The sequence below is a fragment of the Pseudomonas sp. PH1b genome (genome assembly GCF_000633395.1).
Classification (GTDB): Bacteria; Pseudomonadota; Gammaproteobacteria; order Pseudomonadales; family Pseudomonadaceae; genus Aquipseudomonas.
Window position 1 is genome coordinate 172546 of sequence record NZ_AYMU01000008.1, and the last position, 57671, is coordinate 230216.

The 57671-nt window shown below is 61.8% G+C and carries 44 protein-coding genes (1 of these 44 running past the window's edge); 14 read left to right on the forward strand and 30 right to left on the reverse strand.

Going from position 1 to position 57671, the window contains the following annotated elements; genetic code table 11:
• The 3 genes from U873_RS0115090 to U873_RS0115100 form a co-directional block, all read left to right on the forward strand.
• Positions 1-749, forward strand: partial view of a hybrid sensor histidine kinase/response regulator gene (locus U873_RS0115090; RefSeq protein ID WP_025129057.1) — the end only. It extends 2494 nt beyond the left edge of the window; only the last 749 of its 3243 coding nucleotides appear in the window; its start codon lies beyond the left edge, outside the window; its stop codon occupies positions 747-749.
• Between the two features lie 74 nt (positions 750-823).
• On the forward strand, positions 824-1471 hold the full coding sequence (locus U873_RS0115095) for a response regulator (protein WP_025129058.1): 648 nt from the start codon (positions 824-826) through the stop codon (positions 1469-1471).
• A 25-nt stretch (positions 1472-1496) separates the two neighbouring features.
• Positions 1497-1910: a TIGR03067 domain-containing protein gene (locus U873_RS0115100; protein ID WP_025129059.1), complete on the forward strand. Its 414-nt coding sequence runs from the start codon at positions 1497-1499 to the stop codon at positions 1908-1910.
• 68 nt (positions 1911-1978) lie between these two features.
• On the opposite strand, the gene U873_RS0115105 is transcribed toward U873_RS0115100, so the two are convergent.
• Both U873_RS0115105 and U873_RS0115110 read right to left on the reverse strand, forming a co-directional pair.
• The gene (locus U873_RS0115105; RefSeq protein WP_025129060.1) at positions 1979-4264 is read right to left on the reverse strand and encodes an ATP-dependent DNA helicase; all 2286 of its coding nucleotides are present in this window, start codon (positions 4262-4264) and stop codon (positions 1979-1981) included.
• Complete coding sequence (locus U873_RS0115110; protein WP_025129061.1) at positions 4261-5913, reverse strand: VRR-NUC domain-containing protein; 1653 nt, start codon at positions 5911-5913, stop codon at positions 4261-4263. Before U873_RS0115110 ends, U873_RS0115105 begins: the two co-directional genes overlap by 4 nt.
• Positions 5914-6119: 206 nt before the next feature.
• Here U873_RS0115110 and U873_RS0115115 point away from each other — a divergent pair, with 206 nt between their 5' ends.
• On the forward strand, positions 6120-6338 hold the full coding sequence (locus U873_RS0115115) for a YgdI/YgdR family lipoprotein (protein WP_025129062.1): 219 nt from the start codon (positions 6120-6122) through the stop codon (positions 6336-6338).
• A 14-nt stretch (positions 6339-6352) separates the two neighbouring features.
• Here U873_RS0115115 and U873_RS0115120 read toward each other — a convergent pair whose 3' ends face one another.
• The 12 genes from U873_RS0115120 to U873_RS0115175 all read right to left on the reverse strand — a co-directional run bounded on the left by U873_RS0115120 (position 6353) and on the right by U873_RS0115175 (position 26405).
• Positions 6353-6736, reverse strand: a complete 384-nt coding sequence (locus tag U873_RS0115120) for a hypothetical protein (RefSeq protein WP_025129063.1) — start codon at positions 6734-6736, stop codon at positions 6353-6355.
• Between the two features lie 186 nt (positions 6737-6922).
• The gene (locus tag U873_RS0115125) at positions 6923-8776 is read right to left on the reverse strand and encodes a polyurethanase (RefSeq protein ID WP_025129064.1); all 1854 of its coding nucleotides are present in this window, start codon (positions 8774-8776) and stop codon (positions 6923-6925) included.
• 106 nt (positions 8777-8882) lie between these two features.
• The gene (locus tag U873_RS0115130) at positions 8883-11921 is read right to left on the reverse strand and encodes an autotransporter domain-containing protein (protein WP_029978418.1); all 3039 of its coding nucleotides are present in this window, start codon (positions 11919-11921) and stop codon (positions 8883-8885) included.
• 133 nt (positions 11922-12054) lie between these two features.
• Positions 12055-15042 carry an autotransporter serine protease gene (locus U873_RS0115135; RefSeq protein ID WP_025129066.1) on the reverse strand — a complete coding sequence of 996 codons (2988 nt, stop codon included), beginning with the start codon at positions 15040-15042 and terminating at the stop codon, positions 12055-12057.
• A 194-nt stretch (positions 15043-15236) separates the two neighbouring features.
• Positions 15237-16922: a polyurethanase gene (locus U873_RS0115140; protein WP_025129067.1), complete on the reverse strand. Its 1686-nt coding sequence runs from the start codon at positions 16920-16922 to the stop codon at positions 15237-15239.
• 49 nt (positions 16923-16971) lie between these two features.
• On the reverse strand, positions 16972-18321 hold the full coding sequence (locus tag U873_RS0115145; protein WP_025129068.1) for a TolC family outer membrane protein: 1350 nt from the start codon (positions 18319-18321) through the stop codon (positions 16972-16974).
• Positions 18322-18335: 14 nt separating this feature from the next.
• Positions 18336-19652 carry an HlyD family type I secretion periplasmic adaptor subunit gene (locus tag U873_RS0115150; RefSeq protein ID WP_371261313.1) on the reverse strand — a complete coding sequence of 439 codons (1317 nt, stop codon included), beginning with the start codon at positions 19650-19652 and terminating at the stop codon, positions 18336-18338.
• Between the two features lie 14 nt (positions 19653-19666).
• Entirely contained in the window at positions 19667-21493 is a 1827-nt protein-coding gene (locus U873_RS0115155) for a type I secretion system permease/ATPase (protein WP_025129070.1), read from the reverse strand.
• Between the two features lie 209 nt (positions 21494-21702).
• A complete protein-coding gene (locus U873_RS0115160) occupies positions 21703-22089 on the reverse strand; it encodes an AprI/Inh family metalloprotease inhibitor (protein WP_025129071.1) in 387 nt (128 codons plus the stop codon).
• Positions 22090-22182: 93 nt separating this feature from the next.
• Positions 22183-23631: a serralysin family metalloprotease gene (locus tag U873_RS0115165; RefSeq protein ID WP_025129072.1), complete on the reverse strand. Its 1449-nt coding sequence runs from the start codon at positions 23629-23631 to the stop codon at positions 22183-22185.
• 299 nt (positions 23632-23930) lie between these two features.
• Positions 23931-25031 carry a P1 family peptidase gene (locus U873_RS0115170; RefSeq protein WP_025129073.1) on the reverse strand — a complete coding sequence of 367 codons (1101 nt, stop codon included), beginning with the start codon at positions 25029-25031 and terminating at the stop codon, positions 23931-23933.
• Between the two features lie 9 nt (positions 25032-25040).
• Positions 25041-26405 (reverse strand): APC family permease, encoded by a 1365-nt coding sequence (locus U873_RS0115175; protein WP_025129074.1) that lies wholly within the window; start codon positions 26403-26405, stop codon positions 25041-25043.
• Positions 26406-26609: 204 nt separating this feature from the next.
• On the opposite strand from U873_RS0115175, the gene U873_RS0115180 reads away from it, so the two are divergent.
• On the forward strand, positions 26610-27413 hold the full coding sequence (locus U873_RS0115180; protein WP_025129075.1) for a helix-turn-helix transcriptional regulator: 804 nt from the start codon (positions 26610-26612) through the stop codon (positions 27411-27413).
• Between the two features lie 262 nt (positions 27414-27675).
• On the opposite strand, the gene feaR is transcribed toward U873_RS0115180, so the two are convergent.
• The 4 genes from feaR to U873_RS0115200 form a co-directional block, all read right to left on the reverse strand.
• Positions 27676-28614 (reverse strand): transcriptional regulator FeaR, encoded by a 939-nt coding sequence (gene feaR / locus U873_RS0115185; protein ID WP_025129076.1) that lies wholly within the window; start codon positions 28612-28614, stop codon positions 27676-27678.
• Between the two features lie 149 nt (positions 28615-28763).
• Positions 28764-29357 (reverse strand): DUF3156 family protein, encoded by a 594-nt coding sequence (locus U873_RS0115190; RefSeq protein ID WP_025129077.1) that lies wholly within the window; start codon positions 29355-29357, stop codon positions 28764-28766.
• Positions 29323-30843, reverse strand: coding sequence for an APC family permease (locus tag U873_RS0115195; protein WP_025129078.1), 1521 nt, complete (start codon positions 30841-30843; stop codon positions 29323-29325). The genes U873_RS0115190 and U873_RS0115195 overlap by 35 nt, the downstream gene beginning before the upstream one ends.
• A gap of 192 nt (positions 30844-31035) precedes the next feature.
• Positions 31036-32523, reverse strand: coding sequence for an aldehyde dehydrogenase (locus U873_RS0115200; protein WP_025129079.1), 1488 nt, complete (start codon positions 32521-32523; stop codon positions 31036-31038).
• A gap of 249 nt (positions 32524-32772) precedes the next feature.
• On the opposite strand from U873_RS0115200, the gene U873_RS0115205 reads away from it, so the two are divergent.
• The 5 genes from U873_RS0115205 (at position 32773) to U873_RS0115225 (ending at position 38087) form a co-directional block, all read left to right on the forward strand.
• Positions 32773-34107, forward strand: a complete 1335-nt coding sequence (locus tag U873_RS0115205; RefSeq protein ID WP_025129080.1) for an aspartate aminotransferase family protein — start codon at positions 32773-32775, stop codon at positions 34105-34107.
• A 176-nt stretch (positions 34108-34283) separates the two neighbouring features.
• Positions 34284-34985 (forward strand): helix-turn-helix transcriptional regulator, encoded by a 702-nt coding sequence (locus U873_RS0115210; protein ID WP_029978419.1) that lies wholly within the window; start codon positions 34284-34286, stop codon positions 34983-34985.
• 61 nt (positions 34986-35046) lie between these two features.
• On the forward strand, positions 35047-35862 hold the full coding sequence (locus tag U873_RS0115215) for a molybdenum cofactor biosynthesis F family protein (protein ID WP_025129082.1): 816 nt from the start codon (positions 35047-35049) through the stop codon (positions 35860-35862).
• A gap of 84 nt (positions 35863-35946) precedes the next feature.
• Entirely contained in the window at positions 35947-37329 is a 1383-nt protein-coding gene (locus tag U873_RS0115220) for an aspartate aminotransferase family protein (protein WP_025129083.1), read from the forward strand.
• The gene (locus U873_RS0115225; RefSeq protein ID WP_025129084.1) at positions 37326-38087 is read left to right on the forward strand and encodes an SDR family oxidoreductase; all 762 of its coding nucleotides are present in this window, start codon (positions 37326-37328) and stop codon (positions 38085-38087) included. The genes U873_RS0115220 and U873_RS0115225 overlap by 4 nt, the downstream gene beginning before the upstream one ends.
• Positions 38088-38131: 44 nt before the next feature.
• On the opposite strand, the gene U873_RS0115230 is transcribed toward U873_RS0115225, so the two are convergent.
• From U873_RS0115230 to U873_RS0115245, 4 genes are read right to left on the reverse strand one after another with little or no spacing between them, the layout of a single operon-like run.
• Positions 38132-39226 (reverse strand): polyamine ABC transporter substrate-binding protein, encoded by a 1095-nt coding sequence (locus U873_RS0115230; RefSeq protein WP_025129085.1) that lies wholly within the window; start codon positions 39224-39226, stop codon positions 38132-38134.
• Positions 39227-39273: 47 nt separating this feature from the next.
• Complete coding sequence (locus U873_RS0115235) at positions 39274-39615, reverse strand: cupin domain-containing protein (RefSeq protein WP_025129086.1); 342 nt, start codon at positions 39613-39615, stop codon at positions 39274-39276.
• Positions 39616-39671: 56 nt separating this feature from the next.
• On the reverse strand, positions 39672-41078 hold the full coding sequence (locus U873_RS0115240) for an FAD-binding oxidoreductase (protein WP_025129087.1): 1407 nt from the start codon (positions 41076-41078) through the stop codon (positions 39672-39674).
• A gap of 51 nt (positions 41079-41129) precedes the next feature.
• The gene (locus U873_RS0115245; RefSeq protein ID WP_025129088.1) at positions 41130-41945 is read right to left on the reverse strand and encodes an AraC family transcriptional regulator; all 816 of its coding nucleotides are present in this window, start codon (positions 41943-41945) and stop codon (positions 41130-41132) included.
• A gap of 277 nt (positions 41946-42222) precedes the next feature.
• Between U873_RS0115245 and U873_RS0115250 the strand changes: the two genes are divergently transcribed.
• Entirely contained in the window at positions 42223-42492 is a 270-nt protein-coding gene (locus U873_RS0115250; protein WP_025129089.1) for a DUF1652 domain-containing protein, read from the forward strand.
• A 48-nt stretch (positions 42493-42540) separates the two neighbouring features.
• Here U873_RS0115250 and U873_RS0115255 read toward each other — a convergent pair whose 3' ends face one another.
• Positions 42541-45000, reverse strand: a complete 2460-nt coding sequence (locus U873_RS0115255; RefSeq protein WP_025129090.1) for a UvrD-helicase domain-containing protein — start codon at positions 44998-45000, stop codon at positions 42541-42543.
• A gap of 274 nt (positions 45001-45274) precedes the next feature.
• On the opposite strand from U873_RS0115255, the gene U873_RS0115260 reads away from it, so the two are divergent.
• Complete coding sequence (locus U873_RS0115260; RefSeq protein WP_025129091.1) at positions 45275-45970, forward strand: pirin family protein; 696 nt, start codon at positions 45275-45277, stop codon at positions 45968-45970.
• A 179-nt stretch (positions 45971-46149) separates the two neighbouring features.
• Here the strand turns inward: U873_RS0115260 and pgm are convergent, their stop codons facing one another.
• Both pgm and U873_RS0115270 read right to left on the reverse strand, forming a co-directional pair.
• Entirely contained in the window at positions 46150-47796 is a 1647-nt protein-coding gene (gene pgm, locus U873_RS0115265) for a phosphoglucomutase (alpha-D-glucose-1,6-bisphosphate-dependent) (RefSeq protein ID WP_025129092.1), read from the reverse strand.
• 290 nt (positions 47797-48086) lie between these two features.
• Positions 48087-49109 (reverse strand): zinc-dependent alcohol dehydrogenase family protein, encoded by a 1023-nt coding sequence (locus U873_RS0115270; protein ID WP_025129093.1) that lies wholly within the window; start codon positions 49107-49109, stop codon positions 48087-48089.
• Positions 49110-49378: 269 nt separating this feature from the next.
• Here U873_RS0115270 and U873_RS0115275 point away from each other — a divergent pair, with 269 nt between their 5' ends.
• Entirely contained in the window at positions 49379-50293 is a 915-nt protein-coding gene (locus U873_RS0115275) for a LysR family transcriptional regulator (RefSeq protein ID WP_025129094.1), read from the forward strand.
• Between the two features lie 454 nt (positions 50294-50747).
• Here U873_RS0115275 and U873_RS0115280 read toward each other — a convergent pair whose 3' ends face one another.
• Positions 50748-51095: a hypothetical protein gene (locus U873_RS0115280; RefSeq protein WP_025129095.1), complete on the reverse strand. Its 348-nt coding sequence runs from the start codon at positions 51093-51095 to the stop codon at positions 50748-50750.
• A gap of 149 nt (positions 51096-51244) precedes the next feature.
• Between U873_RS0115280 and U873_RS34380 the strand changes: the two genes are divergently transcribed.
• A complete protein-coding gene (locus U873_RS34380; protein ID WP_043274572.1) occupies positions 51245-51424 on the forward strand; it encodes a hypothetical protein in 180 nt (59 codons plus the stop codon).
• A 165-nt stretch (positions 51425-51589) separates the two neighbouring features.
• Here the strand turns inward: U873_RS34380 and U873_RS36110 are convergent, their stop codons facing one another.
• From U873_RS36110 to U873_RS36120, 4 genes are read right to left on the reverse strand one after another with little or no spacing between them, the layout of a single operon-like run.
• Positions 51590-53770, reverse strand: coding sequence for a CHAT domain-containing protein (locus U873_RS36110; protein ID WP_115658608.1), 2181 nt, complete (start codon positions 53768-53770; stop codon positions 51590-51592).
• Between the two features lie 15 nt (positions 53771-53785).
• Positions 53786-54820: a ComEC/Rec2 family competence protein gene (locus U873_RS36115; protein ID WP_115658609.1), complete on the reverse strand. Its 1035-nt coding sequence runs from the start codon at positions 54818-54820 to the stop codon at positions 53786-53788.
• Positions 54820-56298 (reverse strand): hypothetical protein, encoded by a 1479-nt coding sequence (locus U873_RS36670; RefSeq protein ID WP_157838086.1) that lies wholly within the window; start codon positions 56296-56298, stop codon positions 54820-54822. Before U873_RS36670 ends, U873_RS36115 begins: the two co-directional genes overlap by 1 nt.
• Positions 56295-57503: a caspase family protein gene (locus tag U873_RS36120; protein WP_157838087.1), complete on the reverse strand. Its 1209-nt coding sequence runs from the start codon at positions 57501-57503 to the stop codon at positions 56295-56297. The genes U873_RS36670 and U873_RS36120 overlap by 4 nt, the downstream gene beginning before the upstream one ends.
• Positions 57504-57671 lie beyond the last annotated feature (168 nt).

The window sequence follows — 57671 nt, forward strand, 5'->3', positions numbered from 1 at the left end:
AGCCGAACTCCTTGCAGCCATTGCACCTGCACATCCTGGTGGCGGAGGACAACCCGATCAACCAGGTGATCATCAAGGAGCAACTCGAGGCCCTGGGTTGCCAGGTGACCCTGGCGGCCAATGGCGAGCAGGCCCTGGAGCAGTGGGAACCGCAGCTGTTCGACATCGCCATCAGCAACGTCAACATGCCGATCATGAATGGCTACGACCTGGCCAGGGAGTTGCGCCGACGCGACCCGCAACTGCCGATCATCGGCGTCACCGCCAATGCCATGCGCGAGGAAGGCAGCCGTTGCCTGGCCGCCGGAATGAACACCTGGATCGTCAAACCCATGAACCTGCAGACGTTGCGAGGCCAACTATTGAAGCTTTGCCAAAGCACTCCCCCCCCACCTCCGGCGCCTGCAACGCCGACGCCGGCTGAAGCCCGGCCCAGGGTAGACACCGCCCCTGTGCCTGCGGGCAACACCCTCCAGCTCTCGGAAAAGATGCGCCCGCTGTTTGTCAGTACCATGCACGAGGACCTGCAACGGTTGACCAAGGCGTTGGAGACCGGGTCCGCCAACGCTGCCGCCGAGCGCCTGCACAGCATCGCCGGAGCCATGGGCGCCGTGCAGGCCGTGGCACTGGCCAGGGCTTGCGCCGAACTGGAGTGCCAGTTGCTGGAAAACAGCCTGAGCCCGGCTCTGGTTGCCCAGGTCCGGCAATTGATGCAGCGCCTGTCGGAACTCCTGCTGCCCCTTGAATAATGAGCGCCAGGGTTTAATGTACCGTCAGTCTCGGGTTTCTTTATTAATTAGCGTCTTACACGGGTGTGTTTGTCATGGAAAAACTGAAAGTAGTCATTGCTGACGATCACCCGATTGTGTTGCTCGGCGTTCGCGAGCTGATGGAGCGCGATGATCGATTTGAAATCGTTGGTGAGGCGGTGTGCTCCAAGGGCCTGGTCCAGCTTCTGGAGGCGCGCCCGGTGGATGTCGTCATCACCGACTACAACATGCCCGGGGACTCGCCTTACGGCGACGGCCTGAAACTGGTGGAATACCTCAAGCGCAACTTCCCCCATTTGCAGATCCTGGTCCTGACCATGATTTCCAACCAGTTGATCCTCACCCGCCTGCATGAACTGGGGGTGGTCGGGGTGATCCAGAAGAGCCAGTTGCACGAGGAAATCCAGACCGCCCTCAAGGCCATTGCACAAAAAGGCATCTACCGCAGCCTGGAGCCGGCCTCCAACTCGGTGCTGGAATCCAACGTGGCAATCGATGCACGAATCTCCACCCTGTCGCCCAAGGAGTTCGAGATCCTGCGCCTGTTCGTTTCCGGCAAGAGCGTCAGCGACATCGCCCGCAGCCAGAACCGCAGCTCGAAAACCATCAGCGCGCAGAAAATTTCCGCGATGCGCAAACTGGAAGTGCAAAGCGACCAGGACCTGCTGACCTACTGCATTGGCCGTAATATCTTCAACTGACCCCACCCCAAGGTACCAATCGACAATGGATACTCTGTCATCACGCAAGGCAGCTGACCTGCGGGAGCTCGAACGCCTGCAAGGAGCCTGGGAGCAGACCGGCATGGAAGACAGCGGTGTATTCGACCCACCGGACGAGCACAGCGCTCCCGGTGCCCTGACCCTGATCGAAGGCAACCGGTTTCGCGTGGTCACGGTGGAGGGCGAGCAACTGCTGGCCGGAACCTTCACCCTCGACAGCAGCACCACGCCCAAGTCCATCACCTGGATCGACAGCGTCGGCGCTGATGCCGGACAGCCCCTGCCCGCCAGTTATCAGCTGAGCGACGATCACTTCGTGTTCATCGCCGCCGACACCGGCCAGCCCCGGCCAACCCGTTTCCACACCGGCCCGGGCGAAACCCTGCGGCGCTTCATCCGGGTCCGTCAGGGCCAGTGAACCCCCGGGGCTTGGCACCTGCCAGGCCCCTCTTGCCGAGGCTTCAGGACCCAGGCCCGGTGCCGCCCCTAGCCGGCAACCACCGACCCGCCGGGCCCATCGAGGGCCCACCAGCCCGGCAGCAGTTGCCTGACCCGCGGCTCGGCAAAGCGATCATCGATCAACATCAGCACACCCCGGTCCGCCTGGCTGCGGATCACTCGCCCGGCGGCCTGCACCACTTTCTGCAGCCCGGGGTAGAGGTAGGTGTAGTCATAACCGGAGCCGAACAGCGCCGCCATGCGCTGCTTCATCTGTTCGTTCAAGGGGTTGAGCTGAGGCAGCCCGAGGGTCGCGACGAAGGCACCGATGAGTTTCGATCCCGGCAGGTCGATGCCCTCGCCGAAGGCTCCGCCGAGCACGGCAAAACCTATGCCCTGCCCCTCGGCCCGAAACTGCTGGAGAAAGTTCTCGCGGGATGACTCGTCCATGCCCCGGGACTGTTGCCACAAGGCAATCTGCGGATGCTCAAGGGCCAGCAACTCGGCCACTTGCTGCAGGTAATCGAAACTGCTGAAGAAGGCCAGATAGTTACCCGGGCGCGCCTGGAACTGGCGCGCCAGCAACTCGACAATCGGCGCCAGCGACGCTTGCCGATGAACGTAGCGCGTGGAGATGCGGCTGACGATGTGCACCTCCAGTTGCCGGGCCTCGAACGGTGACTCGACGTCCAGCCACACGGTGTTTTCCGGCAGCCCGAGCAGATCGGCGTAGTAATGCCGGGGATTGAGCGTCGCGGAAAACAGCACGCTGCTGCGGGCCGCCGTCAACCGAGGGCGCAGCAGCGCCGCTGGCACCACGTTGCGCAGGCACAGGCGTGACAGGCTGCGCTTGGCGCTCAACACGCGCTTGCTGATGTCGAAGATGAACTGCTGCGGCTCGAACAGCTCCGCCACCCGGGCAAATTGCAGCAGCTCGAAATACAGGCCCTGCAGCTCGCTGTCCAGGCCCTCGGGGTGCTCGTTGAAATAGTCGCCCAGGGCCGCAACACACAGCCCCAGCGCCTTGAGCAACGCCGTCGGCAGCCGGTCATGGGCCTGATAGGGCGCGACCTGGTCCTTGTGCAGGGCATTCCACTCGCGATTGAGACGTTGCAATGAGCTTTTCAAGGCCTGGGGCGCGCTGGCACGCACCTTGGCCAGTTGCTGCTGGTCGAGGCTGGCGCTGTACATGCCGCGTCCGCGCTCCACCAGATTGTGGGCTTCGTCCACCAGTACCGCGACCTGCCATTGGTTGGCCTGGGCCAGGCCGAACAGCAAGGCGCTGAAATCGAAATAATAGTTGTAGTCGGCCACCACCAGATCGCTCCAGCGGGCCATTTCCTGGCTCAGGTAATAGGGGCAGACCTGATGCTCCAGGGCCACCTGGCGCAGCGCCTGGCGGTCCAGCATCGGCACCTGGCTGGCCGCCTGGCGCGCCGCCGGCAGGCGCTGGTAGAAGCCCCTGGCCAACGGACAGGAGTCGCCATGACAGGCCTTGTCCAGGTGCTCACAGGCCTTGTCCCGGGCCACCAGCTCCAAGACCCGCAACGGCAACTCGGGCTGGTCGGCGAACAGCACCCGGGCCGCATCGAGGGCCAATTGTCGTCCCGGGGTCTTGGCGGTGAGAAACAGCAGCTTGTCCAGTTGCTGCGGGGCCATGGCCTTGAGCATCGGGAAGATCGTGCCCAGGGTCTTGCCGATGCCGGTGGGCGCCTGGGCCAACAGGCAACGGCCGGTGCTGACCGCCTTGTACACCGACTCGGCGAGGTGACGCTGGCCGCGGCGAAACTCGCCATGGGGAAAACTCAGGCTGCGGGTGGCCTGGTCACGGGCTGTGCGGTGCTGCATTTCCTGCTGGGCCCAGTGCAGGAACAGCGCGCATTGCTGGTTGAAGAAGTCTTCCAGCACCTGGGCGCTGTGCTCCTGTACCAGCGATGTTTCCTGTTCGCTGAGGACGTCGAAGTACACCAGAGACACGCGGATGACCGGCAGTTGCAGGCTCTGGCACAGCAACCAGCCATAGACCTTGGCCTGGGCCCAGTGCAGTTGCCGATGATTGTCGGGCATGCGCGCCAGGTCGCCGCGGTAGGTCTTGATCTCTTCCAGCAGGTTCTGCGTCGGGTCGTAGCCGTCCGCCCTGCCCTTGACCAGCAACTCGCCGTAGCGCCCCTCCAGGGCCACTTCACTCTGGTACTCGGGGTTGCGGCGGGAGGCCACGGTACGGTGCCCGTGCATGCCTTCCAGCGCGGTCGGCGACGGGGTGAAGCGCAGATCCAGATCGCCGCTCTTGGCGCTGAATTCGCACAGGGCCCGTACCGCGATGCGATAGCTCACCCCTCGCAGTCCTGCCACTGCACATAACACACCGTCACCGGCATCCGGTGCTCCTGGCAGAAGTCCAGCCAGCGCAACTGGTTGTCCTGCAGGCGATCCCCCGGGCCCTTGACCTCGATCATCCGGTAGGTTTTCTCCTCGGGCCAGAACTGGATCAGGTCCGGCATCCCCGCGCGGTTGGCCCGGATGTCCAGCAGCAGGCGCTGGAACCAGTGCTTCAGGTGCTCGGCAGGCAGGCAGTCGAGGGCCTGTTCGAGCAGTTCCTCGGTCAGCGCCCCCCAGAACACGAAGGGTGATTGCAGGCCCCACTTTTCGGCAAAGCGCTGGCGGATGCTGTCGCGGTAGCGGCCATCGTCCAGTTCCGCCAGGCAGCCCTGGAACAGCGCGCTGCGCCGCTCATGGAAATCTTCGCTGAGCAGGTCCACCGGCCCGCGCTGGAACGGATGGAAGAAGGCCCCCGGCAACGGAGCGAACACCGCCGGCCAGCAGAGCAGCCCGAACAGCGAATTGATCAGGCTGTTCTCCACGTAGTGCACCGGCCCCTCGGGCTGGTGCAGATGCAGCTGGACCCGTTGCTCAACGCTCAGTCCCTGCCCGTCCTGGGGCAATTGCAGGTCCAGGCGCTGCACCTCGCGAGCGGCCGTGCGTGGCAGTGGCGGCCCGCCCAGCTTGCGTCGCAGCCTGGGCATGACCCGCAGCAACTGCTGGGCCTCGGCGGCACTCTCGGGGGCAGCCGCTGCCTGCTCCGCCAGGGCCAGGGCCGCCGGGTACTCTTCGCTGCGCTCCAGCACCCGGATCAGCCGCAAGCGCGCCCCGGGGTAGGCACACTGCTGATAGATCGCCCGGGCCAGGGCCCAGTCCGCCAGGCGCTCGCCATGCTGGCCCAGGAGGAACAAGAGTTTGCCCCGGCGCTTCTCCAGCCAGGGGTTGGCGGTGCTGAACGCGGCGATTCGCTCCAGCACCTGGGGCAGTTCATCCCCGGCCTCGAATCCTTCCTGGCACTGGTGCAGGTAAAAGAAGCCATCGACGTCGTCACGGCTGCGCAGGCCGCGGGCATCGGCGCTGATCTCGACTTTTTCGTAGCTGTAGATGCCCAGGTCCGCCAGCACGAACTCCGACCAGTCCTGGTAAAGGTTGCCGAAGAACATCAGGCGCAAGCGGTCGCACAGTGGCATGAGCGTCAGGCTCAGCAGCCTGTCGTCCAGCTCCGGGCACCATTGGCCAAACGCCTGGGGTTGCGGGTGCTGGGCCTGCAGCGCCTCCAGCCACTGGCTCTTCTTCGCCTTGGCCGGCAGCGCCAGGGCCTTGAACGCCTGCTGCAACTCGGCCTTGTGCAGCAAGCCGAACAGCTCCTCCAGGCTCAGCGGCGCCTGCTCGTCGACCCAGCCCAGGGCCAGTAGCGGCACCAGGGCCCGGGCGCTGTCGCCGATCTCCGGGTAACTCAGCTTGCCCAGGCGAAAGTGCCGCCCCTTGCGCATCACCATGCGCACCAGCAAGGCCTGGGACGGCTGGGCCAGGGCCGTGAAGTCACGAATGAAGCACTGCTCGGCGTCCGTCAGCACATCGGCATAGCGCAGCTCCAGCCAGCTCAACACTTGCTGGAAGTTGTGCAGGTAATAGAGGGGGTTTTCGAGGGGATTGGAGGTCACGGAACTAAGACGCCACGGCGGGTTGAATACTGGTTATGCGTACAGATAACAGCCGTTGCCCCGCTCTGGCAAACACTATTGGATAAATGGCGCGGCGAAGTTTTTTACAATGGCCCACAGAACTTTTGTCGTCTTCACTACACCAACGGGCCATGGCTATAGTGTCCAGCGCATCGTGGATGCACCACTACTGACGAGAAACCTGTATGAACCTGAAAAACCTGGGATTGCTCCTGCTCGCTGCCCTGACCCTGGCCGGCTGCGCCTCGCCCACCGTGGTGACCCTGCAGAACGGCACGCAGTACCTGACCCGTGATCAGCCCAAGACCAAGACTGCCGATGGTTTCTATGAATTCCAGGACATCTCCGGCAAGACCATTCGGGTCAAGGCGGACGATGTGGCCACCGTCCGCCAGGAAAAATGATTCACCGCAGCACTTCAATGCCCCCAGAGCAAGCCTCCCTGCCCCGGCTCGCAGAAAAACCCCGGCACCGGCTTGCCACGCTTGGACAACTCCTGGCTCACCTGCCGGCAGCGATCACGCTCCCTGGCATTGGCGTTATCAATGCTGATGTTGCCTGTGGTGTCCGGCGTCGCGTCGTCCTTCAGACGAAACTGCGCCAGGGGCTGCTCCGGGTCCAACTGGAAAAGACTGGGGGCAGGCTCCTCGGTGGTGGCTGGCGCGGGTAAACCGGGCGGCAACTGATCCACGGTCACCCCGTAGCGTTTCAAAATCGAGCTGTGAGGCAACTCCTCGGCCGATGCCATGCATGCCCACAGGGCCAGCACCAGACCGCTCGCATACCTCTTGCTGTTACTCACTGTCAAAACTCTCCTGTCACTGCCTTGAATCGATTGCGGTTGCATCCCTGAAACCTTGCGTACCTCTAGTAACGCATCAGCGGGCTGCAGCTTTACCGGTATTGGAGTCGGCATTTGACTGACAGGTCACTTTTTTTATCCAGGCAAGGGCCCGGGGCCCGTTGCAGGCCCCGGGCCCTTTCGGTATCAGGCGATGGTGATGCCCGAGCCGTTGAGGTGGTCGAGGCTGACTCCCACCAGGGTCACCGAATCCTGGCCGAAGGTCAGGACCGTGTCGTTGCCGCTGCTGCTGGCATGGGCTCGGTAGTCCTGGTCCGGCAGCACCCCGGCCACGCCCATGAACACCAGTTTGTCGCCGCCCTGATAGCCGACGATGCGATCGTTGCCGAAATGACCATTGAACAGGAAGGTGTTATTGCCGCCCCCCGACTCCATCAGGTCATTGCCGTTGCCGCCGACGAACACGTCGTTGCCGCGGCCGCCGACCAGGTGGTCGTTGCCATCCAGGCCAAACAGCCAGTCGCCCCCATCATGGGCCCGAAGCAGGTTGTCGCTGCCATCGCCCTTCACCGACGAGGCGTACTGGGTCAGTTGGTTGCCGGCCTTCAAGCCCTGGTCGGTAACCTGATGGAACACATCGTCCTTGAACAGGCCCCAGAGAAACCCCGGCTCCTTGCTCTGGATCGCGCCGATGTCACGGGTGATGCTGATCCCGCCCTTGGCGTCGCGCACGTACAGGGTGCCGGCACCGTCGCTGGCGAAGCTGTAGTTGCTCACCGACTGCTGCAGGTCCAGGGTGTTGTGGCCCTGGCCACCGAGGATGATGTTGTAGCCGCCCTCGTCGCGGAAGGTGTCATTGCCGTCGCGGCCCTCCAGGTAGTCGTTGCCGCGGCCGCCCTGGATCAGGTCGTTGCCGTCGCTGCCGATGATGAAGGTGCTGCCCTTGTGGGTCTCGGCATTGCGGTTCAGGTCCTGGACCCAGGTACTGGCCCGCGCCGGGTCCGACAGGTTGGCGACGACGATGGTCGAGTCCTTGCTGGTGAAGTCGTAGAACTTCGATTCCAGCACCCGGGTCAGGCCATCGCCGTAGCCGGTGGGCAGGTGGGAGATCCAGGTGGGGATGTTGAGGATCGAGAACGGCAGCACGTTCCACAGGGTCGAGGCGTAATGGTCGTTGAAGTTGACGATGTTGTTGGTGGCCGAGTCCTGGTGCGCATCGTGGACCCCAAGCGACGCCAGGTTGAAGCTCGAACCGTCCAGGGCACGGAACACCGGGTCGTTCTCGTAGCCGATGTTCAGCACCTTGTCGCTGGCGCTCTGGGTCGGCGAGGCATAGGCGATGTAGTTGGAGTCCTTGTAGAACCCGGACCAGCGCTCGCCGCTCAGGTCCGCCAGGCTGTTGACCGCCAGCCCGCCCAGGCTGTGGCCGCTGACCAGGATGTCCTTGCCGGACAGGCCATGGGCCTGGGCAAAGGCCGCGACATCGCCCAGCAGCGTGCCGAAGGCCTCGCCGGCGTAGTTCTTCGCATAGTCCTTGGGCCCCAGGGCCGCCAGCAGGTCATTGATCACATCGCCGAGGGAGTCGCTGAGCAGCGACTCCCGGGGGCCGCTGGTGCCGCGAAAGCCGATGCCGATGGAGCTCAACTGGCCCTGGGCATCGTACTTGCCGAGGATCTCCACCTGGGCCGTACCGTAGCCGGCCTTCTCGCCAAAGAAGGTGCCCCGGGCATCCACCTTGCCGCCATAGCCCAACTGCTCGGCACTGATGGTGGACCAGCCGGCCTGGTTCAGCGCCTCCTTGGCGGCCTTCTCGGAATCGGGGTTCCAGGGAATCCCGGGGATCACCCCCTGGGAATCGCTGCTGCCGATCAGCGCGGTGACCAGGGTCGCCGGCAGGCCCAGGCCGAAGCCGTTATGCTGATAACCCACGGCAAAGCCGTTGTCGAGGTTGTGATAGGAGTACAGGGTAATCGCCATGGCATCGGTAAACAGCGCCTTGGAATCCTCTGCAGTGAAGTTCTTGTAGTCAAACACACCCATGGTATTGCCTCTCTTTTGTTGGAATTGTCAGAGATAGCTCCGGCCACCCAGGCCCGTTGCCAAGCCTGGGTGACGCGGTACAACACCTTTCAGCGGTGACGCGGCGTCAGAACGCCCAGTCCAGGGTCAAGCCGACCCCATGGCTCTTGTCCTTGCTGCCCAGCACACCGTTGTAATCCAGATTGACTCGGGGCGCACGCCCCAGGACCACCCCGGCACGTGCGCCGACCACTGCCGCATCACGTTCCAGGGACAGGCTCTGGACCTTGTACGCTCCCCCTCCCGCGGCAAAGGCCAGGTGCTGGTCGGAGCCGGTGCCACTCAGGTTGTGCTGCCAACCCAGGGTCGCGGACAACTCCAGTGCCTGTCCTTGCGCCAGCGCCAGGCGCTGGCCGGCACGCATGCCCAGGGTCGAGAGCCAGGCCTCGCGATGGTCATCCGAGCCTTTGAGTGCCGCAGCGCCGCCCTGTTCCTTGAAGGCGTCACTGGCGATATTGACGTAGGCCAGGTTAACGAAAGGTTCCAGGCGCCCTGGGCCCTGCTCGAACTGCCATGCCGCCTCACCGAACAGTTGGGCGCTGCGCGCATCGCGCTTGCTCTTCTGGCGGTCGGCGACCTCGGCGTACTGCAACTCGCGCTTGACCTCGATCCGGTGCCAGCTGTAGGAACCACCCAGGCTCAGGCGCAACGCCTCCTGTTGCCGACCCAGGTAGGTCCCCAGGTGATAGCTGTCGACCTTGGCCGAGGAATGAGTGCCGTCGCCCATGTTCAACGAACTGTCACTGTAGCCGGTGAAGAAGCCCAGGCGCGTGGCCTCGTCCACGGCGCCATCGATCCCCGCCAGCAAGCCGCCGATGGAGGTGCTGTAGCGTGCATGGTCGGCGTCGCCATCAGCCTTGCCCCAGGCGCCCAGGGTCTTCATCCAGACCCCGTTGTCCTGGCCCGTGCCTGCCGCCGCAGGCACCGCAGGCGACTGGCGCAGGCGTTCGCCCATGGCGTCGCGCAGGTAGCGGCTGTCTTTGATCAGCAGGCTGCTGATGGCCGGGTGAATCTCCCCGGACAATTGCTGGAAGGCTTGCTGGGCACTGGTTGCCGAAGGTGCCAGCAACAGGCTTTCGAACAGCGGATTGCCAGCCCCCAGTTGCTCGGTGGCGGCGCCCACGGCGCGCTGGTTCGGGGTCAGGCCGATGCTGCTGAAGGAAGTGGCGTTGCGCGCCACCGCCAGTTGCACGCCATTGGCCGCGTAATCCAGATCGCCCGTCAGGAACAGCGCGTTGGATTGCACCGCGCCGAAGCGCCCCTGGATACCGCCGGCCGCATCGATGATATCGAACTGGCGCCCCAGCAGGCTCGGCACGCTCTGCCGACTGAGCAAGCCCGCGCCGCCTTCGCCTTGCAGTTCCATGGACAACGTGGCGCCACCGAGCAGCGCCTGGCCGTCGGCAATCAGCCGATCGCTGCCACTCTGGGACACTTCCACCGCGTAGGTCGAGCCCGGCAGGAAGGTCACGTCGGAGGCGACATGCAGGGTGCCGACCGAGTTGCCCGGGGCCACGGTGGCACCGGCATTGACCGTCAGCCCGCCGACCCGGCCGCTACCACCGAGGATCCCGCCGTCATTGACGGTCACCGCCGACACCAGCGAGCCATTGACCGCCAGGCGCCCCTGGTTGACCAGGGTCGGGCCGGAATAGGTATTGCTGCCGCTGAGCACCAGGGTGCCGATGCCCTGCTTGGTCAGGCCGCCATGGCCACTGATGTCGTTGCTCCAGACATCCCGGCCGCAGCTGATGTCGTTGCAGCGCCGCTGGGTTGGCTTGCCCACGTCCACCAGGGCCCCCACCCCCGGCAGGTCAGCGACGAACTGGGTTGCGCCATAGGCACCGGGAACCCGCAGGTCCACGGGGATGTCCTGCTCGGCGACCAGCATGCCCGGGCCGTGGATGCCCTTGCCCAGGTCGATCATGCCCCAGCCGTACAGCGAATCGATGCCCGGTGCGCCCAGGTCGGTGGCGGTGGTGCGTAGCACGCTGGCGATCTGCGCCCCGCTCATGTAGGGAAAGCGCTCCATCAGCACCGCTGCGGCCCCCGCCGCGTGAGGGGCGGCCATCGAGGTGCCGTTCTTGTTGGCATAGCCCAGGGTCATGTTGTCCAGGTTCGTGCCACCGATCACCGAGCTGTAGATCCGTGTGCCGGGGGCCGAGACGCAGAAACTGGCGGTGTAGCCGCAGCGCGAGGAAAAGGTGCTGATGACATAGGGGTCGGCGCTGGCGGTATCGGGGTTCTGCTGCAACGCGGCGACGGTCAGCCAGTTGGGAGCGATCTCCGGGACGAAGTAGCCAAGGCCGGCAATGGCATCCGGGTTGTTCAGGTTGTAGTCGTTGCCGGCGGCGAAGATGGTCATCACCCCACTGCGGGCCGCGGCAATGGCGCCGTCGTAGGCGCCCCCCGGCAAGGTGCCCAGCAGCGGCTGGATCTGCGCGAACTGGGCCCGTGCATCCTCCAGGGTGAAGTGCGGGAACGCCGGGTCGCGGCCGCCCTTGTTGAAGCGGTCGGTGATGCCGATGCCCCAGCTGTTGTTGATGATCCGCGCGCCACTGGCCACCAGGCCATCCCAGCCGGCCTTGTACACCGCGCCGTCGTTGCCCAGGACGATGCCGTCTTCCGGGCCCGGGTCGCCGTTGTCGGCACTGATGATCTGCGCATCGTAAGCCACCCCGTGCATGGCCCCGCCATCGCGGCTGCCGCCGGCGATCCCGCCGACGTGGGTGCCATGGGAGCCGAGCTTGCCGTCCGAGCCCACGGACGGACTGCCGTCATAGCGAAAGGCGTCACCGGCTTTCACTGGGATATAGGGATCGGTGTACTGGCGGATGCCGCTGGTGATCAGGGTGATGACCTTGTCCGGCCCGACGAACTCCGGGTGCCGGGCATACACTGGCTGGTCGAAGATCCCCAGCTTGACGCCCTTGCCGCTGTAGCCGGCGGCATAGGCGCTGTCGGCATGAATGGCTCCCAGGCCCCAGTCCGCCTTGAACTCGGCGCTGCGCCAGCTGCTGGCGTCGCCAGCACGACCGGCTTCCACATAGGGCGCGGCCTGGGCCCCGCCGATCAGTGCCAAGCACCCCAGCAATGCCCGGCTCAGCGGGGTGCGTACCCCGCCCTGTCCTGCCTGCGCGCGATCCTTGCGTTTGACTCTCTTCACTACGACCTTCCTTAGTTGTGTTGGCAAATATCCCTGCGGCCAATCCCGCGCCGCTGTCGAGTTCAGTGGCGCCTCAGAAGCGCCACTCGAGATTGAGTCCTGCTCCATGCTGTTGCTGTCGACTGGCCAAGTGCCCCTGGTAGTCCAGGCTCAGGGACAGGTCCCGGGCCAGGGCCAGGCGTGCCTGGGCTCCGACCTGCGCAGCGTCGCGCACGGGCGCGGCGCTGTTCACCGCAAAGCCCTGGTCGCTGCCGGCAAAGGACAACGGTTCGCGGGCCTGGGCGCCATTCAGGCGGTGCTGCCAGCCCAGGCTCGCCGACAGTTCCAGGGCCTGTCCCGACGCCAGCCGCAGCTGCTGGCGACCACGCAGGCCGAGGGTGCCGAGCCAGGCATCGCGCTGGTCGCGGTCGCCCTCCAGGGCCGCGGCGGCGCCTTTCTCGTGGAAGGCATCCCGGTCCAGGTGCTGGTAGGCCAGGTTGACGAAAGGCTCCAGCACCAGGGGCGCCAGCGGCACGGCATAGGCCGCCTCGGCAAACACCTGGGTGCTGCGGGCATCGACCCGGGCCTTCTCCCGGCCGGACACATCGGCATAGGCCAGGTCGCGACGGACCTCGGCGCGATGCCAGCTATGGCTGGCGCCCAGGCTCAGGCGCAGCGCGTCCAGGTCGTGGCGGGCATAGGCCCCCAGGTGATAGCTGTCGACCTCGGCCTTGGCCCGGGTGCCGGCGCCCATGTGCAAGGCACTTTCGCTGTAGCCAGCCGCCAGGCCGATACGGGTCTGCTCGTCGAGGTCGCGGTCGATACCGGCCAGCATGCCGCCAAGAGAGCTGTCATAGGCAGTGGTGCCCTTGGCGCCCTCGACCCGCCCCCAGGCCCCCAGGCCCTTGATCCAGCCACTGGCAGTCGCCGGCTCCGCTCCCGCGTGCCCCAGGGCCGGGCGTTGCAGGCGTTCGCCCAGGGCATCGCGCAGCACCGAGCCCTGGCTGACCAGCATCGAACTCAGGGCCGGGTAGATCTCCCCGGACAATTGCTGCAGTGCACCCTGGGCCACCGCCGCCGAAGGCGACAGCAACAGGCTTTCATAGACCGGGTTGCCCGCCGCCAACTGTTCCACTGCAGCGCCGGTCGCGCGCTGGTTGGGGGTCAGGCCGACGCTGGCAAAGGAGGTCGCGTTGCGCATTACCTGCAACTGCACGCTGCTGGCCGAATAGTCGAGGGCTGTGCCAAGAAACAGCGATTCGGGCTGGGCACTGGAAAAACGCCCGACGACGCCACCTGCCGCTTGCAGGATGTCGTACTGGCGGCCAACCAGGCTCGGCACCTGCTGCGCGGCCAGCACATTCCCCCGAGGCTCGGGCACCAGGTCGACAGCGGCACCATTCAGGCTGGCCTGGCCCGTGGCGACGATTCGGTCGCTGGCACTCGGGGACAGCTCCAGCACATAGGTCGAGCCCGGCTGGAAGTCGACGTTCCCCGCCACATTCAAGGTGCCGATGGAGTTGCCCGGCGCCACCCGGGCACCGGCCGCAGCGCTGATTCCGGCGACCTGCCCGGAACCGCCCAGGGTGCCCCCGGCATTGACCCTGACCTCTGACGCCAGCGTGCCGTTGACCGCCAGCAAGCCGCCATTGACCGTGGTTGGACCGCGATAGCTGCTGTCGCCGCTGAGCACCAGCCAGCCGGCCCCGGACTTGACCAGGCTGCCCTGGTAGATCCGCGCCGCCGCTGCCGCATCGCGGGCCATGCCCAGGGCATAGTCGGTCTGCTCCTGCTGGCTGGCTCCCGGGCTCAGGCCATGCTCCCAGCCCCGGTCCTGCAGGGTCTGCCGCCAGGCCTGGCGTTCGGCGGCGTCCTCGGCCTGACGCTGGATAAGCGCCTGGTCCGAAAGGCCGTTACTCCAGACATCCCCTTGGCCGCGCCCCAGGTTGACGTCGAATTCGCCCAGCAGCTGCCCCGGCCCGTGCATCGCCCGCCGCAAATCCGGCACGCCCCAGCCCACCAGCGCACTGGGCCCCTGGGTGGGCGAGCCGTCGAGCTGCCGGGCGGTGGTCAGCAGTACTTGCAGGGCCTGCTGGTTGTCCAGGTAGGGATAACGCTCCATCACCAGGGCCAGGGCGCCGGTGGCATGGGGCGCAGCCATGGACGTACCGTTGTAGGTGGCGTAGCCGCCGCCGGGCACGGTGCTGGTGATGGCGGCGCCGGGCGTGGCCAGGCACCAGTACTTGGCGATGCCGCACTGGTTGTATTTCTGCTGGTTGTTCTTGTCCAGCCCCGAGACCGCCAGCCAGTGGCCTTCCAGTTCCGGCTGAAAATACGGCAGGGCCGAACGCACGCTGGCATTGGCATAGCCGCTGTTGCCGGCACTGAAGACATTGATCACCCCGCGGCGCGAAACCTCGGCGGCGGCATCGAGCCAGGTGCCCTGTTGGAAATGCTGGGCGTAGGCTGCCCGCAGGCCGTCCAGGGTCTGGTAGCTGACATCCTTGGGCTGGCTGCCCCAGCTGTTGTTGATGACCCGCGCCCCGGCCTCGGCCAGGGCGCCGTACACCGCCTTGAAATACTGCGGGTCGGGGCTGGGGCCGAACAGGAAACTGTCGTTGTGATTGGTATTGCCTACATACACCTGGGCGTTGAAGGCCACGCCGTGCATGCCGTTACCGTCGCGGGCCGCGCCCATGGTGCCGGTGACGTGGGTGCCGTGGCTGTCATTGGCGCCATTGAGCACCCCGGAGACGCTGAACGGCTTGCCATCCCGATCGTTTCCCGTGGCGGTGAGCGGATGAAAGCGTGTGGAACTGGCCTCGGGATGGGCGGCATCGAACCCCGAGTCCAGGGCGCCGATCTTCACTCCTGCACCGCTGTAGCCGGCGGCATAGGCCTGGTTTGCCTGCATCCGTTCCAGGCCCCAGTCCTGCAGGTATTCGGCGGAGCGCCAACTGGCAGGGTCCCCCAGCCGTCCGCTGTCCTGATAGGTGGCCTGGGCCGGCAACGGCAGTCCTGTGGCAAATGCCAGGCACAGGGTGCCCGTCAGCGCCTTGAGCTGATCGCACTTCACATCCATGTTGATGACTTCTCGATTTTTGTTGTTGTTGGACCGTCCTTCCGGGACCGATCGTTGTGTCGCCTGTTACCGCCTGGGGCCGGGGCCCGTCCTCTGGTTTTCCTGCTTGTTGGGCCCGGGGAGTGAAGCGCCCTCCCCGGACACTGCCGTCAACGCCACGGCGCCCTTCAAGGACGCCGCGCCTGCTGCTTGCCTCAGGCGAACACGATGCCCGAGCCGTTCAGGCCGTCGAGGCCGACCCCCACCAGGGTCACCGAGAACTCGCCGACACTGAGCAGGGTGTCGTTGCCGTTCTGCGACAGGTGCTGGCTGTAGTCGTATTGCCCATCGACACCCGGCACGCCCATGAACACCAGCTTGTCGGTGTTCTGATAACCGTGGATCAGGTCCAGGCCGAAATTGCCGCTGAACAGGAAGGTATTGGCCCCGCCGCCGGTGGAGTGCATCACGTCGTTGCCGCTGCCACCGACAAAGGTCACGTTGGCCTTGTCGCTGCTCAGCAGGTCGTCGCCGCCATGGCCGAACAGCCAGTCGCCATCGACGCTGGCCACCAGGGAGTTGCCATAGGCATCGCCGTTCAGCGAGTGGTTGTAGGCGGTCCACTGGTTGCCATTCTGCAGGCCGGCGTCGGTCACGCTGTAGGTCACGTCCTTGCCGAACCACTGCCAGAAGTTGCCGGCCTCGTGGCTGACCAGGGCGCCGACGTCCCGGGTCATGCTGATGCCGCCGTAGGCGTCGCGGATGTACAGGGTGCCGTCGCCATCATTGGCAATGGAGAAGTTCTTCAGCGGCTGTTGCAGCTCCAGCACGTTATGGCCCTGCCCGCCATGGATGATGTTGTAGCCACCATCGTCGCGAAAGCGATCATCGCCGGCGCCACCGTCCAGGTAGTCGTTGCCCTTGCCGCCATGCAGCAGGTCGTTGCCCTGGGTGCCGATGATGAAGGTGCTGCCGCTGTGTTTCTCGGCATACAGGTTGAGGTCCTTGACCCAGACCTGATCGCGCTTGCCCTCCGACAGGTTGGAGATCACCACGGTGGAATCGCGGCTGGTCAGGTCATAGAAATCCGATTCGATCAGGCGGTTGAGGCCACCGGCATAGTCCACCGCGCTGTGGGCCGACCAGGACTGCGGATTGAGAATGCTCTGGGGAATCAGCTTGCCGAGGAACGACGAGTAGTGATCGGTGAAGCTGACGATGTTATTGGTCGCCGACTCCTGGGGCTTGTCGTGGGTGCCCAGGGACGAGGCGTTGAAATGTGTGCCGTCCAGGGCGCGGAACACTGGGTCGTTTTCATAGCCGATGTTCAGCACCTGAGGGCTGTTGGCGCTCTGGGTCGGCGAGGCGAAGGCCAGGTAGCTGGCGTCCTGATAGAAACCGCCCCAGTGCTCACCGCTCATCGCCGCCAGGCTGTTGACCCCCAGGCCACCCAGGCTGTGCCCGGTGACCAGCACATCGCTGCCGCTCAGGCCCTGGGCCGCGGCAAACGCCGCGACCTTGCCCAACAGGTTGTCGAAGGCCAGGCGGCTGTAGTTGTCGGCAAAGCCCGGCACGAAGGCGGCCTGCAGGTCGTTGATAGCGTCCTTCAGGCTGTCGGTGCCGCGAAAGCTGATGCCGATGGACAGCAACTGCCCGCTGGCGTCGTACTTGCCCAGCACCTCGACCTGGGCATCGCTGACGATCGCCTGCTCGCCGGAAATGGTGCCCTGGGCACTGACGTTGCCCTGGTAGCCCAGCTGGCTGGCGCTGATGGGGCGCCAGGCGGTGCCCGGCAGCGCCTCGCCGGTGGGTGCAGAGGCATACAGGGCCAAAGCGATGGCCTCGCTGTAGAGGGCCTTGCCGTCACCGCCAAGGGCGGTCTTGTAATCGAAGATACTCATGCTCGTTCCTCTTTTTTATTGTTCCTGAGCCTGCAGTCGGCAACGCTTCCTAAGGCTGCGCGCGCTGGCCGAAGGCCTCGTCGACCCTGGCCAGGTCTTCTTCGCGCAAAGTGCCGGCGTAATAGTGCAACTTGGTCCAGGCCATCAGGTAGTCATAGCGGGCCTGGGCCAGATCCCGCCGGGTGGTGTAGAGCTGCTGCTCGGCATTCAGCGCGTCGAGGTTGACCCGCTCGCCCCCGAGGATGCTCTGCTTGGTCGAAACCACCAGCGCCTCGGCCGAGGCCAGGGCCTTCTGGTAGGCGCGCAACTTGCTCACACCTGATAGACAGGCACTGAACTGGCGGCGGAGTTCAATCAGGGTTTCCCGGGTCTTGCCGTCCAGCTCGTACTCGGCCTGCTCCATGGAGCGGCTGGCCTGACGGGTAGAGGCTGAAACCCCACCACCGGCGTACAACGGCAGGCTGACCTCGATACCCAGGGTGTTGGTGTCGTAGCGCTGGTTGTAGGTGTTGCCGCTTTCCGATTCGTTCTGGCGCATGGTGGCGTAGGCACTGAGCTTGGGCAGGTGTCCGGCGCGGTTGCGCTCCACTTCATAGCGCGCCACTTCCACGCGCTGGCGCTGAGAAGCCAGCACCGGGTTGTTGCTCAGGGCCATCTCATGCCAGGTGTCGTAGTTGGCCGGAATCAGGGAGAACGACTGGAAGTCGGCCTGCAACGGGTCCAGGTCACCCACGTCGATGCTCGGCACGCCGATCAGGGCCCCCAGCTCGCGCAAGGCTGCGTCCTGTTCGTCCCGGGCCTCGATCTCTTCGGCGGTGGCCAGCTCGTAGCGCGACTCGGCTTCGAGGATGTCGGTGCGGGTGCCCTCGCCCTGCTGGAACATGTGCCGGTTCTGTTGGAACTGCTGCTCGAAGGCCTTCTTCTTGGCCTGGGCGATGTCGATCTGGTCCTGGGCGAACAGGGCCTTGGTGTAATAGCTCAACACCCGAACCAGCAACTCCTGGCTCTTGCTGCGAAAGTTCTCGTCGGCGAACAGCGACTGGGCCACGCCCTTGCGGTAGTTGGCATAGGCCTCGTAGTCGATCAGCGGCTGCTGCACGGTCAGGGACGAACCGTAGCTGTCGTAGTTGCGTTTTTCGCTCACAGTGCCGCGCACGGTGTCCAGGTAGGTGACCTTGGAGTTGTTGTGACCCTTGTTGTAGCTGTAGCCCACCTTGGGCAGCAGGCCTGCACGGCCGATGGCGCGGTTTTCCAGGCCGGCGTCGCGCTCCTTGATGGCCCCCAGGAACACCGGGTCATTGCGCAGCGCCTGCTCATAGATCTGGAACGGGCCCATGGCCTGGGCGCCCTGACAGGCAAACAGCGCCAAGGCCGCCGCGAGAATGGAAAGCTTACTCATACGACGCGACATCCTTATTCTTCGGTCAGTGCAGAGCCAGCCCGGTCAAGCAGAGGCTTGAACAGGTAATTGAGCAGCGAACGTTCGCCGGTACGTACGAACATCTCCGCCGGCATGCCGGGCTTGATCACCAATCCATTGAGCTTTTCCAGGGCCTGGTCGCTGACGCTGCTACGTAGTACGTAGTACGGCATCCCGGTCTTCTCATCGATCATTTGGTCGGCGGAAATCAGGCTGACCTCACCCGGCACCCGTGGCGTGCGGCTCTGGTTGAAAGCCGTGAAGAGGATGTCCACCGGCAGGTGGGGCCCGACCTTGTCCACCAGATTCACCGGCAACCGCCCTTCCACTTCCAGGTGCGTGCCCTGGGGCACGATCTCCAGCAGGGTCTCGCCCTGGCGTACCACCGCGCCTTCGGTGTGCACCCCCAGGTTGACCGCGATGCCGTCGGCGGTGGCGATGATCTCGCTGTGCTGCAAGTCGAAACCGGCGGAGGTCAGTTGCTGCTCCAGGGTCTGGGTCTTGAGCTGGGCTTCGGCCAACTGGCTGCGCACCTCCTTCTGATACTCCTCGTTGTGCTGGGACAGCTTGAGCCGCGACTCGACGATGCCCTGCTCGACCCGCCCGCTCTCCCCGGTGTTCTGTGCCAGCTCCTGCTGCACCTGGGACAGTTGGCGCTGGTACTCCAGCAGCCGGTTGCGCGGGATGTAGCCGTTGTCCGCCAGGGGCTGCAGGTTACTCAGCTGTTGGCGCAGGGACTCGGCCTGGCTGCTGAGATCGGTACGCGCCCGGCGCATTCCTGCCAGTTGCGCGGTGGCGCCTTCGATATTGGCGCGGATTCCCGCCTGCTCGCGATTGAACGCCTCGCGCCGGCTGCTGAACAACTGCCGCTGGCCTTCCAGCACCAGGGCCAGGCGCGGGTCATCGCTGTTGCTCAGCGCCACCGGAAAATCCACCTGCTTGAGGTTGTCGCGCTCACTGCGCCAGCGCGCCAGGCTGGCCATGGCCATGCGGTACTGGGCCTGCAGCGACTGCACATCGGCCGCCACCTGGGTCTGGTCCAGGCGGAACAGTGGCTGCCCCTGCTTCACCGCCTCGCCCTCGCGCACCAGGATCCGGCTGACCACGCCGCTGCTCATGGACTGCACCGCCTTGCGCTTGCCGGACACCACCACCGTGCCCTGCACCGGGATCCCCTGGTCCAGGGGCGCCATGGCCGCCCAGACGAAGAAACTGCCGGCGCCGGCCAGGGCCAGGATCCAGCCCATGCGGGCAAAGAAGCCGGCGTCCCGCTCAACCCGTTCCGGCGCGTAATCCTGTTCGATCATCATGTTGCCGTCCTTGCTCATGCGCCTGAATTCCGTGTCGGGGCCGAATACTGGCGGCTCATGCTCAAGCCACCGGGAGCCGCTGCTGCGGGCCTGTCCCTGGGCGCTTCCTGCGCCTGCCCTTGCCCTTGCCCTTGCCCTTGAGCCTGAGCTTGTGCCTGGGACTGGCCGCCAGCCAGCGACCTGAGCACTTCCTGGCTGGGGCCGAAGGCCTGCAAGCGACCGTCATTGAGCACCAGCAGCTTGTCGGCCAGGGCCAGTACCGAGGAACGATGAGTGACCAGCACCACCGTGGTGCCACGAGCCTTGAGCTGGGCAATGGCTGCCGCCAGGGCGCTTTCGCCCACGGTATCGAGGTTGGAATTGGGCTCGTCGAGCACCACCAGGCTCGGGTTGCCATACAGCGCACGGGCCAGGGCCACTCGCTGCTTCTGGCCGCCGGACAGGCCACTGCCGTCGTCCCCCAGCACCGTGTCGTAGCCCTGGGGCAGACGCAGGATCAGCTCGTGCACGCCAGCCATCTGCGCGGCCTGGACCACCTGTTGCGGATCAGCCTGGCGAAAGCGCGAAATGTTCTCGGCGATGCTGCCGGTGAACAGCTCGATGTCCTGGGGCAAGTAGCCGATATAGGGCCCCAGCTCATCGCGGTTCCAGCGATGGATGTCGGCGCCGTCCAGGCGTACCGTGCCCCCCAGGGTCGGCCACACGCCCACCAGCACCCGGGCCAGGGTCGACTTGCCGGAACCGGAAGCGCCGAGCACTCCCAGCACTTCACCGGCGTTGAGACTGAAGCTCACTTGCTGCAGGGTCGCGACCCGGCGCCCTGGAGGGCCGGCGCTGACCTGCTCGAAACTCACCTGCCCCTTGGGTGGTGGCAGCGACATGGCGCTGTCGCTGGGCGGGAACTCGCGCAACAGCGCATCGAGGCGCCCATAGGCCAGCTTGGCCGAGCTCCACTGCTTCCATACCGCGATCAACTGGTCGATGGGGCTCAACACCCGCCCCATGAGGATCGACCCGGCGATCATCATCCCGGCGGTCATGTCGCCCTTGATCACCAGCCAGGCGCCCAGCCCCAGCACCAGGGACTGCAGGCACAGGCGCAGGGTCTTGCTCAGGGAACTGATCACCGACCCGGTGTCGCTGGCCTGATTCTGCAGCCCGAGAAACCCCGAATGCACGGCGAACCAGCGCTTGCGCAACGCGCCGAGCATGCCCATTGCCTGGATGGTCTCGGCGTTGTGCAGGTGACTGGTGGCCAGCTGGGTGGATTTTTGCGAATAGCCGCTGGCCTCGCCCAAAGGCTTCTTGGTCATGGCCTCGTTCAGGTAGGCCAGGGCGATCAACAACACCGCACCCACGGTGGCGAACACCCCCAGCCAGACGTTGAAGGCGTAGATCACCAGCAGATAGATGGGGAACCAGGGAGCGTCGAAGAAGGCGAACAGCGCAGGCCCCGTGAGGAACTGGCGGATATGGGTCAGGTCGCCCAGGGACTGCCCGGCATGGCCTTCGCCCCGCGCCAGGTTGCGTTCGAACGCGGCCTGGTAGACCCGCAGGTTGAAGCGCCGCTCCAGCTGGCTGCCGATGCGGATCACGATAAAGCTGCGTACCACTTCCAGCAGGCCGATGAACACGAAAAAGCCCACCACCATCAGTGACAGCATCACCAGGGTGGTTTCATTCTGCGAAGACAGCACCCGGTCGTAGACCTGCAACATATAGATGGAAGGCACCAGCATCAGCACGTTGATCAATGCGGTGAAACAACCAACGCTGATCAGGATGCTCTTATATTCGCCCAGTGCCTTGAACAGCGGTGCAGGAGGAGTGTTCTTCACCATTTTTAACATTTTCCCTGAGCGGTTAATTCGTGCCCGGTAGCGATGAACCAATATAGTGCACAACTAACAAGCCACCCTCTTAGTTTATAAATCAGACGAACACGAACAATTCGGACAGCTGTATCCAACAGCAGCCCGAGCATGTTTACGTCGTTCAAGAGAGTGGCAATATACTGGCCGCCAACTTAATAGACGAACACCGAGGCCTATTAATTAGCCCCACGCTGTAAAACAATCAAGCCGTCGGCTTTCAAGCGTGCTTCATAGAGCCCGTCCTTCTGGCGGCTGAAGAAAATGACCTTCGAGCCTTCACGACCGGTGATGGCAATACCGTCGGGTTCAGGGAACCAGCCCACCGCGGTTTCACCGATCCACTGCGACAGGCAGTCGGCGCCGTCGCCCAGGGCCGCGTTCTGCAAAAGGTCCAGGGTGCAACCCTTGCCGGGATCGGCCGCTTGCTGCAACTGCCAGTGTCCAACCAGTTCCGAGGGGTCCGCCAAGCGCAGGCTGCTTGCCATGGTCATTGCTCCATAAAAGATCATCAGTGTCGCCAGCAGCCAACGGGCTGCCGTGCAACGCAAGGTGTGTGGGGTCATGGGGTGCTCCATCCGCCCGGTAGACTCGCTCAGCCCCGGGGTCAATGCAAGAACGCCGGGCCGCGCATCGGCGCAGCCCCGCGTCTACTTCACTCAGGCGACGATGTCAGTGACCGCTGCCTGGCCGATGGTGCTGACCAGGAAGTCCGCCACGCCATGCCCGGAGAAATCCACGGACAGGGTGCTGACGCCACCGGAGGTGGTGAGGATGGCATCGCCCGCCGCGCCGGTGAAGGCGTTGACGAAATGCAGCCCCGCACCCTTGGTGATCCCGGTCAGATCGATCTTGTCCAGGCCGCTGACAAAATCCATGATCTGATCGGCCGCACCCGGCTTGGAATCGGAACTGGCAGCGAACACGAAGGTGTCCGAGCCCGAGCCGCCCCAGAGCTTATCGGCCCCACCGGCACCGTAGATGATGTCGTTGCCGGCACCGCCACGCAGTTCGTTGGCGGCGTTGTTGCCGATCAGCAGGTCGTTGCCCGAACCGCCAATGGCGTTCTCCACGGTCACGCCCTGGGCAATGGACACGTTACCCACCATGCCGCCAACGTCGGAGAACGAGGCTTCATTGAGGTTGATCTTCTGGTTTTGGGTAAAACCGGAGAAGTCCAGGGTATCGTTGCCGCCACCGTCCCACACCGAGAACACCAGCTTGTCCGAAGACGAACTGGCGCTGTAGAAATCACGCCCGGTGTTGGAGTTGAAGCCGTAGGTGGTGTCGCCGGCACGGGTGGCGTAGTTGGCGCCGTAGAGCTTCTGGATGGCCGCGATATCGTCCATCAGCGGGCCGGACGAATAGGCTTCGACCCCGCCCTTGCTGAAGTTCTGGCTGGTATTGCTTTCACTCCAGTAGCTCATGACGCTGTAGCCACGGGTGTCCTGGCCGTAGGAGGCGTCCTTGTAGGTGGGATTGCCTTCGCCGGCGTTGTAGTCGCCAGGGTGAGCCAGGCCCAGGGTGTGACCGATCTCATGGGTCAGGGTCTGACGGCCATAGTTGTTCAGATCGGGGTTCTTGTTCTGGGTGTAACTGCTATTGATCAGGTACCACGACGTCCCGTCATACCCGGCACCGGTGCCTGGCAGATAGGCAAATGCCGCCGCGCCATCCTGGCCACCGCTGTAGTTGCCGAACGTCATGTGACCGTCGCCACCCGAGGCTTTCTCGGTGAAGACCACATTGGCCACATCGGCCCAGGACTGCATGGCCAGCACTGCCTGGGCCTTTTGCTGGGCGCTGAACTGGCTGAACCCGGAGATGCCATGCTTGTACATGGTGCTCGAGGAGGCCGAGGTCAGGAAGGTATAGGTCAGATCGATCTTGCCGTTGGCGTTCAGGTCCTTGTAGGCAGCACCGTCACGCAGCAATTGCGTGGCGGCCTGATCCACCGAGAACGACGGTTTGCCATTGACCGTGAGATTGCCGCCACGGTCGTACTGGTGGCTGAAGCTATTGATCTGGTTATACGCCGAACTTGCTGCCGCCAATGGCACCAGTTGTTGTTCGGCAGCATCAATAGCGTTCACTTTTACTTTCGACATAAACACACTTCCTTGTAATCAATGGAACAGTTTTTGTCAGATAGCGACAATCCCTGGCGAGATCGTCCTATCACTCGCCCTAAGCAGGCGCAAGAAAACTGACACAATTTGAAATCTGGCGTCCACTACTTTTTTGACGCCAAATTCCACTGTTCCGACGAACTCCAGCAAACAATGACCATACAGTCGAAAGATTCTTTTTCAACTGATTAACGGCAGCCATTGTCCGACAATCTACAATTTAATAATTAAATATCCATATAGACAGTTATGCCGACTGTGTCGCACTTCTTAGTCCGTCAACTTCTGTTCCAACCAGTTAGTTCCAATGCCTCGAGCAGCACTTGCGAGGTCAATGCCGGCACGTGCACCCCGTCGGCGCTGGTCATCGGCTCGCCGGCGAGCAGGGCGTTGATGATGGCCTCCTCCACCGCTTCGGCGGCAGCGCTGAACAAGGGCGAGATGTGATCGTTGTTGAGCATGGCCAGTGAAGTGCTGAATCCCAGGTCCTTGCGCGAATAATCCGCCGTGGGCAGGTCCCGGTTTCCCGTGGCAAAGGCCAGGAAGATATCGCCACTGGAATCCTCGGTGCCGCCTCCGGTGCGGGCAATGCCGATGGATGCACGCTGCGCCAGGCGCTGGCATTGATGGGGCAGCAAGGGCGCATCGGTGGCCAGGATCACCACGATCGACCCCATGCCCGGCGTGCCACGCTCGGCAAAGGGCGAGGCAATCGCTCCCAGGTGGCGCCCCACCGGGTAACCGTCGACCCGCAACTCCTCGCGCTTGCCATGATTGGCCTGGACCAGGGCACCGACGGTGTAGCCGCCCTGCTCCGCACTCAGGCGCCGCGAAGCGGTGCCGATGCCGCCCTTGAACTCGTGGCAGATCATCCCGGTGCCGCCGCCCACCGCCCCCTCGGTCACCGGACCGGATTCGGCCCGGGCCATGGCTTCGAGCACCTGTTGCGGGCCGACATGCTGGCCCCAGATGTCATTCAACAAGCCATCGTAAGTCTCCATCACCACCGGCATGCACCAGTACACCGCCGGGTCCTCCAGGGCCTCGCGCTCCAGGGCAATCAGCGTATCGCGCACCACGCCGACGCTGTGGGTATTGGTGATGGCCAGCGGCGTGGTCAGGGTGCCGGCCTCGCGAATCCACTCCAGCCCCGTGGCGTCGCCATTACCGTTGAGTACATGGCAACCGGCAAAACAGGGTTGCTGCCGAGCATGCCCGTCCCGGGGCTGGATCAACGTGACCCCGGTGCGTACCTGCTTGCCTGCCAGCGTGGTGTTCAGGGTGCTGTGCCCTACCCGCACCCCCGGAACATCGGTGATCGCATTGAACGGGCCCGGTGTCCCCAAGCCCAGGCTGATGCCCAATTGACGTGCTCGCATAACCACTCCTTACAATTTCTGGAACGCCGGGCTGTACCGGCCGTTAGTGCCATAGAGGATCACCGACAGCGCCAGCAGGCCGATAATCACCATGATGTCCCGCAGCGACGCCTCAAGAAACAGATTGATCAACAGATACCCCGCCCCGAGCACCGCCAGCAGCGCCGGCAACGGCCACAGCGGCATGCGATACGGGTGCTCGCGATCACGCAGCAGTATCCGGCTCATCAGCGCACTGAGGGCCACGATCAGGTACACCAGCATGATCAGCAGCACGCTGAAGGACGTCAGGTCCGCCAGGTTGGAACTGAAGCTGAGCACCGCCGAGGGAATCGCCAGGAACAGCGTCGCCAACCAGGGCGAATCCCAGCGCGGGTGAATCCGAGTGAACAGGCGGTTGATGGTTGGCGTCCACAGAGCGTCGCGACCACTGCTGAACACCACCCGACCGATCTGGATGACGATGGCGACAATGGCGTTGAACACCGACAGGAAGATCCCGGCACTGACCACCCGGGCCAGGGTTTCATTGCCATGGCTGGTCAACAGGTAGCCGATGGGGTCGGGGCTGGCGAGCATCGCACTGAGCGATGGCGCGCCTATCAGCAAGGCAGTAATCGGCACCAGCTCGATGATCACCACCAGCGCCAGAGACCAGAGCACCGCCTTGTGCACGCCTCGCCCCCGGCACTTCATGTCTTCGGCCAGCAGCACCGCCGGCCCATAGCCGTTGTAGGAAAACAGGCCAATGCCCACGGCGCCGATCACCAGCGCCCAGGGTGCCATCTGCAACACGCCGTGATCGACAATCTGCGGTTGCAGAAGGATGCTGATCGGCTGCGCCGCGTTGCCGAACCCCAGCCAGACGATCACCAGCAGTGCCGCAATCTCCAGCAACAGGCAGGTCCCGGTGATCCAGGCGTTGAGCTTGATGTTGAGGATGCCCAGCAGGTAGCTGCAGACCACGATCACCAGAGCCACTGTCTGGGAGTCGAAATTCGTGCCCAGGGCGTTGTTCAGGTAGGTGGCGGCGCCAGTGGCCAGCACCGGCGGGATGAACAGCAGCATCACCAGCACCGTGAGGAAGGTGGCGTAGCCGGCCATGCCGCCGAACACCCGCTTGGCGTACACGTATTCGCCACCGGCGCTGTTGTGGGCCCGCCCCAGTTCGGCGTAGCAAAAGGCAAACATCAGCGCCAGCAGCCCGGCCATGACGAACGCCAGGAACACCCCGCTGCCGGCCTGATGGATGGCAAAGGGCGCGATCACGAATACCGAACTGGCAGGGGTCACGCCGGAAACCGTGATCGCCACCACATCGAACACACTCAAGGTTGGTTTCAGCGCACCGTCTGGCGCGGAGGGAGAGCTCATGTCGTTATCCTCGTGTTTATTGTTGGTTTGAGGCAGAAACGAAATTCATCGGGCGGTGTGTTCTGGGACACACTAGGTGGGGACCACTCTAGGCAGTCGGGGTGTGGCGACCAATTCCCCTATTGGAGTACTCCTCTTGACGGCAACCGGCAAATCGACGAAACCGTGCCAGGACACTTTCTACGGATCAACGGAGCAACGCCTGTGAGTAATCTGTTCAGGGAGGTCGGCCTGCACGCCGGCCTGGGTCGCACCCTCACACTGATCGGCCACCCGCGACTCTGGAAACAGCTGATCCTGTTGCTGCACCAGGCCACGCCGTTCGACAACGCCCTGGCGATTTTCTACCCGGTGGATGGGCCGCCCCGGGCCCTGGAGGAATATGACGCGGAACCCAGCAGCAAACCGGCGTCGATGCTCACCTACCTGAACGGCCTGTACCTGCTGGATCCGTTTTTCCAGGCCTGCCGCGAGGGCTACCCCAGTGGCTTGTACCGCCTGGAGGAAGTGGCCCCGGATCACTTTCGCCAGAGCGAATACTTCCTCAGCTACTTCCACGACAACGTGCTGGAAGATGAAGTGCAGTTCATCCTGCAACTGCCCGATAGCGGCACCCTGTCCCTGTCATTGGGCCGGCAGCGGGTGTTCAACAGCGATGAAATCGGCCAGCTCACGACCTTTGCCGCCTGGGTGCTGCCGCTGATGCAACAGCATTGGCAACACAGCCAGATACGGCCCCAGACCCCGGTGGCCGAGGAAATGGCCAGCCAGATTCGCGACGCCCTGAGCCATTTCGGCAGTGCCGTGCTCTCGGACCGTGAGCTGGAGATCGCCCGGCTGATCCTCCGCGGGTTCTCTTCCAAAGCCATGGCTGAACGCTTGAAGATCTCGCCCGACACCATCAAGGTGCACCGCCGGCACCTCTACGCCAAGCTGGATATCTCCAGCCAGCCCGAGTTGTTTTCGCTGTTCATCCAGTCCCTGGGGCATGACCTGGAAAACCCCTGAAACCCTTGCACTGCGTGCTGTTGCCTGTCGTTTCGGGTTTCTGCGTTTTTGCCTTCCTGCCTGCGTGCGGACTTGCCCGCCTGTCTACTTACCTCCTGCATGCCTACCTGTTCCTCCTGCATGCCTGCCCGTTCCTACGGCATGCCTGCCGTAGGAGCTGGCTTGCCAGCGAAGGCGCCCTCGGGAGCAATACAACGTTCAAGGGCCTCTTCGCCGGCGAGCCGGCTCCTACAGGGTCAGCAGAGGTATCGAAGTCCGGCTCCTACGCGTTCAGGGAGCGGGCACGATAATCCCGGGGCGACTGTTCGAAATGTTTCTTGAAGGTCCGGCTGAAGTGCGCCGAATCGGTGAAACCCCATTTGAAGGCGATGTCGGTGATCGACTCGTTGCGCAGGTGTGGGTTGCTCAGGTCCGCAGCGCTGCGCTTGAGCCGCGCGCGCTGGATGAAGCGACAGACGCTGTCCCCCTGCTCTTCGAACAATCGGTACAGCTGGCGCACCGAGATGTTCAACTGACCGGCCAGGGACACCGGGGTCAGGCCCGGCTCGTTGAGGGATTGCTGGATCAACTGCCGGGCCTGATCCTGCAAGCCGCTGCCATGCAGGCGCTGGTCAAAGCCGTCCAGGGTGCCGATGGTCTGGCGCAGGGTAGGACCAAGCAGGGCAATCAACGCTTCCTGCAAGGCCTGACCTTCCTGCTGGGCGGCGCAGCCCTGCAGTTCGCCGGCACAGACCTGCTCCACCAGCAGGCGCATCAGGCGACCGCTGGCGCAGTTCTGCGACAGCTTGCCGAACTTGCGCTGCTGGGCCGGCAGGTGGCGATAGACCTCTTCCCGGCACAGGTGGAACGAGGCGTGCTCGATCAGACCGTGGGGCACGATCTCGCAGGCCCCGGCGGAATCCAGCAGGGCCATGTCGCCAGGTGCCAGTTCGACACTCTCCCCGCCCTGGCTCAATCGTGCGTGGCCACTGCGCTGGATGATCAGGAAGCAATGGCGATCGTCCTCCTGGTCGACCTTGGTGCCCTGCCGGGAAATCAGCCCGGCGTTGGTGCGGATCTGCGCCACTTCCAGGCCGGCGTAATCCTGCAGGCCCACTTCTCCGATGAACAAGGCAGGATTGCGCGCCGGACGGGCATCGAATCGACCGCAAACGCCCTGCAGGGCGCCTACCCAGGAACTGAAACTATGCGAAGCAAGCACTGTGCACCCCCAGAAGCCGGTTCAGACCGCCTTTGTTGTTATGGCGATATCATTAACATGTTATCTATTTGCCAGGCAAGGCGCCTGACAGCATGGATAGTCTGTTATGGCTTAAGCAGGGTGTATGCCAGTGCATACGGTTATGTCGGTCAGAATTCTCGCAGAAGGTTGTACAACTGGACGAAGCTGCCCAACAGCGCTGCTCGCTGCTCTGCGCTCAAGCGGATGTAGCGCCTGAACCCCGGCAAGCGGTTGACCACTTCGCTGGCGCCGAAATGCTCCAGGTGTATCTGCCAGCCCTGGTCGTCACGGCGCAGTTCCAGGCGCTTGAAGTCCAATGGCAGCAAGTGCCCCAGCAACTGCGGGTCGTTGCGCAGCCTTTGCAGCAACGGGTCCCATTCGCCAGCCTCACCGGCGAGCAGGCGCGCGGCAAGGCCCTGGCGGCGAATCGCCCCGGTGTGGCGCAGGCGAATGCGTGCCTGCCGGGACTGTTCGCACGGTACCTGTACGTGCCACTCGCACACCACGATGTGCATCAGGAACTGCGCCTGGGCGCGTTCCTGCACAACGAGTTCCAGGCCGCTTCGTGGGCAGCGGAACACCCCCTGCGCAGCACTGTGCTGTGTAAAATCAAGCCCGGCCAGGTCCCGGCGCACCTGCCCCAGGGTCACCCCCGGCCGATAGCCCGAAGGCGGCCGGTGCCAGAACTCAGAGAGGTTTAGTCGCCAGCTTGAAAGACTCATCAGACAGGTTCTCCCGGGAAGTGGCGGTTGCATCCGGCGCCAGGTTCAGGGCCTGTTCCAGGACCTCTTCCACCGGCACCGGGCGAAACGGATTGACCTTCTGCACCAGCAGGGTCCAGGCCAGGGCATACAGCGCGGTCAGCCCCAGCATGCTGCCGAACGGCACATAGATATCCCGCGGGTTCATCCCTGGTGGGGTAATGAACCACATGCCCAGCAGGATACCCACCGAGGACAGGATCTGCGGCAGCGGAAACCAGGGTGATTTATAGGCACGAGGCAGGTCTGGCCGGCGGATGCGCAACATCACCACCGACAGGGTGACCAGCAGGTAGGCGGTGCTCCAGGCACAGACCGCCGCCAGCACCAGATGCATGATGCTGTCAGTGCTGCCCCCCAGCCACCAGGCGTGCAGGCACGGGATCAGCACCGCCACGGCAATGCACAGCAGCGGCGTCTTGAAGCGCGGATGCAGGTAAGTGAAGACCTTGGGCAGCGCACCGTCCAGGGCCATGCCATAGAGAATCCGCGGCAACCCGGCCATCAGCGTATTGATGGTGGCCGCACCGGCGAACAGCAGGCCGATCCCCAGCCAGATGCGGCCAAAGGGCCCCATGATCTGCTCGGCGAAATGCGGGATGGCCATGGGCGTGTCCAGCAAGTGGACGCTGCCATCCTCGCTCAGGGCAAGGTTCTCCACCTGGCGCTTCATCGCCGCGCCATAGATGAACATGCACAGCGCCACGCCCACCAGCCCCAGGGCCATGGCGCGGGGAATGGTCCTCGCGGCCTTGCGCACGTCGGGAGCCAAGGGAGTAACGAACTCGCAGCCCACGAACATGAACATGGCCATGCCCACCAGGGACAGGATGGTCGGCAGATCGGTGCCCACCATCGAGGCCCCGAACCAGCCGTCCAGCTGCACCGCCGGCGCCTTGATCACCCCCAGCACGCCAAACACCATCAGCGTGATCCACATGCCGAAGGTCAGGATCACCTCGGCACGGCTGAAGGCAGTGATCCCCACGGCGTTCAGCAGGCCGAAGAACAGCACCAGCCCCACTCCCACCAGCCAGGCGCTGCCGCTTTGTTCCATGAGGGTATTGAGGGATTCGAAATTCACCAGGGCCATGATGCCGCTGAGGATGGTTTCCGCGGTCCCGGCGAACACATGCACGATCAGGTAGGCGGACAGGGTCCCGGTTATGGCGAAGAAGCGCCCCAGCCCGCAGGCCAGGTAGTCATAGACCGAACCGTTGGTGGGCAGCAGGCAGGCGGCTTCGGCAAAGGTAGTGGATTGCGCCAGCATCATCAGCAGGGCAATCAGCATTGCCACGGCGAATGCACCGCCGCCGATGCCAAAGCCAGTGGTGGCGGTGAGGATCACCGGGCTGGCCATGATCAGGCCCACGGCGCTGGCCAGCGCGGTAGGGAAACCGACGACACCCTGGTCCAGGTGGCGGCTGAGTCTGTCGTTGAGCGACATGGTGGCAAACCTCGAAAGCATGGGTTGATGATTGTTGTTCTAGGCATTTCAAGGGCACGCCCGGCAAAGGCGCAGTAGGTTGGCTGTCTGGCGCAGCTCAAGGATGAGTGTTGACCGGTTTCCCGGCACCGGGTCCTGCAACGCAAGCGTGCTGGCAAGGGCTTCCTCGCCGGCACGCCGATTCACGGGGGGTCAATAGGCGATGCACACCGACTTGTTCTCGGTGTAGGCCTCGATGGCTGCATGCCCCATTTCGCGGCCGATGCCCGATTGCTTGTAGCCGCCAAAGGGCATCGACGGGTCCAGCATGTTGTGGGTGTTGACCCAGACGGTGCCGGCCTTGATCTGCGGAATCAACTGCATCACCTGCCCCAGGTTGTTGGACCAAATGCTCGCCCCCAGCCCGTACTGGTTGTCGTTGGCCAGGGCCACCACCTCCTCCAGGGTGTCGAACGCCGTGGCTACCACCACCGGGCCGAAGATCTCCTCGCGCACCAGTTGCGAATCGCCGTGGGCATCAGCCACCACGGTCGGACGCACATAGAACCCCCGGTCGCCATGGGCAACGCCGCCACAGAGCACCCTGGCCCCCTCCTCGACGCCACGGGCGAGCATGCGCAGCACCCGTTGCTGCTGCTTGGCGGAAACCAGCGGATTGATCTGCGCCTGTTCATCCAGGCCCGGGCCGATGCTCAGGGAACCGGCGATGTCCACCAGCCGTTCCAGCACCTCGGTGTAGATCTCGCGCTGGATGTACAGCCGTGACCCGGCCGTGCAGACCTGCCCCTGGTTGAAGAAGATCGCCGCCGCAGCGCCGGCGGCAGCGGTCTGCGGATCGCAGTCGTCGAGCACGATCACCGGCGACTTGCCCCCCAGCTCCAGGGAGAAGCGCGTCATGTTGTCCACCGCGGCATGGCCAATCAGCTTGCCGACCTGGGTCGAGCCGGTGAACGCCAGCTTGTCGATCCCCGGATGAGCGGCCAGCGCCGCTCCTGCCTCGGCGCCGCTGCCGGTCACCACGTTGACCACCCCGGGGGCGATGCCCGCCTCCAGGCACAACTGGCCGAGGCGCAGCGCGGTCAGTGGTGTCTCGTCTGCCGGCTTGAGCACCACGGTGCAACCGCAGGCCAGGGCCGGAACGATTTTCCAGATGGCCATCAGCAGCGGAAAGTTCCACGGCACAATGGCCCCCACCACCCCTACCGGCTCCGGCACGGTATAGGCCCGGTACTGCGCCCCGGGGACCGCGGCGATGGAAACATCCAGGCTCTTGCCTTCGATCTTGGTGGCCCAACCGGCCATGTAGCGGGTGAACTCCGCTGCCGCGCCCACTTCCAGGGCCCTGGCCAGGTGAATCGACTGCCCGTTGTTGAGGGTCTCCAACTGCGCCAGTTCCTCGCCATGGGCCTCCAGCAGGTCCGCCAGTTTCAGCAGCAGGCGCTCCCGGTCGGCCGGGCGCAGCGCCTTCCAACTGCCTTCGAAGGCCCGGCGCGCGGCCGCTACCGCCAGGTCGATATCAGCCTGGGCGGCGGCGGCCACCTGGGTCAACTGCTCGCCGCTGGCCGGGTTGTACACCGGCATTCGCGCACCGCTGAGCGCCGGCTGGCTATGGCCGTCGATCAGCAGACCGTGCTGGCTGTCTATGAATGCGGCGACGCGTGGGTCGATGGCAACGCTCATCTTGATTCCTCTGGATTGGACCTTGTTCGATAAGGACTCTGAGCCCAAAGGCCGTCGCCGTCTTGACCCTGGCTGCCGCAAAACTTGGCCCTGGCTGCCAGCCAGCAGCGCAGGATTGGGACGCACAGCCATCCATGCCCACCACCTGGCAGCCTGGATCAAATGCCCTGGCACACAGAAGCAAGCCAAGCGTCTATAAATGACGCACTAATAGACCCACGCTGTCCGTGCGATATCAGGAGACTCAACGTGAGCGAACCAAGCCGTTTCTGGCACCCCATGCTGCACCCCAACGAAATGAAGCAACGCGAGCCGATCCGCATTGTCCGTGGCGATGGCTGCTACGTGTATGACGACAAGGGCCACCAACTGGTGGATGGCGTTGCCGGGCTGTGGAACGTCAACGTCGGCCACAACCGCAAGGAAGTGAAGGCCGCGATCACCGCGCAGCTCGACGAACTGGAGTACTTCCAGCTGTTCGACGGCGTCAGCCACCCCCGTGCCGAAGAACTCTCGCGGGTGGTGATGAACCTGCTGGAGCCCGAGGACATGCGCCGGGTGTCCTTCAGCTCTGGCGGCTCGGACGCCATCGAGAGCGCCCTGAAGCTGGCTCGCCAGTACTGGAAGCTCGAGGGCCAGGCCGACCGCACCAAGTTCATTTCCCTGCGCCAGGGCTACCACGGCACCCACTTCGGGGGAGCCTCGGTCAATGGCAATACGGTGTTTCGCCGCAACTACGAGCCCTTGCTGCCAGGCTGCTACCACATCGACACTCCCTGGCTGTACCGCAACCCCTACAGCCAGGATCCGGAAGAGTTGGGCAAGATCTGCGCCGACCTGCTGGAGCGCGAGATCCAGTTCCAGAGCCCGGATACGGTGGCGGCCTTTATTGCCGAACCGATCCAGGGAGCTGGCGGGGTCATTGTGCCGCCGGCCAACTACTGGCCGCTGATCCGCGAAGTTTGCGACAAGTACGGTGTACTGCTGATCGCCGACGAGGTGGTCACCGGCTTCGGTCGCAGCGGCTCGATGTTCGGTAGCCGCCTGTGGGGGGTCAAGCCCGACATCATGTGCCTGGCCAAGGGCATCACCTCGGGCTACATCCCCCTGGGCGCCACCGTGGTCAACCGGCGGATCGAGGAAGCCTTCGAGAAAAACGCCAACTTCACCGGCGCCATCATGCATGGCTACACCTATTCCGGGCATCCGGTGGCCTGCGCCGCGGCCCTGGCCTGCCTGGACATCGTGGTCAAGGAAGACCTGCCGGCCAACGCCGCGAAGATGGGCGACTACATGCTGGACAAGCTGCGGCCCTTCGCCGAGCGCTTCGACAGTGTTGGCGAAGTGCGCGGCCAGGGCCTGATGCTGGCCCTGGACCTGGTGGCGGACAAGAGCACCCGTGAACCCATCGACCCCATGAGCGGCTACGCCAACCAGGTGGCGCAGATCGCCCGGGACAACGGCGTCATGGTGCGCCCGGTGGGCACCAAGATCATCCTCTCGCCGCCTCTGGTGATCCAGCAGGCACAGGCCGACGCCATCATCGACGCCCTGGCCGAGGGTTTGAGCAAAGCCCGCCGCTAGTCACCAGCACAGGCTGCGGTCGACGGGACGACGATCGCAGCCTGCCTCCTGCCTACCGGTGCTTGCCAGGTACCCTGCCCATGGTTTTCACTCGGCACAGTGCTCTGCATGCTCCCAGCACGTAATCGTCTTTCCTACCCGAGCTGCTGCCCGGCGGGCAGTCCAGGAGCTCTCCGATGATCCCATCCGCTTCCTTGCCCGGGGCCCATGAGCTCGGGCAACGCTGCATTGCCGCCTTTACCCGGGTGGTGCCAGCGACCCTGTGCGCGTTCTACCGCATCGATCCGCACCTGCAGGCCCAGGACTTCTCGCTGCACCGCATGCCCGCACAGATGCATCAGTCGTACCTGCAGCGCTACCGCCACTACGACCCGCTGCAGCCACGCCACTGCGCCGCCGCGGGCCGCCCGGTGCTGTCGCTGCACATGGGCATGGCCCAGCAGCAACGCCATGAAGCCGAGGTTTACCAAGGGTTCCTGCAACGCCACGGGGTACTGGATGTGGTAGAGATCCTCGCCTGTGACGGCGAGCGCCCCATCGCCGGCCTGTCGTTGCTGCGCGACAGCAGCCTGGGGCGCTTCAGCGTCGACGAACTGGAGACCTTGCACACCTTGCAGGGCCTGCTGGAAATCGCCGCCCTGGCCCCCTATTGCCAAGTCGATCAGCGCCTGGCCGGGCTGACGCCACGGGAACGGGAGATTGCCTGGCTACTGCGCGACGGCGCGGACAACAAGACCATCGCCCGGCGCCTGGACCTGGGGCTGCCGACGGTCAAGACCCACCTGGTCAACCTGTTTCGCAAGGTCGGGGTGGTCAATCGCACGGAACTGGTGGGCACGCTGTTCTTGCAGGGTGTCGCCCATCAACCATCCGGTTGATGTTCAGCCCCGGATCGAAGGCTGAACATGGAGCTCTCCCTCGACAGACAAGAGCCCTGCCATGAACTCGCAACCTGAATGGATCACCGTCGGCGCCCTGGCCGACGGTTTTGCCGGTGACAACCATATCCTCCCGGCGCTGGATGACCTGGATGGTCGTACCCTGACCCTGTACTTCGACAATGGCTGGCAGATCGAGCACCGCTTCGGCGCCCGGACCCTGCGCTGGAACCGCGTCGGCGAACCCGCCAGCATCGAGTTGCCCTACCGCGCCACGGCGCTGCGCCCAGGCCTCTACCTGGTGGACTTTCTCAAGCAGGAGCAAGGCCAGACTCACTCCATCAGCCTGATCCTCGATCTAGAGCAGCACTGCTTCACCGCAGTTGTCGGGCAAATGCCGAGCCAGGCCGAGGCCGGTGTCGACCTGTTCAGCCGAGCCCTGGCCGGTGGCGAGCTGACGTCGGTCAAGGCGCAGTTCCTCCACGGCAGCCTCGACACGCCGCCCACGGCAAACACCCCACGCCATGAGCCCACCGACGAGTTGATCGGCTTGCGCAACCAGTATGTCTACAGCGCCAGCGAAGCCTATGAACACATCTACCTGAACGCCAATTTCTACAGCTGGCAATGCCTCAAGGGAGTCGAGCAAGGGCTGGCCGATACCGACCGCTGCCACTCCTACAAGATCGCCGACCAGCTGTACCTGTTCGTCTGGCGCGAGAAGATCGTACCGACCCTGGGCCTGGTGCTCATTGACCTGAAGGCCGGGCGTACCGACGGCAAGATCTTTGGCTACCAGGGCGCGGACTTCAGCAGCGCCGCCAACTTCCCGGTCGGCGCCCTGGCCCAGGTGCTCAACCGCACCCAGCACCACTGATTCCACCCCTGTCGCAAGTCCCGAAAGCCTTCCAGTGGCCTCGGTACCCGCGCCAGCCCACCCTCTTGTTCACAGGACACCGCCATGACCCTGGGCCTTGATCTGCAACGTGTCGCCAACAACTATCAATCCGAACTGCAACGCTTTGCCGAGCAGCACCCGCGCTCCGGCGCCTTCTACCAGGAAAACCTCCAGCACTGGCTGTACGGCGCCCCACTGCACTGGATGCAGCAATGGCCGGGCTCGTACCCGATCATGGTGGCGGACGCCCAGGGCGCGACCCTCACCGACTGCGATGGCCACCAATACGTGGACTTCGCCCTGGGCGATACCGGCGCCATGTTCGGCCACGGGCAACCAGCCGTGGCCGCCGCCATCGCCGAACAGGCCCGGCATGGCTCGACCCTGATGCTGCCCACGGCAGACAGCCTGTGGGTCGGCAAGGAACTGAAGCGGCGCTTCGGCCTACCCTACTGGCAGGTCACCACCTCGGCCACCGACGCCAATCGCTTCGTCCTGCGCCTGTGCCGGATGATCACCGGACGCCACAAGGTCCTGGTGTTCAACTGCAACTACCACGGCAGCGTCGATGAGTCCCAGGTGGAGTTCGACCCCCAGGGGCAGATGATTCCCCGAGAAGGCGTGCACGCCAATGGCTTGCAGCACGAAGCCACCACCCGCCTGGTGGAGTTCAACGACCTGCCGGCCCTGGAGGCGGCCCTGGCCCATGGCGACGTGGCCGCGGTATTGACCGAACCTTTCATGACCAACGTCGGCATGGTGCCACCCGCCCCGGGCTTTCATGAGGGCCTGCGGGCGCTGACCCAACGTTTCGAGGTGCCGCTGATCATCGACGAGACCCACACCCTGTCCTGCGGGCCGGGTGGGTATTGCGGCGAACACGGGCTGCAAGCGGATTTTTTCGTCGTCGGCAAATCCATTGCCGGCGGCATCCCCACTGCGGTCTGGGGGGCCAGCCAGGCCATGGCGCAACGGATCTGGCAAGTGCTGCCGCATTTCCAGCCGGGCCAGGCGATCAACCATTTCGGCTTTGGCGGCACCTTGGCCGGCAATGCCCTGCAAATGGCCGCCATGCGCGCCACCTTCAGCGAAGTGATGACCGAGGCCAACTACGCCCACATGTTCCAGCTCGCGGAACGCCTGCGGGCCGGGGTCGAGGCCATCATCGACAAACACCGCCTGCCTTGGCACGTGACCCGCATCGGGGCGCGGGTCGAGTACCTGTTCATGCAGCAGGCGCCGCGCAACGGCGGCGAGGCCCACCATGCCCGCCATGGACTGATCGAGGCGTACCTGCACTTGTTCCTGCTCAATCGCGGCGTGCTGCTGACCCCCTTCCATAACATGGCCCTGCTGTGCCCCTACGCCAGCGCGGAACAGGTTGACCTGCACAATCAGTTGCTGGACCAGTGCCTGGCCCAGGTCGTGCCGGGAGCCCAGGCATGAGCCGCGCGCACAGCGGGCACGTTGCCCTGGTCACCGGCTCCGGCCAGGGCATCGGCCGAGCCATCGCTCAGTTGTTCGCCGCCCAGGGCGCCAAGGTACTGCTGGCCACCCGCAGCAAGGCCTCCGGTGCCGAGACCCTGCGCCTGATCCGCGAGGCCGGAGGAACCGCAGAATTACTGACCCTGGACCTCGGCACCCGGGCCGCCGCCGAGCAGGCTGTGGCCGCCGCAGTGGACACCTTTGGCGGCCTGGACCTGCTGCTGCACAACGCCGGGATCTTCCCCATGCAGAAGCTCGCCGAGCTGGAAGACGCGACCCTGGACAGCACCCTGGCGGTGAACCTCAAGAGCTGCTTCTGGCTGACCCGGGCGGCCTTGCCGGCACTGCGCCAGGCCACCCAGCCCAGGATCGTCATCACCTCCTCGGTCACTGGCCCGCGCACGGCGATTCCCGGATTGGCCCACTACGCGGCCTCCAAGGCCGGGGTCAACGGGTTCATTCGTGCGGCAGCGCTGGAGTTGGCGGAGTACGGGATCACGGTGAACGGGGTCGAACCGGGGCTGATTGCCACCCAGGCCATGGACAATCTGGGGGATGGAGCGCTACTGGCCAGGGGCATTCCCCTGGGGCGCCTGGGCAGCCCGGAGGACATTGCCTGGGCCATGCTGTTCCTGGCCTCGAAACAGGCGGGATACATCACCGGGCAGACCCTGGTGGTCGACGGTGGCGCCCTGCTCCCGGAAAACACTCAGTTGTAGGCACCACCCAGGCCGCTGCCCCGGGAGGGGCAGCGGCCCGACACTCAACTGCCAGTGCGGATCTTGTTCCACAACCGGGTGCGGATGCGGTCGATGTCCAGCGGCATGGCCTCCAGGGCGAACAGCTTGTCCATCATCGCCGGGCTGGGATAGACCTTGGTGTCGTTCTTGATGGCCGGATCGATCAGGCTGTCGGCCTGCTGGTTGCCATTGGCGTAATGCACGTAGTTGCTGACGCCGGCCATCACCTCGGGACGCAGCAGGTAGTTCATGAAGGCATAACCGGCCTTCTCATCTGGCGCGTCCACTGGCATGGCCACCATGTCGAACCAGATCGGCGAGCCTTCCTTGGGGATCGAGTAGCCGATCTGCACCCCGTTCTTCGCTTCCCGGGCCCGGCTCTCGGCCTGCAGGATGTCACCGGAGAAACCCACCGCCACGCAGATATTGCCGTTGGCCAGGTCGCTGGTGTACTTCGACGAATGGAAGTAACTGACATAAGGCCGGACTTTCATCAGCAGCGCCTCGGCCTGCTTGTAATCCGCCGGGTTCCTGCTGTGGTGCGGCAGGCCCAGGTAGTTCAGGGCCGTCGGCAGCAGTTCGGGGCCGTTGTCGAGGATCGCCACACCGCACTTCTGCAGCTTCTGCATGTATTCGGGCTTGAAGATCAGGTCCCAGGAATCCAGCGGTGCATTGTCCCCCAGCACTTCCTTGACCTTGGCCACGTTGTAGCCGATACCGGTGCTGCCCCACAGGTAAGGGAAGCCGTGCTGGTTGCCCGGATCGTTGACCTCCAGGGCCTTGAGCAGTACCGGGTTGAGGTTCTTCCAGTTGGGCAGCTGGCTCTTGTCGAGCTTCTTCAGGGCCCCGCCCTGGATCTGCCGGGCCATGAAGTGGTTGGAGGGAAACACCACGTCATAACCGGATTTTCCGGTCATCAACTTGCCGTCCAGGGTTTCGTTGCTGTCGTAGACGTCGTAGGTGAAACCGATCCCGGTTTCCTGCTGGAAGTTCTTGGTGGTGTCCGGGGCGATGTAGTCCGACCAGTTGTAGATCTTCACCGTGTCGGCGGCCTGGGCCAGGGAGGCGGCCAGGAACACCGGGCCGAGTGACAGCAATGCGGATGTCTTGCGGATCATGAGTCGATACCTGTGGCTGGTTTTGTTATTGGCAGGCAATCAAGGGATCAGAAAATCAAAACGTAGGTCTTGCGCACGGTCTCCTGGATATCCCAGATCCCGGTGCTGTTGGCCGGTAGCATCAGTGCGTCTCCGGCTTCTATATGCAGGGTTTCGCCGTTGTCAGGGGTAAAGGTGCAACGGCCCTGGATGAAGTGGCAGAACTCCTGGGCGACGATCTGCCGCCGCCAGCGCCCCGGCGTGCACTCCCAGATACCGGTCTCGACCCCATCGCTGCGCTCGACGGCCGTCACCGAGGTCACGGCCACCGGGCTGCCCAGGGGCACTGCCACTGGCGCCGATTCATCCAGGGTGACGCTGGCGGTGTTCTTGAATTGCGTAATGCTCATGGTTGTACCTTTCAACGAAAAATCCGAACGGACGTCGTTCAGTGCATGAAGCCGGCTCAGTGCATGAAACCTTCCATGAACCCGGCGATCCGGCTGGCCATCCTGCGCCGCCATGGAGCCGAGGCCGTATTGGCCAGGGTCTGGTCCTCGTGGACAAAGCTGCGAATGATCGCGTTGTAGCCCAGCCAGCGGCATGGCTCCGGCTCCCAGGCGCGCAGGGCCTCCAGGCCACGCTCAGGCAGGACCCAGGGCTGGCGCAGCAGTTGACTGTCACGCTGTAAAATCAGGTCGGCCAGGGTCCGCCCCCCAAGATTGCTGGCCCCCACGCCCTCGCCGCCGTAGCCGCCGGACAGGGCAATGCCCTTGCGCCGGTCGCAGAGCATGTGCGGCTTGAAGTGCCGGGACATGCCCAGGTTGCCGCCCCAGGAATGGGTGATCCGTACATTCTTCAATTGCGGGAACAGCTCGCCGAACAGGTAGCGGCGCAGCTCCACCTCGTCCCGGGTCAGGTCGAAGTCGTGTCGCAGTTGGCTGGCGAACTGATAACCGCCACGGGCACCGAACACCAACCGATTGTCCATCGAACGCTGGCCATAGGTGACCTGGCGGCTGCTTTCACTGAACGCCTGGCCCTGGCTCAGGCCGATTTCCTCCCAGGTCGACTCCGGCAACGGCTCGGTGGCCACCAGCAGGCTCTGCACCGGTAACTGATAACGCCCGAGGGGCGGCAGGGTCACCGAGTAGCCCTCCACTGCCGGCACTATCCAGCGGCTGCGCACCGCCGCCTGACGGGTCTGCAGGCTGCCGGACTGCCAATGGGTCACCGGGCTGTTTTCATAGATACGCACCCCCAGGCGCTCCACCGCCCGGGCCAGCCCCCGGACCAGCTTGGCTGGCTGGATGGTGGCGCAGTGGGGGGCGTAGATGCCGCCATAGGGCTTGGCCACGCGGATCTGCTGGGCCAGCTGTTCCGGGCTGAGCCAACGATAGTCATCCTGATTTAGGCCCTGGGCGTAGAGCGAATCCAGGTACTGGCGCAGGCTGGCCTCCTGCTCGGGGTAGCGAGCGGCGCAGTACAACACCCCGCCCTTGCGGTAATCGCAGTCGATGCCTTCACGTTCGATGACGTTGGCCACTTCGTCTGGAATGCCATGCAGCAGATCGAACGAGGCCCGACGCTGCTCCGGCGACAGCCCGGCCAACAGGCGATCCTCCCCCAGCAGGTTGCCCATCAGCCAGCCACCATTGCGCCCCGAGGCGCCAAAGCCGGCGGTCTGCGCCTCGATCACCGCCACATTCAGTTGCGGCGCCTGGCGCTTGAGGTAATAGGCGGTCCACAGCCCGGTGTAACCGGCACCGATGATCGCGACGTCCAGATCCAGGTCCTGCGCGAGCGACGGCCGCGGCAGCAGCGGCTCGTCGAGCTGGTCCATCCACAAACTGATACTGCGCCACGCTGGCATGCAAGCACTCCGCAACCCGAACTTCGAATGCGGCGATCCTAGTGCCTGACCTCAAGCGCTGTCTTGCGCGCGTGCACGCAAAGAAATTTGCTTGGCGTAGGCCTTGGGTGACTGCCCGGTATGCTGGCGAAAGCAGCTGTAGAACGCCGACAGCGAATTGAACCCGGCCGCGAACGCCAACTCATCGATGCGCACCGGTGGCGAGCTCTGGTCCAGGGCCCTCAGCACATGCTGCAGGCGGGCCTGGTTCACATAGCGATAGAAACTCTGGCCCAGCACCTGGTTGAGCAGGTAGGAGATCTGATTGCGGCTATAACCGCACTCCCGGGCCACCCGTTGCAGGTCCAGCTCCGGATCGAGATAAGGCTGCTGGTGCTGGAAATACTGCTGCAGGTCCTCGGCCATGAAACTCAACTGGCGCGGCGACAACCCCAGGCGGCTGACCGCCGGACGCAGGCCACCGGCAGACTTGCCGGTCGCCGGCTCCCGCACCAGGGAGGCGTATTCGTTGACCCGCCAGATCAGCCCGTCGCGCACGGTGATCGCCTCGCTTGAGCGAAATGACACCAGCCCCTGACCACCGCGCAGGGTCACCTGGTACTGGATGAACGCCGTGTTGCCATCCAGGCGGATGCGATCGCTGTGTTCCAGGGCCTCATCAGGAGCCCGCGGCATGCTGACCCGCACGTATTCGCGCAGCTCATCCAGGCCCAGGGTGCGATTCTGGAAAAAGTCGTGGTACTGGATCTCGGGATGGTAAAGCGCCATTACGCCATCCAGGTCGCGATGCTTCCAGCACAGGTGATAGCGCATCACGGTCTCGCCGGTGGCCTGGGTTTGCAGCGGCCCGTCGTCAGGGGCAGACATAAGCTTCTCGAAGCGGCAAAAGCGCAGCTTGCCGAACTTCGCCGGCCCCTTCAATGCCTGGTCGATGGCGCAAGGCCGCGGCCTCCGGCGCTTGTGGCTGACAAGACATGACTTGCATCAAAATTCCAGGAATGAACCGCCGGACGGCGGCTAAAAAACCTGCGAATGGTCACCGGCCGGTGCTATTTTTAAAACCTCAACCGATCGGGTCATTGACGATCCGGTCGTTCCTACCGCGAGCACAAGGAAGCGCTCAATGAATCAGGGTGGGCCACCGATGAACAGAGTCTGGGCCAGTAAAGTCACCTTTCCCAATGCCTGCCAGCTGATGCGCTGGCATTTTCACCCCATGGGTTTCGAGGCCAGCATGGACGCGCCTGGCAGCATGATCGCCCGGCTCTTCGACCGTGCCAGCGGCGAAACCATGATCGCCATTGCCGGCATCCCCTGCGCCACCGTGATGAGCGCCGCCGATGTCGAGCGAATAATCGAGGCGGTGGAAGATGAGCTGGAGGCCTTTTCTCCGTCCCTGTCATTCAAGGCCTGAAACACCCCTTTGCCCCTTGGCCCGCCGCACCGGCGGGCTTTTTCATGCTCATTGGCGCAGGTCCTGGAAGTAAGGTTTGTCACGAGGGACTCGCGCCGAGGCCCTGGGCGCATTCCCGGAACCCGGCTCCTGGCGATCGACGTACCAGTAGCAATGCTTGACCGCTCGCGTGATACCCACATAGGCCAGGCGCAGGATCTCGTCCTTCTGTGCGCTGTCATAGGGCTCGGCGTCGCCGTCCTTGCCCAGCCCGGCCATGCGATACACCTGGTTCTTGTAGGGCGAACCGCTCAAATGCTGGCAATCACCCAACAGGAACACCGCGTCTGCCTGCAAGCCCTTTGCGCTGTGATAGGTCAGCTGTTTCAGCCGGCGAGCGGCAGGCGGCAAGCTAGAATCAACATTAACTATTTGTGAAATATGCTGCTCTATCAATAGCTTATCGCTAGTTTTTCGAAACAGCATCAAGATCGAATCACCTTGCCGATAGTGCTCTTCCAGACGCTGGGCCAGGGCCTGATCGTCGCGATCCAGCACCTGCACCGGCCACAGCTCCCTCGGCTCGCCACTGGCCTTGGCCTTTTTTCCGGCGATGGCCGGGGCCGCCCGGACGATATGCTCCGCGGCATCGATCACATGCTGATGGCTGCGATAGTTGTCGCTGAGCATCACCCGGGTGGTGCTCGGAGACGGGAACTCCTTGTTGAATTCGATGAAGTACTTGGGCGAACTGCCGCGCCAGCCGTAGATCGATTGCCAGTCGTCACCGACGCAGAGCAAGGAGGAATGCTGCGCCCCGCGCCCTACATGCAAGGCCGCGCCGCGGCTGCGGATCTCCTTGAGGCAGGCCTTGATCCAGGAGACGATCTGCGGCGATACGTCCTGGAATTCGTCGATCATCAGGTGCGACATCGGCCTCAGGCAGGCGTCGCTCAGCAGCTTGAAGTTCTCCGGCGAACGTTCGCTGAACAGGGCGAACATCCGGTTGTAGCTCATGATGGGCGGCGACTGATCCAGCAGATGATCCTCCAGGGCCCGCCAGAACAGGCTCAAGGCCTCGAAGAAATAACGATCGGGGTCGTTCTGGGCAAAGCTCATGTTGCCTACGGCTTCGCCGACATCCAGCCCCAGGTTCTCGATAAAACCGGCGGCGGCGACAAAACAATCCAGCAACGGCGCCGAGGCCAACTCACCCTTGACCTTGTAGTCGAAGCCTGGCCCGGCACTGACCTGCGCACTGAAAGCGCCCATCGAGCGTTTTGACGCCTCGTAACTATCAATCCAAATCAATGGCTTACGACAGAAAGCTTGAAACAGGGTGCGCTTTACCGCCCACTCGGCCCGCATCGTCAGCTTGGCCCCGGGCCGAGTGATCTGCGGGCTTTCCCGCGGGTCGAACCCGAGCACCACCCAGGCATCCAGCTCGGCGGCATAGCCGTGGCAATGAAAGGTCGAGCCGTTGATTTCAAAGCGCTGGCGTTGTGGCTCGATTCCTTTGATCGGCCAGGCACCGGCGCGGATCCACAGGTCCTCGACGGTGTCGCAGAGCTCCTCATCACGCTTGGCGGCCAGCTCGGTGACCGCCACGCGCTTTTGCACATCCGGGTGGTCGCGCTCCAGTTCCTTGAGCTGCAGGGCATGGCGCAACAAGGGTTTGAGCGCCAGGCGAAAACGCTCATCACTGCTATAAAGCCCCTGATAGCAGGCATTCAGCTGCTGGCGCTGGGCAGCATTGATCCGCAGATCGAAGGGATTGCTGTCCACCTCATCCTCGGCGCCCTGCAGGCGCTCGCTGAGGTTCTCGAAGGCCTGCAGGCGCTCGAACCCCGGCAAGCTGCGAACCATGGGCAGGATTCGCGAATGGAAGGTACGCACCAGGTCCCGGGCCTCCCGAGGGTTGAGCACCCGGCCCCACAAGGCAAAGACCTCCAGCAGCTTGCCGATGAAGTCCTTGCGCGACTCGCGGGTGAAGGTCACCACGGTCAGGGCATCCAGCTCGAACCCCAGGTAGTGCACCAGCAGCAACAGGCGCAATACCAGCGAGGTGGATTTGCCAGCCCCGGCCCCGGCAATCACCGCGGTGGCCGGGGTGTCACTGAAGATCATCTTCCACTGCGCAGCACTGGGCTGCGCCTGGGGCGGCAGCAAGCGGGCGACATCGGCCTTGAAGCGCTTCTTCACCTCGGCGCCCAGCGGCAGGCGCCAATCATCGAACAACCGGTCATCCACCCCCGGCGGCCGGTGCTCGGTGTCGCGACTGTCCCGAATCAGCAGCACCTGGCGGCCTTCCTCGAGCCCTTCAAGTCGCCCCTCCTGATAACCGTATTCCACCCCTGCCGTATGCCCGCTGCGAAAGCCGTCGGCCTGGCCGTGCAGCCAGGACGCCCGATGCTGGGCCCGCAGGCGATTCAGGCCATGCCCGAAAAAACGCGCCGCCAGGCGCTTGAGCCACGGCATCTGGGCCAGGGGCAGCAGTTCGGGGGGCAGATCGGGATTGTGTTGCGACACGCGGACTCCAGGGTGTGAGGCTGAGCGGTAATGGTCGCCGGATTCTTTCATGGCATCCAGCGAATTGCTTGCAAGTCATTAACTTAAGCGATGAACCGAAGGTTTGACAGCAGCTTGCGGGCAAAATAATCATCGAATTATACGATTGAATTCCAGCATTTTTTGCGCTTTTTATCGATCAATGACTGATAGATGATGCACGCCATCAACCCACGGTTATCGTTCTCTGGCCCGCAATCCCGGCGCCATGACGAGCCCTTTTGAGGAGACGATCATGCTTGAACTCAGACCCTTCAGCTCCCTGGGCGGCGCTCACCACGGCTGGCTGGATGCTCACCACCACTTTTCCTTTGCCGAGTACCACGACCCCAAGCGCATGCACTGGGGCAACCTGCGGGTCTGGAACGACGACGTGATCGCCCCCGGCACCGGCTTCCCGCAGCACCCGCACCGGGACATGGAAATCATCACCTACGTCCGCGAAGGCGCGATCAGCCACCAGGACAACCTGGGCAACAAGGGCCGCACCGAAGCCGGTGACGTACAGGTGATGAGCGCCGGCACCGGCATCGCCCACAGCGAGTACAACCTGGAAGCCACGCCGACCAAGATCTTCCAGATCTGGATCATTCCCAACCAGGCGGGTTCTGCGCCGTCCTGGGGTGCCAAGCCTTTTCCCAAGGGCCAGCGCGAGGGCTTCGTGACCTTGGCCAGCGGCAGGGACGGCGACGGGGAAAGCCTGCGGATTCGCGCCGATGCACGGCTGGTGGCGGCCAACCTGAAAGCCGGCGAAACCGCCGAGTACCACCTGGACAGCGGACGCAGGGCCTATCTGGTGCCGGCCACCGGGGCGATCGAGATCAATGGCTTGCGCGCCGAAGCTCGAGACGGTGTGGCGGTACAGGATGAGCAGGTGCTGCGGGTAACCGCCCTGCAGGACAGCGAAATCGTCCTGGTGGACCTGGCCTGAATCGCCGCGTGAAATGAAAAGGGGCGACCGTGATGGTCGCCCCTTTTTTTTTCGCCGGCGAGCCGGCTACAAAGACCGCGCAATGAACAACGACCGTAGGAGCTGGCTTGCCAGCGAAAGCGCCCGCAAGACCTGTATCCGTCTTAAGGGCCTTTTCGCCGGCCAGCCGGCTACGCGGATCAGTTGCCGCTGATGGCCGTGTCCACCAGGGTCTGGGCTTCCTGCACCAGTTGCTTGAGGTGGTCGTCGCCGATGAAGCTTTCCGCGTAGATCTTGTAGATATCCTCGGTGCCGGACGGGCGAGCGGCAAACCAGCCGTTCTCGGTCATGACCTTCAGGCCGCCAATCGCCTGGTCATTGCCCGGGGCCTGGCTGAGGATCTGGCGGATCGGTTCGCCGGCCAGTTGGGTCGAGGTCACCTGTTGCGGCGAAAGCTTGCTGAGCAAGGCCTTTTGCTGCGGATTGGCCTTGGCATCGACCCGCACCGAGAAGGGCTCGCCCAGCTCGTCGCACAGGGCGCGATAGGCCTGGTTCGGATCACGGCCGGTACGGGCGGTCATTTCAGCGGCCAGCAGGGACGGAATCAGGCCGTCCTTGTCGGTGCACCAGACACCACCGTCCTTGCGCAGGAACGAGGCGCCGGCGCTCTCTTCGCCGCCAAAGCCCAGGGAACCGTCGAACAGGCCGTCGGCAAACCACTTGAAGCCCACCGGCACCTCATACAAGCGCCGGCCCAGGCGCGTCGTCACCCGGTCGATCAGGCCACTGCTGACCACGGTCTTGCCCACCGCAGCATCGGCGCGCCATTGCGGACGGTTCTGAAACAGGTAGTCGATGGACACCGCCAGGTAGTTGTTCGGCGCCAGCAGGCCGCCACTCGGGGTGACGATGCCGTGGCGGTCGTGATCGGGGTCGCAGGCGAAAGCCACGTCGAAACGTTCCTTCAAGCCGATCAGGCCTTGCATGGCGTGGCTGGAGGACGGGTCCATGCGGATCTGCCCGTCCCAGTCCACCGACATGAAGCGGAAGGTGGCATCCACTTCGCGGTTTACCACCTTGAGGTCCAGGCGGTAGTGCTCGGCGATCGCCGACCAGTAGTTCACCCCTGCTCCCCCCAGCGGATCCACGCCCAGGCGCAGTTGGGCATTGCGGATCAGGTCCAGGTCGATAACGTTGACCAGGTCGGCGACATAGGTGTTGAGGTAGTCGTGGCGATGGGTGGTCTCGGCCTTCAGCGCCTGCTCGTAGCTGATGCGCTTGACCCCGGCGAGCCGGGCCGCCAGCAGTTCATTGGCCTTGGCTTCGATCCATTTGGTGATGTGGGTATCGGCCGGGCCGCCGTTGGTAGGGTTGTACTTGTAGCCACCGCTTTGTGGCGGGTTGTGGGACGGGGTGATGACGATACCGTCCGCCAGGCCACTGGTGCGGCCGCGGTTGTAGCAGAGGATGGCATGGGACACCGCCGGCGTCGGGGTGTACTCATCATTGGCCGCGATCATCACGGTCACGCCATTGGCCGCCAGCACCTCCAGGGCGCTGGCCCCGGCTGGAGTCGACAGGGCGTGGGTATCGATGCCGACGAACAGCGGGCCAGTGATGCCCTGGGCTTCGCGGTACAGGCAGATGGCTTGGCTGATGGCCAGGACATGCCATTCATTGAAACTCAGATCGAACGAGCTGCCGCGGTGCCCGGAGGTGCCAAAAGCCACTCGCTGGGTCGGCACCGCTGCATCGGGTTGACCGGTGTAATACGCCGTAACCAGTCGCGGGATATCGACCAGCAACTCAACGGGTGCCGGTTTGCCCGCAAAAGGACTGAGAGTCATGCAAAACCTCTGAAAAAGGATGGTTCGGGAATGGAGCGCAGTTTACTGGCAGTTTGACCACGGCGCGACGAAATCTATCCCGGTACAGCCCCGCCTTTTCGAGCTGACTCATGTAGGCGTTGGCTGGCGTAGGAGCGGGCTGTGTAGGAGCTGGCTTGTGTAGGAGCTGGCTTGCCAGCGAAGGCGCCTGCATGAGCAACGCATGACCTAACGCACCCTTCGCCGGCAAGCAGCCTCTTCTACACAGGAGCCAGATGCAAAAACGCCAGGCTAAGCCTGGCGTTGGTCAATCAGGCCGGTTCGACCTGCAGCGCGACCCGCTCACGGCATGGACACTCGTCCATGTAGCGGTGCGCCTCGACAAACTCGTTGAACGGGAACACCCGGGTCTTCAACGGCAGCAACACCCGGTCTGCGGTCAGCTGGTTGATGTCGCGCAACGCACGCTGCAACGCCACCTGGTCCTGAAGGATCCCCAGTTCCGGCTTGCCAGTGAAGTTGCCGATGCAGTGGACGAAGAACTGGATGTTCTTCTGGAACGCCGCACAGGCCGGGAACGGCGTCTGGTTGCCGCCTTGCAGGCCATACAGCACCAGGCTGCCGCGCGGCGCCAGGACATCACCGAGCATCGACATCTGCGGGCCACCGAGACCGTCGAACACCACGTCGACCCCACGATTGTCGGTGAGCTTGTTGATCTGCATCAGCAGGTCCTGCTCTTCGGTGACGATCACCTTCTCGGCACCCAGGGACAACAGATACTCACGCTCTTGCGCAGTCTTGGTCGCGGCAATCACCCGCACACCCAGGGCCTTGCCCAACTGCACGAAGGACGGACCGGCGCAGTGGCTGGCGTCGGTCACCAGGGCAAACTGCCCGGGCTTGACCCGCGCCAGGTCGGCGTAGGCGAAATAGGCACACAGCAACGGCGTGTAATGCACTGCGGCCTCGATTGGGCTCAGGACATCGGGGTAACGGGTCAGGGCCGAGCGTGGCAGGACGATCTGCTCGCCATACACCGGGTAGTCACTGGGGCTTTGCGCGGGAAAGCTGGCGACCTTGTCACCAACGGCAAGGTCATCGACGCCCTCGCCCACGGCGGTGACCACACCGGCCATTTCATGTCCGAGACCGGACGGCAGCCGGGCATGGGACGACGCCAGGTTCTGCCGCCAGAGCACGTCATACCAGCTGATACCGATGGCTTCGACTCGTACCTGCACTTCGCCTGGGGCAGGCAACGAGGCCGCATGCTCTTCGCATTTGAGCACCTCGGCCGGGCCAAACTTGTGAAAACGAATCGTGCGGGACATCGCAAACCTCGTCAAATTAACCTCTAATGCCGCGAACTTTATCCGGGCTTTGAAAGCAAGACTATCAGTGCCTATTAATAGTCGACATGTCTGTCATTGATTTCGTGCCCTTGGAAATCAGGGCGTACAGCCTGCCGGAGCACTGCCCGACTACAAACAAACAACATTTAGCCGGTGCAGAGTACCAGCCTTTACCCGTAAGATTCACGCCGACCTTTGTACTGATAGGGTCGCTACCGTCAAGTTCGCTGACTCTGCCAGGACTCCAGATGAATCGTAATGACCTGCGTCGTGTCGACCTGAATCTGTTGATCGTGTTCGAAACACTGATGCACGAACGCAGCGTGACCCGCGCCGCCGAGAAACTCTTCCTTGGCCAGCCGGCGATCAGCGCCGCCCTCTCGCGCTTGCGCAACCTGTTCGATGACCCACTGTTCGTGCGCACTGGCCGCAGCATGGAACCTTCGGCCCGGGCAGTGGAAATCTTCGCCCTGCTGTCGCCGGCCCTGGACTCGATCTCCACCGCAGTCAGCCGCGCTGCCGAATTCGACCCGGCCACCAGCACCGCGGTGTTTCGCATCGGCCTCTCCGACGACGTCGAGTTCGCCCTGCTGCCGATGCTGCTCAAGCGCCTGCGGGCCGAGGCCCCGGGCATCGTGCTGGTGGTACGCCGGGCCAACTACCTGTTGATGCCATCGCTGCTGGCCTCTGGCGAGATCTCCATCGGCGTCAGCTACACCGCCGACCTGCCGGCCAACGCCAAGCGCAAGGTGCTGCGGCGCAGCCTGCCGAAACTGCTGCGCGCCGACACCGTGCCCGGACCTTTGACCCTCGACGACTTCTGCGCCCGCCCCCACGCCCTGGTGTCCTTTGCCGGAGACCTCAGTGGTTTTATCGATGAAGAGCTGGAAAAACTCGGGCGCAAACGTCATGTGGTACTGGCCGTACCGCAGTTCAACGGCTTGAGCACCCTGCTGGCCGGCACCGACATTCTCGCCACCGTGCCCGACTACACCGCCGAAGCGCTGACTGCTGCCGGCGGTGTGCGCGCCGAAGACCCGCCGCTGCCGGTGCGCAGCTTCGAACTGCACATGGCCTGGCGCGGCTCCCAGGACAATGATCCGGGGGAGCGCTGGTTGCGTTCGCGGATTCAGATGTTTTTTGGCGACCCTGAGAGTCTTTGAGGGCTTCACGCATGCTTGTTAGCTGATCATTTCTGCCTTTTCCTAGCCTCGAAGAGCCATTTACTTCCAGCTAATTGCTACATTTGGGGCATATTTGAGGGCATGCTTTGGATGGTTTGAAAAAGGATGCCCCCAACCGAAAATGCTCAGCGCTTTCGGTAATCTGCCTACCACGCTGTTCCTCATCGGTGGCAAAGACTGTCTTCGCAGTGATTTTTCGCTTTCCAGAGTACTCCCGAAAGTAAGATTTATCTCAAGTGCCAAATACAGCGCAGGTGCCAAATCCGGCATCGACTCACAGACACCTTCTGGGGTTTCTGCGCGGCTCCTGCGTCTCTCATCAGCTCGTGAAGCATAAGCGACAAGTGCTGGATGAACGGCATGAGTACATTTGCACCCTCAATGATTCACGCATCACTATTCACGCCACGAGCTTCAACCAATAGCGGAAAACTCAGAGCGCGATCAGCCGCTGCTCGCCCGCCTCGATCATCTTGGGAATGAAGTCCGGATCGTCGGATGTCTTGGGAACATGCGAGGAGCTGTTGATGCGATCCAAATGGGCCTTGATCTCGTGAACAATGCGCATCGCGTCCTTCTCCGACCACCACTGCGTGAGCTGCCCTGCAATCTGGTCGACCCCGTAACCAAGCTTGGAGATCTCAAGCAGCAGCCTGGTCGTCAGCCTGAGGTGGGTGTCGAAGCTCGCGAACAGATACTGTGCTTCTGTGCGGTGCGGGTCTTTATTGTCTAGGCGAATGAAGTCACTCAGGTGGGTGATGTCCCAAGCCGCGTTCTTCACCCCCCGCTATCGCAGCAGCACGGTCTTTTGCGCTCTTGTCCTTGAACACGTTCTTACGCGACGGCGAGTGTGTTCCGAGGTAGACACAAGCGAGCATGACTGCAGGCCCGGCAAAGATATGGCTGCTGCCCATCCAAATGGCCTGAAAAATGGCTGACCAGCACCGGGTGCCTTTCGAATCACGCATCGACCTGTTGTGCCTGCTAGATCACCTGATGCGCAAGCGTGTACCTTTTGGGGTGGATGGCATAAGCCCCGCCCCGTCCGATGACGTTGCCCTGCTGACCGCAAGCGACGAACTCTCAGGGCCGTTCATCGAGCTGTCGTAGTAGGCCCCCCAGCCTTGGATTGTGCGTGAGTGTAGTAGGCCGTACGCAGGAATAGGCAGCAGAATTTGACACAGGAAAGATTGCCAGTAGCGCATTCAATCTGTGATTGCATGATGCCATGCGGGGCAACGGGGCAGCCAAGATTGACGGCCCCTGGATACGGCCTCAGGCCTTTCTCTTGGCCAAATGGATATGATTCTCCGATACCAAAATGATCGATTCCGGGTTGCCAATTTGGATATATTTCAAACACTCGGGCAAAGCAAATTCTTCTCGCATGATTTGTTTTATCCTGGCCGGCGTCTGTCCAGTGACAGTACTGGTATTATGAATAATTTCTTCATGCCAGTTTTCACTTAGGGGGTCCAGTCGACTACCTGAGTAAAAATTCAGTCGAGATTTGACCTTGGCGCCAAGGTTAAATTTATTCTTGAGCAGGTCAAAAAATTCGCTATAAAAAGTCCTTTTTATCATTCCAGATACAAAACTCGACCAGCGCACACTTGTTCCGTTATTTTTGTCTAGGCGCTCTGGTAGGTATAGTTTTATTCTAAGCAAAAGACGCGCTATAAATGTAGATGCTTCATCGCTAAATATTGGTAGCGCACTCGCCAAAACTGTTTTTGCACCACAAAGGAGAAAAGCGGCGGCGGTGGAGTTATGATTCCTGTCTATGGGGCTAGTATCACAAGAACTAAGAATAACGATAGGAGAAGCGTTAAACTTTCCAACCAGATCATATATGGATACTAGTTCATCTCTCAGTTGTAATACACCGGATCCATTTTCACTGTGACCTCCATGCAAATCAAAAATCGTGATTGCACAATCATTACTTCTCAATTGCTCCAGCAGATCTTCGGTATTCGCCACGTTGCACCACTCTATTTTCATGTCCAGAGGATCATGAGAGGGCACATCTCGCGAAAGATTATTAAGCTTCAGGTGCTCATCCAGCTTTCCATTACCAGCTATTGAATCCAAAAACAATGCAACTTTGTTCTTTAGATGATCTTTGATTTCATCATCATCCTTGAAGGAGCTGATAATCTTTATTTTTGTAACAGAATCGATGGTCAGACAGATTTGCTCGTTATCAAGAAGTGCATGCGTTGCTGCCACACCTGGAGAAACCGGAATTCTACTTACTTCATGCCGAACCATCAGCGGCAGGCCATTCTGGCTTGCCCATTCGATGGGCAGATTTGAAATGATTTTAACACTGGATGTGTAGGCATCCTGTATCGTTTTCAGCAAGGGTAGCGTATTTCTCGAAAGCTCATCAGTGAGCGAAAGCACAACTTTGTTAACATCTTGCCAGTTGTTTTTTCTATCTAACACCCCAACATTTTTTAATGCATCATAAATGGAACCATTTACCAAGCGCAACTTAATGCACGGTATCGCATAGCTAGAGGCGTACACTGAAGTCAATACTTCAATAAGATTTCTTTCCTGGCGATAGTGCTCTAAATAAAAATTTTTGCTTACATCGAAATTTGTTTGGCTGCGATTGATTAAATTAATTGCTTCGCAAAACGCATCGGCGTCGTCGCACCCCTCTTTCCTTAAATTATTCTCGGTATACAGCTCTGGCCGAATCAAAGTATTGAGGTCGCTGGACAGATCACTGATCACAATATCATTGTGAGGTAGCCATACTATGGGCGTCAATTTTTCTAGAATGTGAGCACGGATCAAACTGACGAACTGCATAGGTTCAAACACGCGCCCTTGATCATAATCACCACTTGCCTCTTTAACATCGTAATCTACTCTCAACGAGCTCAGCACGCTCATACTCGCGGTATTAAATATGCTTTTTTCAAAAATATGATCCAGCGCCAACCTCTCGTCAGTGGTATTTAAGTCGCAAGCATCTTTTATACCAAGAAATATTTTCTTATCATCGGAATTCAGTCGATCCGCACAAGCATTGACTTTCTGTAGCAGGCTCGAAGTATTTAACTCGTTAAATTCTATTAAGTTATCATCAGCAAGCCCTTTGCGACCATTTAAAACCCCTATCGCATCTGATGGGAGTTCGGCAATTTGATCCTGGTGCTGCATAAATACAACGTTAAATTTGTACGGAGAGAGCCACACATCTTTACAGGAAGACAGGAACTGTATTTTGTATCCATTTAAAATACCACTCAAGCGATTGCTGATCAGGTGTTCTTTGTCGTAGAAGAACTCAGACAAATCCTTGGGGAGCGTACAGATCTTCTCTAAGATATTGACATTATCAACAAGGAACTGATCATATTGATTGAATAACGACTGCGCTCCATCTTTATTCGTGATGATAATATAGCAAAGGGTGTTAACAGTAAGTACATTCAATGCGCATCCATCCTTTTATGCAATGTCTATTGAGATATAGCCATCCTGACCATAACAAAGACCAAAAGAATAACCCCCAGCAAAGGGATTTTGCCAGTATGAGGTGAACTTCGAATTGTAATTGAAATACAGTGTGGTTTTCTTTGGCGACCCTGCAATTATTCTGGCAATCGCCTCTTTATCTGGATGCTTAAACTGGCTGCCATTTGTCGAAACGGCCCAGTTACTGCATTGCAACGCTCGAACAAGCTCCAGCGAAGTATTCCCTTGGCTTCCATGGTGAGAGGCTTTGACGAGAGAGAACCCCCCGAGATCAGGGTGCATTTTTCGATAAATAACCAACGAATCCAAGAGTCGCTGAACGTGGGCATCACCTGTCAAAAGAACATGTTTACCTTCGAACTCAGCTACGACCGCGATGCTGGTACCGTTAGGTTTGGCCGAGTCTTTTCTAAATACTTTACCCGCAAGGAAATCTATATCTATTGGAGGGGGGAGACCGAACGCCTCCCAGTCTTCAGGCACTTCCTCCAGCGCATAATCCCAGGACTGTATAATCGCCGAAAGCTGTTTGGGTTCAGGAGAAAGGACGGTTAGTACCAGGCCGCCGGGAAGGGGTATGACGGGGAGAACCTCATCTAATACAGCCACGGGATTACCATTGGCAAACTGATTATTCGGTATCTGATATTGATTGATCAGTCGACTTAGACGTTCGCCATCCCGCGGCCCAAATTCCTCGTATCCCGGCGCAAGTGGCTCTTGTTCGAGGTCAACCCTGGAATTAAACCAGACCTCCTTTATCAGTTTTCTCGTTTTTGTATTTTTTAGCAGCTCAACCGCACCTTCGATATGATCGCGATCAATGTGCGTAACAATCAGCAGTTCGAAAGCGCCCTCTTTCAGTTGGTGCCGGTCGACATACGCACTGATACTTTCAGCGGTTGCTGAACGCCCACCGTCGATAAGGATTCTTCGAATAGTTTCATTGCCCCAACTTAGAATTAGACAGTCACCTTCACAGGCCGGAAGAAGCTCTAATTTAAACATCAGCCCCTCAGCAGCGGTAGACTCAGTGAATGTTTTGGAATTTTAATGCCAAACGACTCTTGTTTATTCAAGCGCTTTGTCTGAGCCGGAGCAAGGTTAAGCGATTTATTGATCGCAGGCTTTTTTCGATTGTACGGTGCAGACGAACCGTCTGGACGGCACTGGGGAATGATGAATGAAGTAAATGCTTGCTCCAGATCCACAGATCTTGCAACGCCACGAATCATTTTCAAATATTCATCACAGATCGAGCAGCCAATAGACGTCTGTTCCAGGCCTTCAATTAACCAAGTAACTCCAATTGTAAAAAACGGGATTCCACGCTGAATGGAATCATAAAGTAAATCATGAGCTTTGCTTATATTTTCCATCCCGCCCTTGCGCAGCAACCATCTGGCACGAAGGATTGCACCGTCGGGAAACTCTGGAAAACGCTCAGAAAGATTACTTAACCACCACGGCCAATTTTCAGCCTCATCATCCTGTTCAGTAGACATCAGTATGTACCCACCTACTGCGGCAGCAAGGGGATTCTCGGACTTTCCAAACAAGGCGTCTTTTGCCTGTTTGATTATTTCACTTGCCAGATATAACCGACCACTGCTCATATACGCCAACAAACTGCCCCAACGGGCATCGATCAAAAGTGGCGTGCAGTGCAAGCGCTCTCCATTAGTTTGCGCAATGATTTCAAATTTTTTTGAACCAGGCCTTGTGCCAAACTCACCCCATGGCCACGGGAGAGAGACTATGCGCAATTCATATGCGCTACTTATTTCTACATATACTCTTTTACCCCCGACATGGATCGAGTGAAATTGTCGCCTTTCCTGTGAAATCAAACTGATGCGCGCAGACAGTCCGTCGGCACCTTCTTCTTGTTGAACAGTCAGTCCGGCTTCACTTTCTCGTAGTGAAAAAATATCGACATTAACATCCTCTCGATGTTGATATCGTTTCATCAGCAATTGAAACCAGTCACTCCATTTCGACGGATCAAATATGCTCTGTGTACTTTTACTGACTAACATGCTTCCAACAGAAACCTTTAACTCGCGATGCAGTTCATGGTTTGGCTCATCCAAAGATTTTCTAGGACGCTTTCTCGGAGGTGATCCACGCCCTACAAAATTTGATCCGTTATTGAAATTGGTGGATGTGTCGCATCCAATTAAGACAACCTTGTGTGTTTTACCCGGCTTAACGTCGACTTCTGCAGAGAGATGCTCGCCGGAAGGAAGGATGGCTTCAATATCGTACTCACCGATATCCAGGCTCACCCTCGTATACATGTCAGAGTTCATGGAAATAGGGGCGATGGAAGTTATCATTTTACGTTTGCCATCACCGCGCCGACCGGCGCTGTCATCCAGAGATTCAGTTACAGGGCGAAACTGGACTGGCACGCCAAAGCGAACATCTTCCCCGTCATACAACTGAACACGCAGTTCTACCTTCCCTTCTGTTCGTGCTGTCATGTCAAGCTAGCCCTCTTCCATGTTGGCGCGGAACGTTGCTGTGTTTTGGCAATTTCTATTTCACCCTGTTTTAGAGTGAAGCTATATCTGCCAAATGGAAGCTCCAACTCGATTTCATAGTCGTTGGCATTACATGATCGAATCTGCGGTTTACCTCGGAGTTCGTAATGAATATCGCCAGGCCCACAAGCCTCCCCTCCCGTTCGAACAAGGTATACCGGCGAGACCGGATTTTCACGCAGGTAATGGAAATCAAATGCTCTAGCCTCACCACTCTGAGGCTGCTGTGGGGTTTTGAAGTGGGGTGACGTCAATCGAATTGATTCATGCGCCATCGCCTCTAATAGCGAATAGTTGTTCACTCTCCAATCAGTTTCTCCATTGTCATCACGTGCAGCCATACCGCGCATCGATTTTAAAAAAGCGGCAGTAAAAATACTGACACCATCCTCTGGAGCAAGTGCGGGCAGTTCGTCTCCGGTCGAGAAGATCAGCGGTGCATTGACCCGGGTTTTAAATCCTTCTCGTGGGTCTGCCTTTGCATGGACGGGAGTGCGCCCGATAGCCGCATCCGGCGCGAGCAGCGCACCGTGAGGTCGTCGACAGGTATCGATGAAATAAATCTGTTCTGCGGCCGCACAAGTAGCCATCCCGGATACGAATGCACCGAGATCTAGTGCGCTATCCCATCGAGCGCGACTTTTAAAATTGAAGTCGGACATCAATAGGGATGAGATTCTCCCTTGACCATATCCATGTCCGCAGAAGACGAAAACCAGTCGATTACTTTCGTCAGTATTTCCTCGCTCAAACCATGCATCAGCAGCTTTAGCGAAATTTTCATAATCAGGTTTTGGTACCACCCAGTTTCCAGAGGCTGTCTCGAAAGGCACATTGGTATCGTCACTGATGAGCAACGCGACGGAACCGAGCGGTGCCGGTGGATAGTGATATTCGTCAATGAACCAACGTGCCAAGGCTCTGGCCGAAACAGGAGGGGATGATAGTTGTCCAAGTTCGGCTTCTTCAAAAGAATCAGGACCACCATCGATGAAATAGGGATAGTGCCCTACCCCGACAATAAATACATGAGTGCTCGGCCGAACAATTTTGGTGTCATGTACAACGCAGTCTGATGCAGTGCTGATCGAGAGGATTCGTTGCTCGTCTTGTGGCCCATGCTCTTGCATTTGGTCAGCGTCCATTACTTGCCTCTTCACATAAATCTTTCTTTGCCTGCATCCACCGTGCTCCGAATGGGCCCTTTGGATGCTAGCACATTGAGATTGCGGCATTGAAGAGCATCACTCCGCCCAGACAGTTACGACTAATTCACTCTTCTAACTGTTGAACAACAATCTGCCCTGGATTTG

What these genes read in the sequence shown, in the direction of transcription:
- U873_RS0115095 (WP_025129058.1), top strand. Translation starts at nt 824, where the DNA reads ATGGAAAAACTGAAAGTAGTCATTGCTGACGATCACCCGATTGTGTTG.
- U873_RS0115100 (WP_025129059.1), top strand. Translation starts at nt 1,497, where the DNA reads ATGGATACTCTGTCATCACGCAAGGCAGCTGACCTGCGGGAGCTCGAA.
- U873_RS0115115 (WP_025129062.1), top strand. Translation starts at nt 6,120, where the DNA reads ATGAACCTGAAAAACCTGGGATTGCTCCTGCTCGCTGCCCTGACCCTG.
- U873_RS0115125 (WP_025129064.1), bottom strand. Translation starts at nt 8,776, where the DNA reads ATGGGTGTGTTTGACTACAAGAACTTCACTGCAGAGGATTCCAAGGCG.
- U873_RS0115135 (WP_025129066.1), bottom strand. Translation starts at nt 15,042, where the DNA reads ATGGATGTGAAGTGCGATCAGCTCAAGGCGCTGACGGGCACCCTGTGC.
- U873_RS0115140 (WP_025129067.1), bottom strand. Translation starts at nt 16,922, where the DNA reads ATGAGTATCTTCGATTACAAGACCGCCCTTGGCGGTGACGGCAAGGCC.
- U873_RS0115145 (WP_025129068.1), bottom strand. Translation starts at nt 18,321, where the DNA reads ATGAGTAAGCTTTCCATTCTCGCGGCGGCCTTGGCGCTGTTTGCCTGT.
- U873_RS0115150 (WP_371261313.1), bottom strand. Translation starts at nt 19,652, where the DNA reads ATGATGATCGAACAGGATTACGCGCCGGAACGGGTTGAGCGGGACGCC.
- U873_RS0115155 (WP_025129070.1), bottom strand. Translation starts at nt 21,493, where the DNA reads ATGGTGAAGAACACTCCTCCTGCACCGCTGTTCAAGGCACTGGGCGAA.
- U873_RS0115160 (WP_025129071.1), bottom strand. Translation starts at nt 22,089, where the DNA reads ATGACCCCACACACCTTGCGTTGCACGGCAGCCCGTTGGCTGCTGGCG.
- U873_RS0115165 (WP_025129072.1), bottom strand. Translation starts at nt 23,631, where the DNA reads ATGTCGAAAGTAAAAGTGAACGCTATTGATGCTGCCGAACAACAACTG.
- U873_RS0115170 (WP_025129073.1), bottom strand. Translation starts at nt 25,031, where the DNA reads ATGCGAGCACGTCAATTGGGCATCAGCCTGGGCTTGGGGACACCGGGC.
- U873_RS0115175 (WP_025129074.1), bottom strand. Translation starts at nt 26,405, where the DNA reads ATGAGCTCTCCCTCCGCGCCAGACGGTGCGCTGAAACCAACCTTGAGT.
- U873_RS0115190 (WP_025129077.1), bottom strand. Translation starts at nt 29,357, where the DNA reads ATGAGTCTTTCAAGCTGGCGACTAAACCTCTCTGAGTTCTGGCACCGG.
- U873_RS0115195 (WP_025129078.1), bottom strand. Translation starts at nt 30,843, where the DNA reads ATGTCGCTCAACGACAGACTCAGCCGCCACCTGGACCAGGGTGTCGTC.
- U873_RS0115200 (WP_025129079.1), bottom strand. Translation starts at nt 32,523, where the DNA reads ATGAGCGTTGCCATCGACCCACGCGTCGCCGCATTCATAGACAGCCAG.
- U873_RS0115210 (WP_029978419.1), top strand. Translation starts at nt 34,284, where the DNA reads ATGATCCCATCCGCTTCCTTGCCCGGGGCCCATGAGCTCGGGCAACGC.
- U873_RS0115215 (WP_025129082.1), top strand. Translation starts at nt 35,047, where the DNA reads ATGAACTCGCAACCTGAATGGATCACCGTCGGCGCCCTGGCCGACGGT.
- U873_RS0115220 (WP_025129083.1), top strand. Translation starts at nt 35,947, where the DNA reads ATGACCCTGGGCCTTGATCTGCAACGTGTCGCCAACAACTATCAATCC.
- U873_RS0115225 (WP_025129084.1), top strand. Translation starts at nt 37,326, where the DNA reads ATGAGCCGCGCGCACAGCGGGCACGTTGCCCTGGTCACCGGCTCCGGC.
- U873_RS0115230 (WP_025129085.1), bottom strand. Translation starts at nt 39,226, where the DNA reads ATGATCCGCAAGACATCCGCATTGCTGTCACTCGGCCCGGTGTTCCTG.
- U873_RS0115235 (WP_025129086.1), bottom strand. Translation starts at nt 39,615, where the DNA reads ATGAGCATTACGCAATTCAAGAACACCGCCAGCGTCACCCTGGATGAA.
- U873_RS0115240 (WP_025129087.1), bottom strand. Translation starts at nt 41,078, where the DNA reads ATGCCAGCGTGGCGCAGTATCAGTTTGTGGATGGACCAGCTCGACGAG.
- U873_RS0115245 (WP_025129088.1), bottom strand. Translation starts at nt 41,945, where the DNA reads ATGTCTGCCCCTGACGACGGGCCGCTGCAAACCCAGGCCACCGGCGAG.
- U873_RS0115250 (WP_025129089.1), top strand. Translation starts at nt 42,223, where the DNA reads ATGAACAGAGTCTGGGCCAGTAAAGTCACCTTTCCCAATGCCTGCCAG.
- U873_RS0115260 (WP_025129091.1), top strand. Translation starts at nt 45,275, where the DNA reads ATGCTTGAACTCAGACCCTTCAGCTCCCTGGGCGGCGCTCACCACGGC.
- pgm (WP_025129092.1), bottom strand. Translation starts at nt 47,796, where the DNA reads ATGACTCTCAGTCCTTTTGCGGGCAAACCGGCACCCGTTGAGTTGCTG.
- U873_RS0115270 (WP_025129093.1), bottom strand. Translation starts at nt 49,109, where the DNA reads ATGTCCCGCACGATTCGTTTTCACAAGTTTGGCCCGGCCGAGGTGCTC.
- U873_RS0115275 (WP_025129094.1), top strand. Translation starts at nt 49,379, where the DNA reads ATGAATCGTAATGACCTGCGTCGTGTCGACCTGAATCTGTTGATCGTG.
- U873_RS34380 (WP_043274572.1), top strand. Translation starts at nt 51,245, where the DNA reads ATGGCTGACCAGCACCGGGTGCCTTTCGAATCACGCATCGACCTGTTG.
- U873_RS36115 (WP_115658609.1), bottom strand. Translation starts at nt 54,820, where the DNA reads ATGTTTAAATTAGAGCTTCTTCCGGCCTGTGAAGGTGACTGTCTAATT.
- U873_RS36670 (WP_157838086.1), bottom strand. Translation starts at nt 56,298, where the DNA reads ATGACAGCACGAACAGAAGGGAAGGTAGAACTGCGTGTTCAGTTGTAT.
- U873_RS36120 (WP_157838087.1), bottom strand. Translation starts at nt 57,503, where the DNA reads ATGGACGCTGACCAAATGCAAGAGCATGGGCCACAAGACGAGCAACGA.